This is a genomic window from Mesobacillus selenatarsenatis SF-1 (assembly GCF_000813125.1).
Taxonomy (GTDB): Bacteria; Bacillota; Bacilli; order Bacillales; family Cytobacillaceae; genus Mesobacillus; species Mesobacillus selenatarsenatis.
This window is the reverse complement of record NZ_BASE01000138.1, coordinates 1-49,737: the sequence shown is the minus strand read 5'-3', so window position 1 is coordinate 49,737 and position 49,737 is coordinate 1. Positions and strand designations below refer to the sequence as shown.

Sequence of the window (49,737 nt, the reverse complement as noted above, 5' to 3'; positions counted from 1 at the left end):
ATCTGAAGTCCCCCCAGGTTCGGACAAAACAGCCGATGGAAGAGCAGAATTTGTCCGAAGTCCCCCCAGGTTCAGCCAAAACAGCTGGTGAAAGAACAGAATTTGTCCGAAGTCCCCCCAGGTTCGGACAAAATAGCCGATGGAAGAACAGAATTTGTCCGAAGTCCCCCTAGGTTCGGACAAAAACGACCGGCGGAAGAGCAGGTATTGTCTGAAGTCCCCCTAGGTTCAGACAAAACAGCCGATGGAAGAGCAGAATTTGTCCGAAGTCCCCCCGGGTTCAGACAAAACAGCTGATGGAAGAACAGAATTTGTCCGAAGTCCCCCCGGGTTCGGACAAAACAGCTGGCGGAAGAGCAGAATTTGTCTGAAGTCCCCCAGGTTCAGACAAAACAGCCGATGGTAGAGCAAAATTTGTCCAAAGTCCCCCCAGGTTCGGACAAAACAGCTGGTGAAAGAGCAGAACTTGTCCAATGTAGGCAGGCAGTCCTCACTCAAGAATATGATCAACATCCATGCTTCCCAAAAATCCCATACCAGTACCACTTATTTTTTACAACTTCACGAAAGATTCGTCTTTTCAATTCATACAATTTACAGAATGTCCATTTGATTTTAATTGCGGTGAATGGAGTGAATTTATGAAGCCGTCCTACTTGATTAAACCTGCCCTGGATGAAAGGTATCCAGAGATTGACTATGGAAAAGGTGTCTTTCTTTTTGACAAAGAAGGCAAGAAATATCTTGATGCTGCATCCGGGGCTGTCACGGCAAATATTGGACACGGAGTTCCTGAAATTATCCTGGCAATGCATGAACAGTCCAAACGGGTGTCTTTTGTCTATCGCTCGCAATTCACCAGTGAGGCAGCAGAAAAGCTGGCAGAAAAACTTGCTGACGCTTTACCGGGTGACTTAAATTGGAGTTTCTTTGTGAATAGTGGTTCCGAGGCAACCGAAACAGCGCTGAAAATTGCGATTCAGTACTGGCAAGAGAAAGGGATCAAGTCAAAAACAAAAATTTTATCAAGATGGATCAGCTACCATGGAATCACTCTTGGTGCTCTTTCAATGTCGGGACATCCAGGGAGAAGAGCAAGGTTTGTTCCATTGCTTGAAGAATTCCCATCAATTTCACCTCCATATTGCTATCGCTGCCCATATCAAAGCACGGCACCTGAGTGCGGATTTTTATGCGCGATGGAGCTTGATGGAGCGATAAAGCGGATTGGTTCTGATCATATTGCCGGGTTTATTGCAGAACCGGTGATTGGTGCTGCTGGAGGAGCGATCACTCCCCCAGAAGGTTACTACGAAACTATTAAAAAGATTTGTGATGAAAACAATATATTATTCATTGCGGATGAGGTGATGACGGGCTTTGGTCGAACAGGGCCGATGCTGGCATCTGAAAACTGGAATATCATTCCCGATATTGTCGCGCTCGGTAAGGGAATGGGCGCGGGGTACGCACCGATTGCCGCGACAGTCGTCAGTGATCACGTCATGGAGCCAATCCTGCACGGCTCTAAATCGATTATGAGCGGTCATACACTTAGCGCGAATCCACAATCATGTGCCGCTGCACTGGCGGTATTGGAATACCTCGAGAACAATGACATTTTAAGTGATGTGGAATCAAAGTCAGTTTACCTTAAAAATAAACTTGATCAGTTAAAAAAACAGTTTGAGTTTATAGGAGATGTACGGGGGAAAGGTTTGCTGCTTGGTCTTGAATTTGTCAGAATGCCAGGTGCGAAAATCCCGTTTGAACGAAGTATGAAGTTAACTGAGCTAGTCGTAAAAGCGGGAAGGGATCAAGGAATCTTGCTGTATCCTGCAGGTGCCGGTCTGGATGGAATGTCAGGGGACGCAGTGATTATTTCCCCGCCGCTGACCATCACCAAGCGTGAGATTGACGAGCTAATAAACTTGCTAAAGGCAACATTCATTGAAGTGTATAGAATACTGGGATTTCCTTATGAAAATGGAGTTGAAAAATAGATGGAAAATCCATTTGGAAAAATAGCGACGCTTGAGCAGGCAATGGAGCATTTTTATGACGGTATGACCTTGATGTTTGGTGGTTTTGGTGGAGTAGGATCTCCTCCTGACCTGATTGATGGCATTCTTGAAAAAGAAATAAAAAATCTAGTTCTGATTGGAAATGATACAGGTTTCCCTGAAATCGGCATCGGGAAAATTGTCAGCCGGGGAAAGGCAAGAAAAGTCATCGCCTCCCATATTGGGTCGAACCCGGTAGCCGGCGAACTGATGACCAGAGGCGAAATGGAGGTCGAGTTCTCTCCCCAGGGAACTTTGACGGAACGCATCAGGGCTGGAGGAATGGGACTTGGAGCAATTTTGACAGACGTAGGCGTGGATCACGAATTCGTTGCAAAAGGCAAAAAAAGAATGAACTTGAACGGCAAAGATTATTTGATTGAGACAGCTTTGACTGCAGAGGTATCAATTGTTTATGCCAAAAAGGCAGACCCCTATGGAAACCTTGTCTTCGATAAAAGTGCGCGGAATACAAATCCACTCGTGGCGATGGCTGGAAATTTCACGATAGCGGAGGCTCAGGAAATAGTTCCTCTTGGCAGCCTGGATCCAGAAGAAATCGTAACGCCCGGTGTATTCGTAGATATGGTAATACCTTCCGGAGGGGTGAATTGGCAATGGGCATGGGAATAGATGTTAGAAATAGAATGGCCAGACGAGCAGCCGAAGAAATCGCCCCAGGTATGGTTGTCAACCTGGGCATTGGGATTCCTTCGCTAGTACCAAACCACCTTCCGAAAGAAACACGATTGATGTTCCATGCCGAAAATGGAATTGTTGGGATGGGGAAGTCGCCTGAAAAAGGGCTGGAGGATGAAAACCTGTGTAACGCAGGTGGTTTCCCGGTTACGGTCATGGAAGGTTCCTCTTATTGTGATAGTGCAGTGGCGTTCGGAATGATTCGGAGAGGCAGGGTAGACCTTACCATTCTCGGTTCCTTGCAGGTTAGCCAAAAAGGAGACCTGGCGAACTGGATTGTTCCCGGCAAAAAGGTTCCGGGCATGGGCGGAGCGATGGAACTGGCACAAAAAGCAGGGAAAGTAGCAGTATTGATGAACCATACAGACAAAAATGGTGTACCTAAAATTGTGGAATCGTGCACATTGCCTCTGACCGCCGAAAACTGTGTCGATATTATTATCACTGATCTTGCAGTTTTTAATATACATGAAGGTTCGTTGATTCTGTCTGAACTTTTTGCGCCACATACTGTCACTGAAGTTACTGCTAAGACCGCGTGCGATTTTTCAATCGTCGAGGATATCCGGATTATTGAATATTAAAGGGGCTGATATCGTGCAATCTCCTGAGCAAAAGGTGAGGAATTACATTAAGGAAAGCAGAATAAGAGGGACACGGCTTTTGCAAAAATTAGTCCAGGAACCAAGTACAAGAGGTAATGAAAGTGGTGCACAGGCGGTCATTATTGAAAAATGCCGTGAGCTGGGACTGGAAATGGATATTTGGGAAATCGGGAATAGCGGACTGACTGTTCACCCGGCGTTTTGTTCTGATCGGAAAGACTTCAATGGGAACCCAAATGCTGTAGGAATCATGAGGGGAACAGGCGGAGGCAAGTCGATGATCCTTAATGGACATATCGATGTTGTTCCCGCAGGCGACCCAAAAGATTGGGATAAGGATGTGTTTAGCGGACATATTGAATGCGGCAAGTTGTTTGGCAGAGGTTCGACAGATATGAAGGGTGGTACAACTTCACTGCTTATGGCAATTGAGGCAATAAAAAATTCAGGAATAAAGTTAAAGGGCGATGTCATTTTTCAAAGTGTGATCGAAGAAGAAAGTGGTGGAGCGGGCACACTTGCCACTGTACTAAGAGGTTATAAAGCGGATGCTGCAATCATCCCTGAACCTACTAATATGAAGCTTTTTCCAAAGCAGCAAGGGTCGATGTGGTTCAGGATTTCTGTAAAAGGAAAAGGGGCGCATGGCGGAACGAGGTATGAAGGTGTCAATGCGATTGAAAAGGCGATGCTGGTAATTGATAGACTGAGAAGCCTGGAGTCTCAGAGAAATGAAAGAATCACAGATCCGTTTTTTGAAAGTATTCCCATTCCTATTCCTATCAATATCGGAAAAATCCATGCCGGAGACTGGCCATCATCTGTACCTGATTTAGCGGTAATTGAGGGCAGGATGGGGGTCGCCCCAAATGAAACACAGGAAGAGGCAAAACGTGAAATGTATGAAGCCATTGTCGGTGTCTGTAACGATGACCCATGGTTAAAAGAAAATAATCCTGAACTTGAATGGTTTGGTGCAAGCTGGCTCCCAGGCGACCTAGATCCTGAACACGAACTGATTCATGTCCTCTCCGAAAGCTTTAAGGAAATTAAGGAACAGTCTCCATTAATCGAAGCATCTCCATGGGCTACAGACGGTGGTATCCTTTCCAAGGTCGGCGGAGTGCCAGTAGTGGTTTTTGGACCAGGGGTAACGGAAACGGCGCATCAGGCGAATGAATATATCAAGCTTGAAGATATCTTTGAAGCTGCGGAAATCATTGCATTGGCACTGCTTAGGTGGTGTGAAATCAGCGAATAAGCTATTTTTGCAGATATAAAAAAACAGATTCCGGGTTTTTAAGAGTTAAAAAGTCTATTCTTCAAAGAGCACAAAATACCCAAATGTGGACCTGAACATGCGAATCAGGATGAGGGGGAGTTAAAAAGTGGGAGATATCAAGATTAGGACGGCCATTCCTGGTCCAAATGCAATGAAATTGCTGGAAAGAAAAGAAAAGAATGTTCCTGTTGGACCTTTCAACACAATCAAGTCGTTTGCGGAAAGAGGAGAAGGTGCATTATTGACGGATGTCGATGGAAACACATTCATCGATTTTGCGGGTGCAATTGGCACACTGAATGTAGGTCACTGTCCACCTGAGGTTGTGAACGCACTTCATGAGCAGATCGACCGCTATCTTCACCCTTGCTTCCATGTGATGATGTATGAACCTTATATAGAACTGTCGGAGTTGCTCAATAATATCACACCAGGAACTCATGATAAAAAAACTTTTTTCCTTAGCAGCGGAGCTGAAGCGGTAGAAAATGCGATTAAAATAGCCAGGAAGTATTCAGGACGGAAAGGAATCATTTCATTTGAACGAGGCTTTCATGGAAGGACCTATATGGCAATGTCCCTGACCAGCAAAGTGAAACCCTACAAGTACCAGTTCGGGCCATTCGCACCAGAAACATATAAATGGCCATACCCGGTGTATTCTCAAGAAAGAGGCATGGCACCTGAGGAACTGGATGCATTTATGCTGAAAAAGTTTGAGACCTTTTTCCTTAGCGAGGTGCCAGGGACGGAAATTGCCGCGGTCATTATGGAACCGATTCAGGGTGAAGGCGGTTTTAATATTCCATCCAAAAGCTTTGTTCAAGGAGTGAAGAAAATCTGTGAACAGTATGGAATTCTCTTTATTGCAGATGAAATCCAAACCGGTTTTGGCAGGACAGGGAAGATGTTTGCGATGGAGCATTACGATGTCGTTCCTGATTTGATGACAATGTCTAAATCGATTGCCGCCGGGCTGCCTATCAGTGCGGTAACTGGAAGGGCTGAGATTATGGACTCTGCAGGTATTGGGGAAATTGGCGGAACATTTGGCGGAAGTCCTCTCGGTTGTGTAGCGGCAATAGAAGTCGTTAAAATGATAGAAGAGCAGAAGCTTCTTGATAGGGCGAACCTGTTCGGCGAGAAGTTTCAGGAAAGGTTCGGCAAACTGACAGACCGTTTCCCGGAGATTGGTGATATCCGTTCCTTGGGAGCCATGTGTGCGATCGAATTTTTCGATGATAATGATCAACCTAACGGACAAATCGTTCGGGAAATACTTGCAAAAGCACATCAGCGAGGATTAATTTTAATGAGCGCTGGCCTTTATGGGAATGTAATCAGGCTTTTAGCTCCTCTTGTTATAATAGATGATCAAATTGAGGAAGGCTTCAATGTACTTGAATCAGTTATTACTGAATGCTGCCAGAGGTAGGAGGGGAAGAACATGAAACAAAGTTTATGGATTAACGGAGAGAATGTGGAAGCAGATAAATATCGTCCGCTTTTAAATCCTTTTAATGGACAGAATATTGCCGAAGTAGCAGAGGCAAGTAAGGAAGATGTGATAAGAGCGGTCGACTCAGCTGCTGAAGCAGCAAGGAAAATGGCAGAGATGGATGCCCATAAGCGTTCAGATATTCTTCGGAGAGTGGCTGAATTAATCCAGGAGGACAGGGAAGAGTGTGCCCGTCTGATCGCGGAGGAATCCTCTAAACCATTAAAGGCTGCCCGTGGTGAAGTAGACCGTACCATCATGACCTATACATTTGCATCAGAAGAGGCTAGGAGGCTCCATGGTGAAACAATCCCGATGGATGCAGCTCCTGGAGGCGAGGGAAGAGTGGCCTATACTGTAAGGGAGCCGCTGGGAGTAATTGCTGCAATCACACCTTTCAACTTTCCGATGAACCTTGTGGCCCATAAGGTCGGGCCGGCAATAGCTGCCGGAAATACGGTAGTCCTTAAGCCGGCCAGCCAGACGCCGTTATCGGCTTACAAAATTGCTTCCTATTTCCATCAGGCAGGACTCCCTGCGGGTGCTCTAAATGTAGTGACTGGCAGCGGAAAAAATGTTGGTGATGTGCTGATTGACGATGAGCGGGTAAGAATGGTCACCTTTACAGGCAGCCCTGAGGTCGGGAAGCAGATCCGCGAACATGCAGGATTAAAACGTGTAACACTTGAACTAGGATCTAACTCAGCATTGATTGTCGATGAAGGAACCGATCTAAAAAAGGTGATGCCAAGAGTCGTTACTGGAGCCTTTTCAAATCAGGGGCAGGTTTGCATTTCTATCCAGAGAATTTTCGTACACGAAAAGATATCTGATGAATTTGTATCATTGTTTATTGAAGAAGCTGGAAAACTGAAAGTGGGAGATCCACTGGATGAGCAAACAGATTTAGCTGCAATGATCAGCGGAAATGATGTGACAAGAGCAAAGGCCTGGATCCAGGACGCAGTGGAGAATGGAGCGGAGTTGGTATATGGCGGAGAGAGTGAAAGACAAATTCTGAAGCCAACTGTGCTGCTAAATGCGCAGCTTACTGATAAAATTTCCTGTGAGGAAGTATTCGCACCTGTTGTCCATATCAACACCTTCAAGGAATTCGATGATGCAATTGATCAGGTCAATGACTCAAAGTTCGGGCTGCAGGCAGGAGTCTATACAAATGATCTTCAAAAAGCGATGAAAGCGGCAAAAAACCTTCATGTTGGCGGTGTGATGATCAATGAAATACCGACGTTCCGAGTAGACCATATGCCATATGGCGGCGTCAAAATGAGTGGAACCGGCAGAGAAGGGATTAAATACGCTTTAGAAGAAATGACCGAACTGAAGCTTGTTTCAATCAAACTAGATTGAACTGTCAGCCTGGCCTAAAGCCAGGCTTTTCACACGATGGGAATTTTAAAGGGGGCATGAAGATGCATTTAGGGAAAACAATGGTTTTATCGGAAAAGGAGTATAACATGACCGTTTATCTTGATAAACAGAATAAGCGGGTCAGAGTAGAAGACTATTTAGGGAGTTTAACAAACGTATTGGATCGAGCTGAAGAGCTTATAGAGAGTGAAAAGGCCGACAAACTGATCATCAAGGGAAGAAGAGAACATTTTAAGCAACTGCTTGAACGAGGTTTCAGTTTTGAGGCAAGTATTGACGGATTTTTCCTGGGCTCTGACTGTGTGTTCTTTTCGAAGTTTTTCAGTGACGAGAGGCGGACTTCCCCTCACTGGGTCCAAGAGGACGGAATCATCAAAAGTGTTTACCATTTGGCAGAACCGGCACAGAAAATCAGTCCACCAAAGGATTATGTTTTTAAAAAAATGACGGAAACAGATGCAGCAGGCCTATCTGATTTATACAAAGCGGTTTTCCAAATCTACCCCACACCCTTGAATGATCCACAGTATATCGTTAAAACAATGCAAGAAGGAAGTATGTATTTCGGATTTGTCCATGATGGTCAGATCGTAAGCGCAGCTTCAGCCGAAGTGAACTCTTTTTATAAAAATGCAGAGATGACTGATTGCGCGACATTAAAAGAGCACAGGAAGCACGGCTTGATGAAGGTGCTGCTGGCCCGCCTTGAGGATGAACTAATTGAAAATGGCATCTATTGCTCATACTCCATTGCCAGGGCTTTATCATTCGGGATGAACGCAGCTCTGCACCAATTGGGTTATGCATACCGAGGCAGGCTGGTGAACAATGTTTATATCTATGATAAAATTGAAAACATGAATGTATGGGTAAAAGATTTGGCAAAATCGCCAAATTTTGGGCAGTGATAAGACAGTTTTTCGGCACTCTGTCATATACTCAATATGGGAGTGTGATGAGATTGAATTCAGTATCAAATGTAACGGAAGAAATCCTGAGCGCAATATTGAAGTGCATCGACGAGGCGATCCATGTCGTGAATACAGAAGGCATTACCATTTTTTATAATGAAGTTGCTGCCAAGCACGATGGACTCGGCATCGGCGAAGTGGTTGGGAAACCGCTCCTTAATGTATTCCCTTCACTGAATAATCAGTCCAGCACTCTATTGAAAGTAATCGAAACGAAGAAGCCAATCTATAATGAAACACAGTCCTTCGTCAATTTGCATGGACGGAAAATCGACACTGTCAATACAACACTGCCAATCTTCGTACAAGGAGAATTGATTGGAGCAGTTGAAATTGCAAAGGATTATTCCCAGATTAAGCAACTTTCAGAACGTCTGGTCGAAATACAAAAAAGTCTTAAGCATCGTGGCGGGAAAGCCAGTAAACAGCAAGCAGGCTATACGTTCAGCGACTTGCTTACAGACAATAAGCATTTCATGACGGTAAAAAAGAAGGCAGAGAAACTGGCAAAATCTGATTCTCCGATTCTTGTGTATGGGGAAAGCGGGACCGGCAAGGAGCTTTTCGTCCAATCCATCCATAACGCATCCAGTCGGGCAGCGGGACCTTTCATTGCACAAAACTGTGCGGCTATTCCGGAAAACCTGCTTGAAAGCATCCTGTTTGGTACATCAAAGGGAAGCTATACGGGAGCAGTGGACAGGCCTGGACTGTTCGAGCTCGCAAACGGTGGCACACTTTTTCTTGATGAGCTGAATTCGATGCCGTTCGACCTTCAGGCCAAGCTTCTTCGTGTCATTGAGGATGGTGCTGTCAGAAGAATCGGCGGTTCGAATGTCATTTCTGTTAACGTCAGGGTGATTTCTGCGATGAATGTTTATCCTACTGTGGCAATGGAAGCAAACCAGCTGCGGACGGATCTGTTTTACCGTCTGAATGTATTGACATTTGAACTGATGCCCTTAAGACAAAGGAAACAAGACATCCTTTATTTGTCCGATATCTTCATCAGTCAATATAACAAGCAGCTGAGAAAGCATGTTTCTGGCCTGGATGATCAAGTAAAAGCCATTTTTCTTAAACATCAATGGCCAGGTAATGTCAGGGAACTGAAGCACACAATTGAGTACATGATGAATGTTTGTGAAGGCAGTATCCTGACTGGCCAAGACCTTCCAATGATGATGAAAAACATCCAGCCAGAGCCCGGTGAAGAAACACGTACTTCCTTTGTTTTGAGAGAGAATTTAAAGGAACTAGAAATTCAATTGATCAATGATGCTCTCAATGCTTCTGGAGGCAATGTCCAGAAAGCAGCCGTCCTTCTTGATATCCCAAGACAAACACTTCAATATAAAATGAAAAAGTTAAATATATAAACTATCTAATCTGCCGAATTTTCAGCAGGTTATTTTCTTTTAACAGAATTCTGTATAAAGCATCCTTCTTAAACCCTTGCAGGTAGCTGAATAAATTGAATTCAGAATAATCCGTCATTTTTGGCATGGAACTTGCATTATAAATAGCTATAAAAATAGCTAGGGGGAATTGGGATGAAACAGACATTATATAAGCCTTCGAGACATTGGAAGGATATTGAGCTTTGGAAGGACGTTACGGAGGAACAATGGAATGACTGGCTATGGCAGCTTACAAATACCATCAGGACCCTGGATGATTTAAAGAAGGTCATTAATCTTACCCCCGAAGAAGAAGAGGGTGTAAGGATCTCAACGAAAACAATCCCGTTGAATATCACACCTTATTACGCTTCATTAATGAATCCGGATGATCCTCGCTGTCCGATCAGGATGCAGTCAGTACCAATATCCAAGGAAATCCACAAAACAAAATATGATCTTGAAGATCCACTTCATGAAGACGAGGATTCACCAGTACCTGGTTTAACACATAGATATCCTGACAGGGTGCTTTTCCTTGTGACCAACCAATGCTCGATGTATTGCCGTTACTGCACACGCAGGAGATTTTCCGGACAAATCGGCATGGGGGTTGCGAAGAAACAGCTTGATGCCGCAATCAACTATATAAGTAATACTCCTGAGGTCCGCGATGTATTGATATCTGGCGGTGATGGCCTGCTGATCAATGATAATATTCTCGAATATATATTAAAGAACCTGAGAGAGATCGACCATGTTGAAATCATCAGGATTGGAACCCGGGCACCCGTTGTTTTCCCGCAGCGAATTACTGAGAATCTTTGTTCAATCCTCAAAAAATATCATCCAATCTGGCTTAATACACATTTCAATACATCAATCGAAATTACTGAAGACTCGAAGCGGGCTTGTGAAATGCTTGCCAACGCAGGAGTTCCTGTCGGAAACCAATCCGTCATACTTGCAGGAATCAATGACAGTGTCCCGATTATGAAAAAGCTCATGCACGACCTAGTGAAAATCCGTGTCAGACCGTATTATATTTACCAATGTGACCTTTCTGAAGGCATCGGGCATTTCCGTGCACCGGTCACAAAAGGGCTAGAAATTATTGAAGGCTTAAGAGGGCATACTTCTGGCTACGCTGTGCCGACATTCGTAGTTGATGCGCCTGGCGGAGGCGGGAAAATCTCCTTGCAGCCAAATTACTTGATATCCCAAAGTCCGGAAAAAGTCGTCCTCCGCAACTTTGAGGGTGTAATCACCTCTTACCCAGAGCCTGAAAATTATATTCCAGGCAGAGCGGAGGGTTACTTTAAACAAGTGTATCCGGACTATGAAAAGAAAAAATCCAACACAGGAATCGCGGCTATCATGAATGACAGTGAATTCAACCTGATTCCTGAAGGACTTGGCAGGATCGACCGCAGGGATAAGTATGAGGAAGACCCTGCACATGCATCCCTGAAGGATAAGCGTGAAAAACGAGATGAGCTGAAGGAAAAGAAATTCATGGCACAACAGAATAAAACGACAGCTGAAGCGGTTGATGGCCAGGGAGCTATTCCTTCGACTAAGGGGGTTGACTGATGGCAAAGTGCGAGTGGTGCAGCAGTGAAAAAACCAAAGCTGTAACAGACAAAGTCTATTGGGAACTTCCGGACGGAACAAAAGCAATCCAGATTGATGAAACTCCGGCCGTCCATTGCCTGGACTGCCAAATGACATACCAGACTGAAGTGATTACAAAGGAAATCGAGGACCAATTATTCTTAATTGATACGAAAAAACTAGGCAAAGTAGTCACCTTTGAGGAACTGATGGCACAGCCAAGATTGTTGAAGCGAAATTACTTTGATTTTTCATCTTGAAAGTTGGTGTGATATAAATAACCTGAATTAGAATGCTGTTCACAAAAGTTTCACACTTCCTTTTTATCCAGTTACTCCCTCCTCTTTATAATAGAGTGGGGAGTATTTATTTTGGAAATGGGGAGAGTAAATGTCTATCGCTTTATCTATCATGCTAGTAGCGGCAATGGTTGTCTTATTCTTTTGCGGATATTATGTAAGGCTGATCATTGAGAAATTCGGGATGAACTGGCTCCATGCCGTGCCAATCACTGTCGCAATCTTGATGTTCAACATTATATGGGCATTGCTGGAGATGGCGAAATCAGCCAGATGGCAATGAAAAACAGGCACCTTACCTAAATTGGAAGGTGCTCTCTTTTTTGCATTAAGGTAGACTTACACCGAACAAATCCGTTATAGTATGGACAAACTAATTTTAACAATAGGCAGGCGTTCATATATGTATAAAAGCTTTTACCATTTTCTCATGAAATACCGGACCACCAAACCGAAGGATGCAATCAGCAGGTTTGCCAATTCAGCATATGATGACCTCTCGTTCCCTAAAAATTCTGAGGATTATGATGAAATAAGTTCTTACCTTGAATTGAACGGACATTATCCAGAAAGTATGGCTGTTTTTGACGAAGCCTGGGAGGAATATTTGATAGCAGAAAGCTAATAAGCTCTTGCGGCTTACCCGCGGGAGTCTTTTTTATGCTTTTTTTTTACAGGACAGTTTTTTTTATTCACTCGCGGCAAGAAATAAAAGCTTCTTCCCTCCTCCATCTAGGCGTAGCGATTTTCAGAAAAGTGCATATACTGTTGTAATCACAATTCACGACTCATCGTTGAGAGGATGGAGGAAATGGAAAAACGGAAAAAACCTAAGTTTAACATCGGTGATACAGTCGTGATCACTATTTATGGGACTGTGGGGAAAGTGACAAATATAAAATGGCTTGACGGCCTTCATGTATACGAGATAAATAAGAGCGAGGGCTTGTATTTGGAAACCAGTTTGCAGATGCTCTCTGAATACGATGGGAAGCTGCTTGAAAAGGAGCAAATCGACATCGAATATAAATATTTTTTCGGAGACTTAGTGCAGGTAAAGGGATATGGTTCAGACCTATTTAAGGTTGTCGGTTTTCGCACAGAAATCTGGAGATATAAAGAAGATGCCTGGGAGGATGTCATTTATGAACTGTCCAGGATTAAAGATGGAGAATGGCTTGAAGCCGGGGAAGAAGAACTGACACTTGTTGCTGACTCGGACAGTGCAGATACATTTATCCAGAAGCTGGGCCTTTTGTTTTCGGCGAATAAGGAAGTAAAGCCATCCGTCAACCTTGAGAAAAAGTCTCATCAGCCAAGAGCAGGTGAAAAAGAAGAGTTGCGGAAAATTCATCAGAAGAGAATGACGATCGATAATCTTCTCGATTTATATAATGATTACCGAATTTTATATAAATGGTTCAAAGATGAAGAGTACGCGCATGTCATGAGAGTCATTCTTCGCAAACTTTCAATGCTTGTTAATAATGATGGAAAAAGCCACGTTTAGAATAATCCTGCAAATTCAAGCAGCACATAAACAAGAAAAGGAATTCCCGCCAATTGGAGAACTTTAAATAGGAAATTCACTATGGTGCCAAACAATTCAACAACCATACTATCTTCTTTGTTCACATCCTCAACAAACATTTCGGCAAGAATACCAAGTCTCTCCATATCAGATCACTCCTAATTTGATTTATTCCATTCTATGCTTGTCCAAAAACAATAGAACAATTTTCAGAAAATTGGTTTAGCTTGGCATTAAACATCGGTGCTTCACATACATTTGGAATAAAGGGGGGCGAATCTGTGAAAGAGATTGAGGTTGTTATCGATACAGAAGAGATTGCTGAATTTTTCTTTCATGAACTTGTAAAAAGGGGATACGTTCCCACAGAGGAAGAACTTGAAGAGATGGCAGATATCACATTTGAATATCTGATCGAAAAATGTATTATCGATGAGGAAGAAGATATAGACTAGGTAAGTTACACTTTGTAATGGCAGGTTCTGATGAATCTGCCTTTTTATATTTTTTTGGAGCTAGAAAGAACATTTTGAAAAAAACCTTCTGTTCAGTGAAACTCTCTCAACTTATAATCGTATACATTTATATGAAAGAAAAAATTTAAAATCAGGGAGGCAAATGGTATGTCATTTTTTAATAAGGTTTTTGCCAGTGTCGGCATAGGTGCAGCTAAGGTTGATACAAAGCTGGAAAAAGACCGGGTGATGCCAGGAGAAGAAGTACGGGGGATTGTAGAAATTAGCGGGGGAAGCACAGAGCAAAATATCGATGACATCTATTTGAGTTTACATACAACTTATATAAGAGAAGCAGATGATAAAAAGTATACTGCCACTGCCCAAATTGATCGTTTTAAACTTACACAGTCATTCTTAATCAAAGAGAATGAAACGAAGGAAATTCCTTTCACTTTCAGGCTTCCGTTAGATATGCCTTTATCGATGGGCAGGACGAAGGTTTGGGTATCAACAGGGCTTGATATCAAAAACGCAGTTGATCCAAGCGATAAGGATTATTTGACAGTAGTGCCCAACCAGTTGATGCATGGAGTATTTAACGCAATTAGTGACCTTGGCTTCCGGCTGAGGGAAGCAGAGTGTGAGCAAGCGCCAAGACATCTCCGGAGAAATATGCCGTTCGTCCAGGAGTTTGAATTCGTGCCGGCATCAGGTTCATTTAGAGGTCGACTGGATGAACTAGAGGTAATTTTCTATCCAAACAGTGAGAACGAAATTGAGGTCTTGATGCAAGTTGACCGCAGGGCCAGGGGACTTGGAGGTTTCTTGTCCGAAGCGATGGGGATGGATGAAACTTATGTAAGGATGAATATCCATGCTTCTGACTTGTCTTCCTTAAAGCAGAAACTTCAAAACACTATTGGAAGCTACTGCTAAAATTTTAAGGACGATGAAGCAAAACAAACTGCTTCATCGTCTTTTATTGTTTTTCAGGAATGCTAAATTATTTAGTTGTGGATAACATCATGTAGTATTCTTAAACTAGCTTCAGCGCCTAGCCCCTCTGAGGCACAGGAAGTGCAGCCCCGACAGCCACAGGACGTGGCGTTTTAGGCGGGCATCGCTGGTCGGGGCTGAACGAGGCGCTTCCGCTTTTTGTTCTTTATCCTCTTTTCTTTCTTCCAGTAGCAGAAAATTCTTTGCCGTGAGCTTCCTGTTCAGCAACGATTGCTTCTGGAGGAATATGATTGTTTTTCTTAGGTGAATTAATTCGGTTGCGATGTTTTTTACCCATTACCCATTCTCCTTTATTTCCAGTTTTTTGTACAATTGGTACGATGGAATTTTTTGTTCCAGCTTGGTAAAGCTATTTTTAGCTTGCCCGTTAACAAAATTGTCATGAAACTGAAGATTTTCCTGCTTAACTATATTGTGGTATAGTTTTGAGGTAGCAACCTATAGGATGGAGGATTATTGAATGAGTGTACATATTGGTGCTAAAGAAAATGAAATCGCAGAAACGGTATTGCTTCCCGGGGATCCATTAAGGGCAAAATACATTGCAGAAACATTCCTTGAGGATGCAAAGTTATATAATGAAGTCAGAAATATGTTTGGCTACACTGGGACATATAAAGGTAAAAGAGTTTCTGTACAAGGTACAGGCATGGGAGTTCCGTCAATTTCAATTTATATCAATGAATTGATGAATAGCTATAATGTACAAAACTTGATTCGTGTTGGTACTTGCGGAGCAATCCAAAAGGACGTTAAAGTACGAGACGTTATCTTGGCTATGAGCTCTTCGACTGATTCACAAATGAACCGCCTTACTTTCGGCGGAGTAGACTTTGCACCAACAGCAAACTTCGATTTGTTGTACAAAGCCTACAACACAGGCGTTGAAAAAGGGTTGAACCTTAAAGTCGGAAATGTCTTTACTGCAGATCAATTCTACAATGATAACGCCGAATTGGAAAAGTGGGCACAGTACCAGATTCTTGCTATTGAAATGGAAACCACAGCACTTTACACACTGGCTGCTAAATATGATCGCAAAGCCCTTTCAATCCTTACAGTCAGCGACCATATCCTGACTGGAGAAGAAACTACTGCAGAAGAGCGCCAAACTACATTCAACGAAATGATTGAAGTTGCACTCGAAGCTGCTATAAAAGAATAACTACTCAAGAAGACCCTTTCTTTTATGAAAGGGTCTTCTTATGGGCAATTTTCTTAATAACTGACATAATTAAACATTGCTGGAATCTGTTGAAGGCAAAAATGTCTAAAAAACCTTGTTTAATGTACATTTCGAATGCCAGTTGACTACAAAATGTCTAATAAACCTTATTTAATGTACATTTCGAATGCCGCTTGACCACAAAATGTCTAAAAAACCATGTTTAATGGACATTTCGAATGCCAATTGACTACAAAATGTCTAAAAAACCTTATTTAATCGACATTTCGAATGCCAATTGACTACAAAATGTCTATTAACCTCTGTTTGTATATATAACTAGTGTCGATTGAAGCCAAAATCAATATAATTAAGGGAATCTATACGTTTTCGCCACATGCAGAAGTTTGCACAATCCCTGAAGCAGGCATAATGAATAAAGGTGTTAATGGGAAAAAAGGCCATTCGAAAAATTGTGGAAAAATGTTAGAATGGTGTTATTGCCTTAAAATGTTTGAAGATTGGTGGACCTAATGAAAAAAATATTATTATTGCTTGCATTGCCTATTTTATTGACAGGTTGTAACCGTATAGAACCTTACTTGGAAAAGATTCCGTACTTGGGAGAAAAGCTGGTTGGACAAGATGAACAGGCTGATCAACCAGTTGAAGGGATAGATGAAGGCCCGGAGGATAAAGAGGTTAATGATGTTTCCGAAGAGGACAAGCCAGCGGAAGATGAACTGACACTTGAAGCCGCCTATTTCAATGTCATCCAGGATTCAGACGGGAAGAATGTCATTCAGAATCCGCAAAACACGATGTCACTCGTTAACAAAATTTTCGGGCTGCCGGAAAACTATATTCCGGCAGATCTAGTTCGCCCCAATGTTCCATTCTCTTTTGGAGATACAAAGCTTGAAAAGAGCTTGATGAGGGTAGAAGCTGCAGAAGCTCTGGAAAAAATGTTTGTCGGTGCCAGGAACGATGGAATTGAACTTGCTGCTGTTTCCGGTTACCGATCATATGGACGTCAGGAGACGCTTTTTAATGCAGAGGTCAGTAAGGTTGGCGAGGAAAAAGCACTTCAGGCAGTTGCCAGACCTGGAAGCAGTGAACATCAAACAGGATTGACAATGGACATCTCCAGCAAGACAAACAATTTTAATCTCAATGAACAGTTCGGTTCAACGAAAGAAGGGGTGTGGCTTGCCCACAATGCCCATAAATACGGGTTTATCCTCAGATACCCCAGGGGTAAAGAAGGTATAACCGGCTATATGTATGAACCATGGCATTTCAGGTATGTGGGAATCAGGGCAGCAACTGAAATTTATGAAAATGACTGGACCCTGGAAGAGTACTTTGAAAATGTGAAGAAAATATAAAAAAAGCCTGGCTGATGCCGGGCTTTTTTAAAAAATATGTAAATCAAACAATCTTACTGCACAAATTTCAGTTAGCAATAAATGTGACATTTTTAACTGTTGTATTCACAATTAGGGGTAAAATAAAAAATAAACACAAACTTTATGGTTGCCAAATATACTATACAGGGGTATAGTAATTGGTGTAAAGGAAATGAAATTTTTCGATTGAAACGGGGTGTAAATGATGAAAGAGCAAATGACTGTCGACATAACGGGTATGACCTGTGCCTCCTGCTCCACAAGGATTGAGAAAGTCCTTAATAAGATGGAAGGCGTCGAAGCAACCGTGAACCTTGCGATGGAAAATGCCTCAGTCACATATGAATCAGAAAAAATTAATCCTGACGATATATTCAATAAAATCAACGACCTGGGGTACGGTGTCAGAAACGAAAAGATGGATTTGGATGTTTTCGGTATGACGTGTGCAGCTTGTTCAACAAGGATTGAAAAGGTCCTTAACAAAATGGACGGAATGGTTTCAGCAACCGTGAACCTTGCCACCGAGTCTGCTTCAGTCGAGTTTAATAGTGCTGTCCTTTCAGCTGATAAAATCATCTCGAAAATTCAGGATCTGGGCTATGATGCCAAGGAAAAAGTCCAGCGGGAAGCAAAGGCTCAGCAAAAAGAAGAAGAAATCAATGCAAAGAAACGGAAGTTATTTATATCAATACTTTTATCCCTTCCGCTTCTATATACAATGATAGGTCACGCTCCATGGGATACGGGATTGCCTATGCCACATCTTTTGATGAATCCGTGGTTCCAGCTTTTATTGGCAACACCGGTACAATTCTGGATTGGCGGGCAATTTTATGTGGGTGCCTATAAGTCGCTCAAGAACAAGAGTGCGAATATGGATGTCCTTGTAGCTCTTGGTACATCGGCCGCGTATTTCTATAGTCTGGCAGAAGCTATTAAAACAATTGGAAATCCGAATTATATGCCGCATTTATATTTTGAAACAAGTGCTGTCCTGATTACTTTGATCCTTGTTGGAAAATTGTTTGAGGCTCTTGCAAAAGGACGCACAACTGAAGCAATCTCCAAGCTTCTAAGCCTTCAGGCAAAAGAAGCGACTGTCATTCGGGATGGTGAGGAGATTAAAATCCCGATTGAAGAAGTAAAAGTAAATGATACCATCATCGTTAAACCAGGAGAGAAGATTCCGGTCGATGGCAAGGTCGTATCTGGCCAATCAGCTGTTGATGAAGCGATGATCACCGGGGAATCAATTCCGGTTGAAAAAGCAGTTGGTGATACTTTGATCGGTGCTACCATCAATAAAAATGGTACTTTGACGATGACTGCAACAAAGGTCGGTAAAGATACGGCCCTTGCAGGAATTATTAAGGTGGTTGAGGATGCGCAGGGAAGCAAAGCTCCAATCCAGCGTGTGGCAGATCAGATTTCCGGGATTTTCGTTCCGATTGTTGTCGCAATCGCAATCGTTACATTCCTTGTCTGGTACTTTGTCATCACACCTGGCGACTTTGCGTCAGCCCTTGAAACTGCCATTGCCGTACTCGTTATTGCCTGCCCTTGTGCTCTTGGTCTTGCAACTCCGACCTCCATCATGGTAGGAACGGGAAAAGGTGCGGAAAATGGGATCCTTTTTAAGGGCGGAGAGCACTTAGAAGCAACGCACAAAATTAATGCTATTGTTCTTGATAAAACGGGAACAATTACTAAAGGGAAACCAAGCGTAACCGACCTGGAGATTTTCGGGGACGGGGATAAGGTACTGAAATATTTAGTATCTGCTGAAAAAGCATCTGAGCATCCTCTTGCTGAAGCCATTGTGGAATACGGCAACGCAAAAAATATAGAGGTGTTACCTATGGATGAGTTCGCTGCAATACCGGGCCACGGAATTGAAGCAACCATCAGTGGTGAGAAAGTATTTGTTGGAACCAGAAAGCTGATGGGTAAAGAGGGTATCGAATTCGCTCGATATGAAGAAAGACTTGAGCGTCTTGAGACTGAAGGCAAAACTGCGATGATGATCGCAATCAACAATAAAGTGAGCGGGATTGTTGCAGTTGCCGATACAGTCAAGGAAACAGCGAAAACGGCGATTGAAGAGCTTAAATCCATGGGTATTGAAGTGTATATGCTTACTGGTGACAATACGCGAACTGCTAAAGCAATTGCGGCCCAGGTTGGAGTAGAAAATGTAATAGCAGAAGTACTCCCTGAAGAAAAGGCGAACCACGTCAAAGAACTTCAGTTAAAAGGCAAAAAAGTCGCGATGGTCGGCGACGGCATCAATGACGCACCTGCACTTGCGCTTGCTGATATTGGTATTGCCATCGGAACTGGAACGGATGTTGCCATTGAGGCTGCTGACGTCACCATTCTAGGCGGGGAATTGACCTTGATTCCTAAAGCAATCTCATTAAGTAAAAAAACAATGCAAAATATCCGCCAAAACTTGTTCTGGGCTCTTGCATACAACTCAGCGGGCATCCCTATTGCTGCCATGGGTCTCCTGGCTCCATGGGTGGCAGGTGCAGCAATGGCTTTCAGTTCAGTTTCAGTAGTGACTAATTCCCTTCGTTTGAAGCGGATTAAGTTATAAATTTTATAAAAGAGAGGGAGATTTTAAATGGATAAAACAACTTTAAATGTATCAGGTATGACTTGCGGACACTGCGAAAAGGCAGTTAAGAACGCTTTGATGGGAGTAGACGGAGTGGCTAGTGTCGTGGTTTCCCTTTCAGAAGGAAAAGCTGAAGTAGAATATGATGCTTCAAAAGCAGAAGTCAGCAAAATGAAGACAGCAGTAGAAGATCAAGGATATGATGTAGAATAGGATCTAAAAGCAGCGGTGATGAACCGCTGCTTTTTTTGGCTTGAAATTACAAAATCGTCCACCATGGATTTGTGAAGCTGACCAGGGCGCTATGGCTATTCTGGTGCAATACCTATTTTTCTGTTAATTTTACAGTAAAAATGTTATCCTAATCATTAAGGATTTTAAGCTTGATTGGAAAGTGGTGAAAAGGGTTGGATCAGCAAAATATGAATGAAGAAAACAAAGAAGAGCTAAAGGGTCAAGAAAAAACAGCAGAAGCTGAGGCTAAAAATAGTTTTCTTCGGATAAAGAAGTTCCACTTTGCAATGCTGTTGTTTTTTCTAGTCTTTTTAACAGCGGGAATCACTACCTTTGCCCTTGCCTTCGGAGAAGACAAGCCAGCAGTGCAGGTAATTAGAGAAAGAGAAGAATTTGCAAAGCTGTACGACGCATATGATACTTTGAAAAATGACTATTTCCAGGAAGTTGATCAGGAAAAGCTAATAAATGGTGCGATTGATGGAATGCTTGAATCTTTGGACGATCCATATTCGGATTATATGAGCCAGGAAGACGCAAAGAATTTCCATCAGAGTCTGTCGTCTTCATTTGAGGGAATTGGAGCAGAAATTCAGGAGAGAGATGGTTTCATTTTTATTGTTACTCCACTGAAGGGTTCTCCGGCGGAAAAAGCAGGCCTTCAACCAGAGGATAAAATCATGTCAGTGGATGGAAAAAGTCTTCAAGGCATGAGTACGACTGAAGCAGTTGCTCTTATTAGAGGAGAAAAGGGTACGGACGTAAAGCTGTCAATTCTTCGCCAGGGTGGAGAAAAACCGGTTGATGTCACAATAACCCGAGACACGATACCGATTGAAACGGTATATGGTGAGATGATGGACGGAGGAATTGCAAAAGTCCAGATAACTAATTTCTCGCAAAACACTGCAAATGAGCTAGTAAATATTTTGAATGACCTCCAGAAACAAGGAATGAAAGGCCTCGTACTGGATCTTCGTCAAAATCCAGGTGGGCTCCTTGATCAGGCAATCAAAATATCCAGTCTTTTTGTGCCTGAGGGGGAAATACTCTTCCAGGTTGAAGACCGTGAAGGCAATGTGGAGAAATATGCATCAGAGAACGAAAATAATAACAACCTTCCTTTAGTTGTCATCATTGATAAGGGGAGTGCGAGTGCATCCGAAATCCTTGCAGGAGCAGTCAGTGAATCAGCCGGAGTTCCTCTTATTGGCGAAAATTCATTCGGAAAAGGCACAGTCCAGAGAGCGGAGGATTTTTCAGACGGATCGAATATGAAGTTCACGACAGAAAAATGGTTGACTCCTAAAGGCAATTGGATTCATAAGAAAGGCATCAAGCCGGACCATGAAGTACCAATGCCTGAATATGCCTCATTACCTTTCATCGATCCGGAAACTGAATTAAAGGTATCAACAGCTTCTGAACAAGTTAGGGCTGCACAAAAGATGCTGAAAGCTCTAGGGTTTGAACCAGGCCGTGAGGATGGTTTCTATGATGAAAAGACAAAAGAAACTGTCATTGAATTCCAAAAATCAAAAGAGCTTGAAGAAACAGGTATTCTTAAAGGAAGCTCAACTATCGAATTAATGAATGCTCTGCGCGAACAGATTAAGAATGACGATCCACAAGTTCAGAAAGCAATAGAAGTGTTAAAGCAGGAAATGAATAAATAAGAAGAATCTCCAGCTTTTGCTGGAGATTTTCCATATTACATAGGAAAAAAAGGTGATGAGAACATGAAAAAAGCAGAGGTTTATATTTTGTCCGGGTTCCTGGGTACAGGCAAAACGACGTTACTTAAGCAAATTTTACAGAATGAAAAAAATAGCGGACGGAACATTGCAGTTATGATGAACGAGCTAGGAAGTGTTTCGATCGATTCAGATGCCGTTGACACAGATGTTCCTTTAAAGGAGCTGTTGGGAGGGTGTATTTGCTGTACAATCCAGGACAAGCTCGAATCCCAGCTTCAAGGATTGTTATTTGATCACGATTTAGATGCCATTTACATAGAGACCACTGGTGCTGCTCATCCTGTAGAAGTTTTGGATGCTGTCCTTTCTCCATTGTTTGCAGACAAGCTTGCGATAAAAGGAATCATTACGACTGTAGATGGCAAACAGTGGCTCAACAGGCAGTCATTAGACCCCCAAGTCCATCAGCTTTTGCTTGAGCAAGTAAAGCATGCTGACCTTAACATCGTCAATAAATCAGATTTGCTCAATGAATCAGAGCAAGCAAAAATCAGCATGGACATTCAAGGCCTAAATCCTCAAGCTAAATGTATTTTGAGCACCTATTCGAAAGTGCCACTTAAACTGCTGGAGGGATTGGCGTATACCGAAAAAGCTAAAAGTGCAGGTGCGCATGTTCAGGCAGATCTTAGACTAAGCACGTTTGTGCATCAATTCCAGAGTGCTATCAGCCAGAAAGATTTTGAAGATTTTTTAAGGTCGCTGCCGGATTCCATATACCGGATAAAAGGATATGTATTATTTGACCATTCTCAATATCCGGACCTATTCCAGTATTCGTATGGAATGCCATTATATATGAAGGAATATATGAAAATGCCGCTTAATCTTGTTTTCATCGGCCAGGTAACTGACTGGAGCCAGCTTGAACAGCAGCTGAAGGAACTGGAAAAGTAAGTCTGTTTTAAGGTTGCTGGACATGGGGTATAAAAGGTATATCTTCGATGGAAAGGATGAAGAACATGCCTTGGACAAAGAATGATTATCCTGCTTCGATGAAAAACCTTGATCCTAATGTCCGTCAAAAAGCTATTGAAATAGCAAACGCTCTTGTTCAGGAAGAGCATTATGACGATGGAAAGGCAATCCCTATCGCGATTGATAAAGCAAGGGAATATGTAGAAAGCCATAAAAATGATTAACTTTTGCCCAGCTCTGCTGGGTTTTTTTTGGTTAAAACTTAGCACAACACGTCTGAATAGTAAAAAGCAAAAAAGCAAAAACTTTCATGAAGCATAATTCTGCTCAGTTGGAATTAAAATGAAAAGCAAGATTAAAGCCGAGTGAAAAAGAGATGATCTAAATGCAAACAATAAAAATTATTTTAATGACAATTGTTCTCCTTGCCATAACTGGAAATAACATAGAAGCCGGGAAGACTCCAAAAGCGGACCAGATTAAAATGACACAGTGGGAAGAGGTTAATGAAATTTTGCCCAGGTACAGCAAGTTCACAGTGGTCGATTTGGAAACGGGCTTGAAATTCCGGGTCCAAAGGAGGGCGGGAAGCAACCATGCGGATGTCCAGCCGTTAACCCCAAAAGATACCGCAATCATGAAGAAGATTTATAGTGGGAAGTGGAGCTGGAAGCGCAGAGCGATTATCGTCATCTCAGAAGATGGGAAAATTGCAGCCTCAATGCATGGAATGCCACATGGCGGCGGAGCCTTGAAAAATAACTTTCCTGGTCATTTTTGCATACATTTTTATGGGAGCACGACCCACAGGACGAACTTCATGGATCTATCGCATAAACTGATGATCCTGAAGTCAGCAGGAAAGCTCGAAAAATACCTGGAACAAACGGACCCATACGATTTGGTCAACGCGTATATCGCAGGGTTAAAGCAGCAAGACCGTAACATTGTTTACTTGATCTCACTGCAAGACCTTGAGTGGGAAAAGCTGCTGCCCAAAATTGAGAATATCAGGATTTCCCGGATGGAGGTTTTGCCAGCTGAGGATGTGGGAGATCAGTTGAGCCTAACCGTTCCTGTTGAGCTTGATTTTCAGCTAAAGGGAGTCGGCGGCAAGACTTTTAACGGTGAAGTCATCCTGGTTAGATTCATGCCTAATGAACAATGGAGAGTGGATTCAATAAATTTCTTTGAGGAAAATGGGATTCAGTTAAGCAAATAAAAAAGCTTGAGAAACCTCAAGCTTTTTGTATGTTGTAAATACCGCTCCTATTTTAACTTTCACCAAATTTGGCGAAGGTTTTTTCATCCTCAACCAATCCGCAGGCTGCGCACTGGATTTTCAGTTCAGGACCCTTGTATGGGAGATGAAAAGGCTCAAGCTGGTCGTTTGAATACTGCTCCACTATTTCACCTGATTGAGGATTTAATTTCACAGGCTGAGGTACTTGGGAGATCATATTGAATCTTGTCCTGTTAGTCTTACAGTTAGGGCATCGATATGGTTTGCTCATAGTTATTCTCCTTTAAAGTAATTTAACTTATTTTTTGCATTATCTGTTTAAAATATGTAAATATACTAGTGAGGGTTTGACCTAGTTAATTATCTGCAGGAGGCATAAGGATGCTAGCAATGGATTATGAAAAGATACTAGATGAGTACAGGACTATATGGAACAATCGACGACTTCAATCTGACCAGTCAACAGAGGACATTCTTAAAGAAGCAATACAAAGAGATTTGAAGGATGAAAATTCCCATCCAAGAGCAAGAAGGACATTAATGGAAAAATATTATCTTGCCACAAAAAGAATTTTAGAAGCATCTTTGACTACTGAGAGTAAAATCATATTGTTACAGTTGCATATGGAACTGGTTGAAGCAATCCAGGATGAAACAGGGAAGTAATTATCTGACCACCGCTTAATTGGCATTTATATATTGGTGTTTGTGATGACAAAATGATATAAAATTATTAAAGAAGGAAGGGATCCTTGCTTCTTTTTTTATGTCTTAATAAAAGTGTCAAAAATATCGACTTTAACTATTGATTTTATACCCCTTATGGTATATTATTTATATTGTAAGTTCAGTAATGAACAAGATATAACAAGAGGTGAAGAGTAGTTGCTCACAAGTTTAATCATCAGTCTCCTTTTGGTCACTTTAGTTTTCAACCGCTATGTTCCAGTAAGAAATCTACCAGCGGTAAAGGATTATGAAAAGGATGCAGTCTTTGTCGATCTCAGAGATTATCAGGATTCTGCAAAAAAATCCAGTAAATGGAGCAATAAATATTCCTTGCGGATATTTGAAACGATATATTAAAGAAATTCCGAACAGGCATATTGTCATCATTGCCTCCAATGAATTGGAAAAGAACTTTGGTGCAAGATTGCTTAAAAAATACGGTTACAATGTTAAAGGATATACCATTACTGGTCCATCACAATAGGAGGTGGCAACGTGGAGTATAATAAGGAAATTGTCAATCGTTTGAAAAGAATCGAAGGACAGGTTAGGGGCAGCATCCGGCTGCTTGAAGAACAGGAAGAATGCAAGTCGGTCGTGACCCAATTATCTGCAATCCGTTCTGCAGTTGACCGTACGATTGCGTTGGTTGTCAGCAAAAATCTTGAACAATGCCTGATTAACGATATACAAGAAGGCAGAGAAACGTCACAGGCTGTAAATGATGCTGTAGAATTACTTGTCAAGAGCAGAAAATAATATGATTTCTATTCTTGACAAGGTGTTTTTTGTCACTTAAAATACCCTTATGGGTATGCGGGATGATCATATTCCATCCCTGCAAGATCATGAATAACAAAAATGATGAAGAGGTGCATACGGATGGATGTAGTAATTAATGTATTAATTGTCGTTCTTGCTGTGGCTTTCTTATGGAGCCGTTTCGCTCCAACTAAGGGAGTAAATCAAATCACGACAGCACAACTAGGGGAATTGATGAAAACAAAGAAAGCTGGAGTGCAATACGTTGATGTAAGGACTCCAGGAGAATATAAAGGGAATCACATCAAAGGATTCAAGAATATCCCGCTTCAACAGCTTGCTAACCGGACAGGAGAACTTTCACAGGACAAAGATGTAGTCGTCATTTGCCAAAGCGGCATGCGCAGCAGCCAGGCAAGCAAGTTATTGAAAAAAGCAGGATTTAATAATGTTACTAATGTAAAGGGCGGCATGAGCGCCTGGTAATTATAAAGGAGGAAATTGAAAATGGATCAGATGACACCAACAGAAGTACAAAACGGATTGGGCTCAAATGAATTCGAAGTTGTAGATGTTCGTGAAGTAAGTGAAGTAGCACAAGGAAAAATTCCGGGAGCAATCCATATTCCATTAGGACTTCTGGAGTTCAGGATGAATGAATTAGACAAGAACAAAACTTACGTAATGGTCTGCCGCTCAGGCGGTCGCAGCTCTAGAGCCACTCAATTCCTTGAGTACTATGGCTATAATGTTATCAACATGCAAGGCGGCATGATGGCTTGGCAAGGCCCAACTGAATAAAACTCAATTAGAGATGGCATTCGCCGTCTCTTTTTTTGTAAAAAAATGAAGATGTATTTTGGTTGTGTTATACGAGGTCCCGTTATACCCTGCAGGTTTTTTTCGGGAAATGTCGAAATATGCTTGCTTGTATATAAATAAATTCGTACACTATTAATGAAAAGAATATTTCGACAATTAGTAACAAGGAGGAATTCTGATGTCTGGTTTAAGCCGCGTGGAGTTGGAACTTGTTAGAGAAAATGTTCATGTCGAAGTTATCCATGAATTGTTGGTTAAGGGATGCTGGATTGAGGATCATGACCATCGTTGTATAGTATCTCAGGGGCAAATTGAGTTCAGTGGGGGGTTCCATGATTCTTATTTTAAAATCAACCTGAAACCTAACGAACTTATTATTGAATCAGACAGTCCATGGGAACTAGAAGTACTTGCTGAAGAACTGAAAGAAATAGCGGTTAAAAAGGCAATAATATTAAATAACATTTACATACTTTAGAACTTGTCTCCAGAAACCGGGGCAAGTTTTTTCTTTTTTATTTAAATCAGTTGATAAAAAATACCCCCGCTAGTTCGATTTCATAGAATTATCACAAATTAGAGATATAATATTATGAGATACTTGTGAGAGAAAAGGAGTAAATTATGAAGTGGATTTATATAATTGCCGCAACGACTTTCACTGTCTTGTTATCTGCCTGTTCTTTTGAATCTTTTGAGCCTATACGAAAAGATTCTTCTATTATATCTACGATAAATATCAAGGAAATGACAATTTCATTCTATGACATGGAAAAGGGTGAGAAATTACCTGATTGGAATGTAGACCGCCCTTACATCGGAGGACTGATCCTTCCTGATAAGGATACGATATTGCTTTATGGAAAGGCATTGAAAACTGCTGACTTATACTCATTAAGCAAAGGGAAGAAGATTGAGTCCTGGAAAACCGGAGAAGGAATCGTAAACGCATTACTAGTTGAGGATGGAACTCAAATTGCGTTCGCAGATCAGGAAAGGGACAGTGTCCGATTTTTCGATATCGGTGGAACTGAAGTGGATGAGGTTAGGGTAGAAAAAGAGCCGTTGACACTTCTTGAGGCTGAGAAAAAACTCTATGCGATCAGTTATAATCAAGAAATGCTGAGCATAATCGACTTGGAAAATAAACAGCGGCTTCCAGGGTTTGAGATCCATCCTGCAGCAGCCGGAGCACTAATGTGCAGGGAGAAAGATGAGCTATGGATTGGCGGGCACGGCAAAGGAACTGAAGTTGAAGAGCTGATTCACATATATGACCTTAATAATGGACGTTTAATAAAAGAAATTTCAGCGCCTGTAATGCCTGTGGATTTCACAAAGGATGAAGATGATATATTCGTCCTGAGCCATGGATCGAATATGCTGTATAAATTGGCAGAGGACGGAACAAAGAAGAGTTCTTTAAAGGTGGGAGCGAATCCGTTCGAAATTGATTTCTTTGCAGATAAGCTTATTGTTGCTGGGTACGACAGCAACGAAGTGTATATAATTGACCCGGAAAGCCTAACCATCGAAAAAACGCTGGAAGTAGGCAACGGGCCATTTCAAATAGTAACGAGGGAGAGATAATAGTATGAATCCCATAAATGTTTTAATCATAGATGACGAAGAGGATATGCGTAATCTTGTTCAAATGTATTTGGAGAATTCCGGGTTTAAATGTGCCCATGCTTCTGACGGGGTTGAAGGGTTGATAAAACTCCATGAACAAGAATTTGATCTTGTTATCCTTGATATTATGATGCCTTTTGAAGATGGATTTGCTGTTTGCGGAAAGATACGGACCTTTTCACAAGTGCCGATCATCTTTTTGTCTGCTAAAGGTGAAGAATGGGATAAGGTAAGAGGGCTACAGCTTGGAGGGGACGATTATATAGTCAAGCCTTTCAGTCCGGGTGAACTTGTAGCCAGAATCAATGCTTTGTTAAGAAGGACATCTTTTGTCAAAAATGATGAAGATACAGTGACTCTAGGAAAGATCAATATTGATAAGAAGGGCAGAAGGGTTAGTGTTGAAGGAGAAATTATCCCGCTTACCCTTAAGGAGTTTGAGTTGCTCGTTTTTCTCGTTCAACACCAGGGGCAGGCCCTTAGCAGGGAGCAGCTTCTTGAATTTGTGTGGGGCATGGACTATCATGGCAGCCTGAGGACAGTTGACACCCACATCAAGACGCTGAGGATGAAGCTGGGGACTGGAGACTATATTCAAACAATCTGGGGTGTAGGGTATAAATTTGAGGTGCCAGCAACATGATTTCTTTTTCTGACAGCCTGTTTAAAAAACTTTGGCTGACGGTTACTGCCACAATTTTGGTGACCGTATTGTATTCCTTCTTTTTATCTTATCTTTTTTATGAAAAGTTATATGTCGATATTGTTGAAGAATCTTTGTTAGAAGAAGGGAACCGCCTTGCTAGCGACTATATAGGCGGCCCATTGACTGATGAAATGAAACAGCGGGTTGAATGGTATAATGAAAAATCCGAATCCGAGGTTTTTCTTGTCAGTAACCCCAAAGAATTAAGCGCCTGCCTCCCTTATTCAATTGATTATGAAACATTAATAGGGAAGGAAGAGCGTGAACTGCTTTTGAAAGGTGAACCGGTCATGAAAGCTGGTTTTGAGGAGAGGTTTGGCAGGAAGATTCTTGCTGTGGCAATTCCACTCCTTGACAATAACCGGCTTGAAGGAATTATTTATTTATATGTTCCCCTCGCTAAAATCTCTGAGTTAACCGTTGATTTTTCTTTTTTATGGCTGATTGGCGATGTATTATTCATAGTTATTGCTGCCTTCCTGGGTTTTAAAATGCTTCGCAGGCTAACGAGGCCACTTGCTGCCATGAAGGAGGCAGCTGAAAGAGTATCTGGAGGAGATTATTCAGCACGGGTCAATATTAAATCAGACGACGAAATTGGCCAGCTTGCAAAAGCCTTCAACCATATGTCAGAGTCTGTTCAGAAAGAGGATGAGAAAAAGAGGGAATTCCTCGCCGATGTTTCTCATGAGCTCAGGACTCCGATCAGCTATATTAAAGGTTATAGCGAAGCACTGGAAACTGGAATGATAAAAGAAACGGATGAAAAGAATAAATATTTAAAGCTTATCAACAGGGAATCTGGCAGGATGGTTAAGCTCGTTGAGGATTTACTCGATTTATCAAGACTGGACGCGGATGAATACCGGTTAATAAAAAATCCTTTTCCATTAGCACAGCTTATGGAGGACTTTATAATCAAGTATGGTCCAGCCTTGAAAGAAAAAAATATCAGCCTAACACTTGATCTTGATCCGGATATCATCATTTACGGAGATGAGGGGAGACTCGAACAGATCTTCCAGAACATAATCGACAATTCGATACGCTATACAGAATGTGGCGGAAGCATTTCAATAATGCTTTCCAAGCACGTCTATGGCTGTAAAGTTGAAATTGCAGACACTGGAGCGGGAATAGCAGAGGAGGATATCAACAAACTGACTGAACGTTTTTATAGAGTGAATAAGGCGAGATCAAGGGCAGATGGTGGTACTGGACTTGGTCTGGCGATTGTTGATAAATTAATTAAGCTACATGATGGTAAAATGGAAATAGCAAGCGAGCTAGGAAAAGGAACGACCATCAGTCTCTATTTTCCGGCCGTGGAATTATAGAGATTGTTAATAAAGTTAATCATCTTTCCGAATTTCGGAACCACGATAACACAAAATTATTTAAGGGGTAAATTGAATGAAACGATTGTTGGTTACATTAATGGCAGTATTGCTAGGTTTGTTAGCGACAGCTTGTGCACAGCAGGAAGTAGAAGAAGAACCACATTTTTTGGAAGTTGAGCTTACAGCAAATCCTGAAAAAGCTCAATTAAATGAAGAAGTTACTTTCGAGGCTAAGGTTACTTACGGTACTGAAGAAGTAAAGGATGCCGACGAAGTGAAATTTGAAATCTGGCGCTCTCAAGCAGAAGAACATGAAAAGATAGTGGTCGAACATGACGAAAACGGTATTTATCGCTGGAATAAGGCATTTGAAGAGGAAGGAACCTACTATTTCATTGCTCACGTTACAGCACGCAGCATGCATAACATGCCAAAGATTGAATTTGTAATCGGCAATCCAAGTGAGCCGGAGGAAAATGGAAAATCCAATGAAATGGATATGGAGGACCATGATACAGAGGCTGAGGAAGAGAATGGACATTAAGGGAAAAGCGGCGATTGCCGCTTTTTTTTATTCTACTGTCCAATCTGGCAATTGACCAAAACCACGTGATTGCTCCTTGGCCTGTAATATACTTTAATGATTGTCATATTGCAGAAAAAAATGTCATGAAACGAATCCGAGAAAAAAGTTGTCAATATATTAATCTTTCCTTTTTATGGTCTAGCTGGGTTATTTGAAATTGAACAGGAAAAAACTTCAATTCATACAGAACAAGCAAATTATCTGTTAAAACCTTTAAATCATTGATATCTTGCATAAAAAGGAAATGCTTAACAGAATTACTTTCAGTAGAATAATAGTTTTACCTGTTTATCCCAGGTTTATTACAAAAAACCCGTGATATGATTAGTTTGCAAGAGAGAGACAAACTAAATTTTCGGGAGGAATTCGGGAATGAACAAGAAAATGATTCTTACAGCTTTTGCTGCAGCTGCCTTATTCGCAGCAAATCCAGCCATGGATAAAGCAGATGCATCTACTATACAATCAAAGGTTTACTACTATCAAAGTGGAAATGTAAGCAATGAACAAATCAATTCTATCTTACAAAAGTATTTTAAGAACTACCAATTTTCATGGAAACAAGCTCAGCCTACTAAAAATAATGTACAGGAGCCTGTTGAAAAAACAGCACCAGCACCTGTACAAGAACCTGCTCCAGCTCCAGCTCCAGTTCAGGAGCCAGCTAAAGCACCTGCTCAAGAACCTGCTGCAGCACCAGTTTCTTCAGCAGTTAGTGCCTATGAGCAAAAAGTAGTAGAGTTGACAAATCAGGAGAGAGCAAAGAATGGTTTAAAACCACTTGGACTTGATACTGAACTAAGCAAAGTAGCGAGGGAAAAATCCCGCGATATGCAAAGCAAAGGCTATTTCAGCCACACTAGCCCCACTTACGGTTCACCTTTTGATATGATGAAAAAGTTTGGAATCTCATACCGTTCAGCAGGTGAAAACATTGCTATGGGACAGCGTACACCGGAGGAAGTAGTAAAAGCATGGATGAATAGTTCTGGCCACCGTGCAAATATCTTAAACTCAAGCTATACACACATTGGTGTAGGCCATGTAGCAACAGGCAACTATTGGACACAAATGTTCATTGGTAAATAATAAACTCAAAAAGAGCAGCCGCCAGGCTGTTCTTTTTTTAGATTCTTTTCGTAGAATTCGTTTCAATTAATTTGATATGTCGATTTCAGCGTATTGCATATCCACGATTTTATGAAGCTTTAATTCCAGTACTCCATCCCTGTAGTTTGCTGCCGCACCCTTCCGCTTAACGGTTGCTGGCAATACTAATGTGTGTTTATCTGACATATCAGGAATGTGTTCAATGATTACCTGATTTGAAGTATAAAAAAGTTTCATTTGTTTAAGCCAGGCTTCTTCTTCTTTTAGCGGTACTCTGACAAAAACAAAATCATGAGTTTCAAACATTTCCGCACCTAATCCATTAGTCGGTTTGACTGGATCAGGTGAGTTATGCTGTTGCATCCCTTTAAGCCATTCTTCAGGTTTTAACACCCCCTGCATATTTGGCTGGAGCATTTTGCCCATCATTTGCTGGACATAATTTTCGATTTCATCTGGTTTCATTTCTAAAAACTTCTTCTGTGTATTACGGTCGAACGGCAATAGATTCCATGGAAACAATTATATCCCGCCTTTCAAGCAGACCATCTTCGATATGGATATTATATGCAGGCATCGGCCCAGCGGTTAAAGTCAAATTGTTCCCAATATATGAAGCTAAAAGTTGCAAAACAGTTTGCTTCTTTTTAGTATAGTGATAAGTAATCTAATGAGGATGAGGGGTACAGGTTGTGGAAAATAAAACGGCTTTGATTACCGGAGGTGCCACCGGTTTAGGAAGACGAACAGCACTGCAGCTTGCTGCCGAAGGTATAAACGTAATTATCAATTATCGGAACAGCAAAATAGAGGCTGAACAGCTAGCGGCGGAACTATCGGAAGTGTTCAACACAAAGAATATCTGTGTTCAGGGAGATATAACAAATTATGAAGATTGTGAAAAAATTGTTTCGCAGGCTTTGAAGGAATTCACTGCGATTGATATAGTCGTTCATAATGCAGGACCATATATTTCGGAAAGAAAGAAATTGGCCGATTATCAGATACATGAATGGACTTACTTAATTAATGGCAATTTAAACGCCGTTTTCTATTTATCAAATTTGCTGATACCTTCTATGAGGAAAAGGAAGTGGGGGAGGATCATTACAGTTGGTTTCGACAGGGTGGAGTCGGCTCCGGGGTGGATTTACAGATCTGCTTTTGCCGCAGCTAAGTCAGGACTGGCTTCATTGACAAAGACACTTGCGTTGGAAGAGGCGGATAACGGGATCACAGCCAATATGGTCTGTCCTGGTGACATCACTGGCGAGTGGAAAGAAAGAGCAATCAGCGAATCCTTGAATGCCAGGGACTCTTCTGTACCAGTAGGCAGACCTGGTACCGGGGAAGATATCTCAAGGGTTATCAGCTTTCTTGCGCATGATGATTCCGGTTTTATAACTGGAAGTATCATCCCTATTACAGGCGGCAAAGATGTGCTGGGGAAAGCTCTGCGTGAAAACCTTTAGAACGAACTATTAAAAACGCCAATCATGGCGTTTTTATTTTGATAGATTATTGGGTTATGGATGACCTTTTTGAAAAAAACCTTATTGAATAACGTAAAGCAGGTTGGGAAAGCTAATAACAATTAGCAGTCAAATCGAATTGAATTATCTAATAATTAATAGTATTTAGTTTAATTCTGCGGGGTGATGAAAATGGGAATAGGGTTTAACATGAATAGGATCAATCCAAATCAGACGCAGGTTTTCTTTGAGGATGGACGGTATGAAACATTGACAGATGCCGAACTCGAAGCATTCCTGTCAGAGGCTTCCTTATCGGAGCGGGAAGAAACAACGGGGCAGGATCTGCTTAATTAGAAAACGCCCTGTATTTTTCAGGGCGTTTTGAATATTTGTAAATTATGCCTCCAACAAATGGGCTGCTTCTTCTTCCTTGACACCAGACCTTTTTAGGTACAGTGTATATTGATCCTTAGGAATTTCATACAGATCGTAAATCTCTCCATTAGCATTTAACTGCTCATAAATGTGCTTGCGGGTTTCGTTTGCCTTTACAACATAAGGCAGCTTTTCTGCTGCTTTGATAGAGCGGATATTAACTTTCCTGATTCGCATGAAAATGGTCTCAATCCCAATATCATAAAATAATTCCTGGAAGAAAGCATCTTTAGCCAAGGTATTATATCCTTTGCCATGGAAAGGTTTCCCCAGCCAGGTGCCTAAAAAACCGGCTCCTTCCTGAATATCAAATAAATTTATCGTGCCGATTGGAGCTCCCCACTCGTCAAGTATGGTACGGGAGATTAATTCTCCTTGTTCTTCTGCTTCAATCGTGTGCTTTGTAATAAATACGAATTCTTCATATGAATGTGCCTTTTGGCGCACAAAAGGGAAGACCTCCGGATGCGCCATCAGCTCAAATAATTCGTGGCAATCATGTAGATCGCGTTTCTTGAGCATATTGTATCCCTCCACGCAGGGCAGTCCTATCTCGTGCGAATGTAACTACACGGCCACCCTCGAAATTTTTTGTAAGTTGCTAAAAAATTTCGGGGTGGGAATCGAACCCACTAGAACCAGGATACTGGTGGCGCACCATTTGCCTTCCCTAATCACTTTGCTTTATGAAATTATATTTCCAAAGAGTATAATACAGGATTATTTCAAAAAAGAAAATAGGTTTTTCACCCTTTTTTTCTGTGTTTTTTTGCCAAAAATCTACAACAATTTTCGACTAAATCTGATAAACCACTTTGCCATTGATCATTGTCCACATTGGCTTTGCGCTGAAGTGGAATGGATGTTGATTCCAAAGGACCAAATCAGCATCTTTTCCAGGCTCGATACTGCCGACACGGTCATCAACCCGCAGGTTCCTTGCTGGCAAAATCGTGATTCCTTCGAGTGCTTTTTGTTCAGATAATCCTTCCCTCACGGCGATGGCCGCACAAAGGTTTAAGTACTGGATTGGGGTGTATGGGTGATCAGTAGTAACAGATACCTCAACACCGTGGTCGGTCAGTTCCTGATAAGTTTTCCAGCTCTTATTCTTAAGTTCCACTTTCGAACGGCGGGTGAGTGTTGGACCTACTGAAACTTTTAAATTCAGGCCGGCCAGTTCTTCTGCAATCAAATGGCCTTCAGTACAATGCTCAATCCGTAAATCCAGATTGAATTCCTCAGCAAATCTGATCGCAGACATGATATCATCTGCTCTATGGGCATGGATCCTTACAGGAATTTCCCTGTGCAAAGCTTTAATGATCGGTTTAACTCTCAGGGATTCCGGATTTTCAGCATTCATCGCCTCGTAAAAAGCTTCCCTTAGCATTCCCATTATCCCCATACGAGTGATGGAATCTTTATTCCCCATACTGTGAATTCGTTTCGGGTTTTCACCCAGTGCAATTTTAAGTCCTGCTGTTTCTTGGATAATCATATTCTGAACGTTTTTTCCAGCAGTTTTAATGACAGAAGTCGTTCCGCCAATTACATTTGCACTCCCAGGCATAACATGTGCCGTGGTAATTCCATATTTAAGTGCATCGCCGAATGCAGGGTCGAGCGGGTAGACTCCGTCAATCGCCCGAACGTGGGGACTCATTGGCTCAATGGTTTCGTTGGCATCATTTCCGGCCCATCCTGTACCTTCATCATAAAGGCCGAGGTGAGTATGGACATCAATGAAGCCTGGAAGCAAAAAGTTGTTTTTACAATCAATAACCTCGCACCCAGGTTCAATCGTAATTTCAGATTGTATTTTCATTATTTTTCCTTCTTTTATGAGAACATCACAATTTGCCTTTGGCTCAGAGGTGATTGGCATTACATTTGCATTCTTAAGTAGTATCCTATTCATTTTCCATCCTATCCTGTCTTTATTTTGTTGCACCTTAGCTACACTGTGTTCCTACTAAAAGGAAAATCCTTAATTTTCATTATAATGAAAAAGTTCATCTTTAATGAAACTTTTTTACTGTTTTTCCGTAAAGTTAACTATAAGAGTATTGGAGGGGAAACAATGCCAAAAAATGATGAAAGACTTATTGCAGCAGGCATTTATATTATTAGCTTTTTTACTGCTTTTCTTGGACCGTTGATTATCTGGCTCGTTAAAAAGGACGATTCCAGCTATATCGATTACCACGGAAGGGAATATATGAACTTTTTTATTTCTTATACTGTATATGGAATTGTCAGCGGTATTCTTGTCATCTTGTTGATTGGGATCTTTATGTTGTGGGTCATCGGGATATTGGCCATGATATTCACCATTGTAGGTGCGATAAAAGCATATGAAGGTCAGGAATATCGAATACCATTCATTTTCAGGCTCTTGTAACAAATAAGATTTTAAATACAATATCCGGCATCTTGTATGTCGGATATTTTTTATGCTTTTTTCACTCGGTTGCTTCTTGCTTGTAATTAGAATTGACTTTGTAGAAATGTTTTATAAAAATCCGCTCCTGAAATTAAAATTCTTTGAACGAATTTTTACTTAAGCCGTCTTATGGATGTAAAACAAATAAGGAGGTTATCAAAATGGAATTATTCGCTGACATTAATTGGGCTTTAATTGCACCTATATTGTTCATTCAAGTTATTTTATTAGTTATTGCGGTGATTGATTTAATAAAAATCGAAAAAACAAACGGTCCGAAATGGGTTTGGGCAATCGTTATATTGATGGTTAACATTATTGGGCCTATCCTGTATTTCGTGATTGGAAGGAGAAATCAATAATGCCCTTAGTCACAGTAGAAAATTTGGAAAAAAGTTTTAAGGACTTGCGAGTGATTAAAGGGTTAAATTTCCAGTTGGAAAATGGTAAATGTGTTGCTTTGATTGGAGCCAATGGTGCAGGTAAAACGACTACACTCAAAATGCTCTCGGGGCTGCTTAGACCAACAAAAGGAAAAATATCTTTCGCAGGGGAAAAGCAGGGGGGTGACCATCGTCGGTTGATTGGTTATCTCCCGCAACATCCAGTATTTCATGATTGGATGACGGCAAGGGAATTTCTCGAGTATGTTGGAAAGCTATCAGGATTGCCTACAAAGAAAGCGAAGGAACGGTCAGCTGAGCTGCTGGAACTTGTGGGGATAGCGGATGCAAAAAACAGGAGAATCGGCAAGTTTTCCGGCGGAATGAAGCAGCGCCTCGGGATTGCCCAGGCGATTATCCACAGACCTAAACTAATCATGCTGGATGAGCCAGTTTCTGCTTTGGACCCTTTCGGCAGACGTGAAGTTCTTGAACTGCTGGAAAAGCTAAAGAAGGAAGCGACTGTATTATTCTCTACTCATATCCTAAATGATGCCGAAGAAGTTTGTGAAAGCATTTTGTTTCTGCACAATGGAGAAATTATTGAGTCTGGAACAATGGATGAATTCAGGGAGAAATATCACCAGTCAAAAATCGATCTTGTTTTTAGCCAAGAAGCCTCCAGCTTTTTAAAAACTCTTTCAAAACATCAACAAATCGATTCCATCCAAATGGAAGGCAATAAAGCAAGTATTTATACTGAAAATCTTAAAGCAGTTAAAGAGGTTATACTGACCCTGGCAGCCAAGGAGAACTGGCCGCTCAATAAATATGAAATTGGTTCAATCAGTCTTGAAGATGTTTTCATGAAGGTGGTGCAAAAATGAAGCAATGGTTCACGCTACTAAACAAAGAATTTCTGGAGATGGCAAGGAACTATAAATGGATTTGGATGCCGATCACCTTTATTTTGCTCGGAGTGATGGATCCTCTGACCACCTACTATTTGCCGGAAATCCTTAATTCTGTAGGCGGCCTTCCAGAAGGGGCCATATTTGAAATGCCCGAACCATCAGCCCAGGAAGTTTTTATCATGAGTTTGGGACAATACCAGATGATTGGAATATTGATCATCGCCCTCTCCATGATGGCAACAGTTGCGGGGGAGAGAAAGAGCGGTGTCGCACAGCTGATCCTCGTAAAACCAGTTTCCTATTTCTCTTATATCACTTCTAAATGGGCAGCTGCACTTATATTAATCGTCGTTTCATTGTTCCTTGGAATGTTAGCAAGCTGGTATTATACAGGCGTTCTGTTTGAGTTTATTCCATTTGGCACTTTCATGGAATCGTTCGGTCTATATTCATTATGGCTCATATTGGTATTGTCCTTCGTAATCCTTTGCAGTGCAATGTTCATGCAGCCAGTCGCAGCCGGTATGGTAGCGCTTGTTACGGTCTTTATTTCTACGATAATAGGAGGTTCCTTCCAGCACCTCCTCGAATGGAGTCCTACACAGCTCCTTCCCTATGTTTCTGAAAGGTTGATTACCGAAAAGTGGCCAGAGCATGTTTGGCCAGCGACAGGTATAACTTTAACAATGACCGTTTTGTTTGTATTATTGGCAATATATATATTTAAAAGAAAAGAGCTTGCAGATTAAGATCTGGTCATAGACCGGGTCTTATTTTTTTGCTAGGAAGGAAGAACTGTTTTTACTATAAATTTGTCGAAATATTTAGATAAATAAAGTGTCAAAATGGTTCTTTTAACATATTTCAACAGGATATTATTTTAAAGGCATACTTACGAATAATAAAATTTACCTAATTTTATGGATAAATACTGGATTTAGATGTCGAAATCATTATATTGCTAAAGTTTGATTTTTAAATATAATGAAAATTAAGAAAAAAGGAGGGGTAATATGTCGACAAGAAAAAAACTTTATGCAGGAACACTCGCTGTCCTTTTGGGAGCGGCTACCATCTTTAATGCAGGCGTAACAAAAGGGGAAGCAGAATCAAATACTGAAAATACATACCTGGTCATTTTTAAAGACCAGCAGGGACTACCAGCAGGTTATGCGGAAGCAATCAAAAAAGCTGGCGGTCAAGTGGAAGATAAATTGGACAAGCTAGGTGCGGTAGAGGTTACTTCTAAAAATTCCAACTTCTTGAATGAAGTGAAGAAGTCATCTATTGTTTTAGAAGCTGGTATCGAAAATACTGTTTATCCTGAACAAACGATTGATGGAGAGACAGTAGAAGTGGAAGACCTTACTGAAGGTGCAGACTTTTATAACCAGTACATGTGGGATATTAAACAAGTGACAAATAACGGTGAATCATGGAACCTGCCAGGGGGAACGGGATTGTCAGTAGATGGTGAAGATATCGTTGTCGGTGTCATAGATACTGGAATCGACTATAATCACCCAGATATAAAAAATAATTACGCTGGTGGAAAATCATTTGTTCCTGGCTATAGTGACCCAATTGATCAAAATAGCCATGGTACACACGTTGCGGGATCAATTGCGGCAAAAGGTGAAGCTCTTGGAGTGGGACCAGACCTTAAGGTAGCATCATACCGGGTATTTGGACCAACTGGAGGTGCAGCCACTTCGCATATTGCCGAAGCTTTAATGACAGCCGCAGATGATAATGTTGATGTAGTAAACATGTCACTAGGTGGTTATGACTGGTTCCAGGATCCTGCATATGCCACGAAAGACATTGTAGCAGATGTTCAATTATTCAATCGTGCGATCCAGTACGCAATCAAGAAGGGTGTAACGGTTGTCGGATCAGCAGGGAACAACGCAGTGGACCTTAGCAGTCCTGGGAAATTGTCAGGCGATGACACAGGTGCTACACACAGAAGTCCTAGCAGCCAGACGATGATCAGAGTTTCCGCTGGCGGAGCTTTAAAGAATCTTGCATTCTACTCCAACTATGGCGTTGGTAAAATCGATGTAATGGCTCCTGGCGGCGACCTTGGACCGAACTATGATCCTGTTACTCGTACAGGAAGAGATAACAGTTACCTTGCTTATAGCACTGTACCTGTACTAGATCCAGATACAAAGGAAGTTATTGGTCATGGTTACGGCGGTAAAGGCGGTACCTCAATGGCAGCACCAAAAACTGCAGCTCTTGCAGGTGTAGTAATCGCCAAGCACGGCAAGGACAAATTGACTCCAGCACAAGTCAAAGCAATCATCCAAAACTCTGCAGAAGATCTATTCAAACCTGGTTATGATGATCAAACCGGCTACGGTCTGATCAATGCAGTAAATGCATTGAAATTAAAATAATCTATTGTAAAACCGGACGGGTGCTCCTGTCCGGTTTTTTATGTTGAAAAAGATAGAATGATTGGGCTGTTTGATTAATAGACTTAGAGTGACGAAGTAGATTTTCCTCAAGGAGATAATAGATATGAGTATTCGGCAATATTACCAGCAGACAGCCTATATTAGTTTAAACGCTTCTATTATATCAGCAGGCCTTCTTACGATGATTATGGCGGCAAGCCTGCTGTTTTCCTGGAATATACCTTTGTTCCTGGTGGCAGTGCCATTCTTGTTTTTAGTATTCCTCCACTACAATCAATTTATTTTATATAAAAACAAATCAGAAGAGAGCGCGGAGGCATTTCATCGATATGATGATAAACAATTCTTAAAGCAAAACCACCTGCTTATTGCTTTTGCTCCAGCGCCTGCAGTAAGACTACTCTTTTTTACTCCTGACGGAATGCTGGCTGGCGAATTAAGAGAACAAAGGACTAGAAACTACCGCTGGTTTATCCCTTATTTTTTAGATAAAAGAATAAAAAAACAAATTGGAATATATGACTCAAAAGGAAATCTGCAAGGAAGATTGAAACAGGAGCGATATAGATTTAAAATACTGAATGAGCAAAATGATATAATTGGTATATTTTTAGAGAAAAAGAAAGAAAAAGATACAATTGGCTCAGCTGTCTTAGGTGGTGGAAGAAAGTTAAAAATAGATAAGATCCCAGGCTCCATTCGTGATTTTAAACTTGTCCGAGAAGACGGCTATACGACCGCGACGCTGCGAAAAGGCTGGATGCCATTGGAGTGGACAAGGTTTTTTAAAGAAGCCAATACTCCTGTGCTAACATTCGACTATACAATGGGAAAGGCAGAACGGATGGCTGTATTTGCTGCTCTTGCCAGCCTCTATATGTATTACGATCATTAATTTGAAAATTGTTCCATTTTCGAAAGTTTCGTTTATCTTCGATTCGAAGAGGTTAACAAATAATAGAAACTAGAAGGAGGTTGGGACATGGTAAACCAACAATATCAGGATTGCATCCAGGCGTGCATAGAATGTATTGAAGCTTGTAATGTTTGTTTTGATTCCTGTTTAAAAGAAGAGAATGTGAAAATGATGGCAGAATGCATCAGAATGGACAGGGAATGTGCTGAAATCTGCGGCATGGCAGTAACGGCGATGCAGACAAACAGCCACTTTGTGAACCAGATTTGTGGTTTGTGTGCGGAAATTTGTGAAGCCTGCGGCAATGAATGCAAAAAGCATGACCATGAACATTGCAAAAAATGTGCTGAAGCATGCTTTAAATGCGCAGAAGAATGCAGAAAGATGGCATCTTAATAACAGGAGAACCAGCAAACCAAAAGCTGGTTCTTTTTTATGTGAAATGGGTAAAAGCAGAAGCCGTGCATTACCCGAAAATCGCCTGAACAAGGAAAAAGGGTAAAAGCAGAAATCGTAAAAAATAACACAAATTTTACCCCTTATTACCTTCAATATTGAACAATTCCATTATTTATGGCATCTTGTAATATAACGAAGTGTTTTGGGGGCGTTACAATGAAAATTGATTTGATTAAATGTCATGGTTCAAATAATGACTTTCTATTGATAGATGAAACTGACCGGAATTATAAATTTGATGATTTTAAAAGGCGTGATCTCGCATTGGCGCTCTGTGACAGGGAATCATCACTGGGTGCAGATGGAATCTTGTTCATCCGTCCAAGCAGGGTTGCAGATGCCCAATATCGGATTTTTAACTCTGATGGTACAGAAGCATCCATGTGCGGCAATGGACTTCGCTGTGCAGGCCGCTATGTATGCGAGAAGCTTGGCGTCGTGGAAGCCGTGATTGAAACGATGAAAGCCAACCTCAGGGTGAAGAAGCATGAAGAGATTTTCATTGATATTCCAACCTACCAGGTGGAAATCTCGCCAGTAACATTTGATTTGAAGGATTTGCCGTTAAATCTTGACCAGGAGACACTGATTCAGGAGGAGATCCCGCAGTTGGCTGAGGAATTGACGTTTACAGCACTCTCGGTACCTAATCCTCATTTGACGGCTGTAGTCAGCAAAGAGCAATTGGAATCCGATTTGCAGACCAGGTTGAGTGAGAAGGTAAATAATCCTAATGATTTATTTCCTGACGGAGTCAATGTCAGCTTTATCAGGCTCCTTGAAAAAGGGAGTATCTATGTGAGAACCTATGAGCGAGGAGTAGGCTATACGAATGCTTGTGGAACAGCTATGTCAGCATCCACACTCGTCACATGCCTGATGGGGGAGAATGAATTTGACCAGCCAATAAATGTGTACAATAATGGCGGGATGGTTCAATGCGCTGTCCATAAAGAAGATGAGACATATACAATCGATTTGATCGGTAATGCTACTTTTGTCTATTCAGCACAAATTGAGGTTGATTTTACAAAAGAGGGGATACTTGCGGAAATACTTGAACAGGAAGATTTCAACGAAGATACCCTCTACAGCAGGCTGCAAGAGCATGCTAAAAAGTATCTAAACCAATTTTAAACGAAAAAAATCCTGAGGAACTTCCTCAGGATTTTTTTGCCTTCAAGACTTTCAACACCGGTTTGAAATTCTGATCTTCTTTTGCTGTAAAGTATGTCCTGAACGGACATCCTAACTTCTTCACGCGCTGGATGATTGATCCTAGATGAAAATCCTCAATATTTAACTTATCGTTCACTTCCTCCCAGAATAGCGGAGTGGCTACACCTGCATGTGATTTGCCGCGAGCGGAATATGGACTGACAATCGTCTTGCCTTCAGCATGCTGGATGTAATCTACATATAGTCGGTCGCCCCTGTTTTTCTTCAACCGCTCAATCGTGAACGATTTTGGGTCTTTTGAAACAAGATAGTTCGCGATAAATGAGGTGAACAACTTGGTATCATCATAGCTATAAGTATTATCCGGGAGCGGGATGTACACCTGCAGTCCTTTGTTTCCGGACGTTTTTATAAAGCTGATCAGTTTCAATTCATCCAAAACCTCTTTAATATAAAGAGCAGCTTTAATCGCCAAATGGAAATGATCCCTTGAAGGGGGATCAAGGTCAAAGACGATTTCATCAGGCCCTTTGCTGTTGATCGTTTGGAAGGGAATATGAAACTCAATGGCGATTTGATTCCCGAGCCAAAGCAAGGTTTTCATGTTATTGCAGACAATATACTCAATGCCTTCAGATTTCGAAGTTTCGACGAAGTCTGGTGCATAATCAGGAACGTTTTTTTGGTAAAAGGCTTCGCCAAGCATGCCGTGAGGATACCGGATCACTGTTAATAAGCGGTCTTCCAGAAATGGAAGCATATAGGGAGAAATCTCCCTTAAGTAATGAATGTAATCAACCTTTTGGATAGGCGGCTCTTCCCAAATCGGCTTGTCCGGATGAGTAATACCAATATCCGGCGGCAGATTCTTCTGCTGGAAAACGAATTTCTCATACGTACATGAATCTGGACTTAAATCGAACCGGAATTGATGGAAATGAGGCTCACGAAGCTGGTCTTCATAAATTTCCAGGTATTTCACATCAAGGCATATTCCGGGTTCCACATAAATGAATTGATCGTTTTCGTCACTTTTATTTTGCTTGATAATCTGATGCAGAGCATTTTTTTCTTCTGGCTTAAAGCCGAAGATGACAAGGCCAATTTGGTGAATTTTTGAGTCTTTATAAACGGAGATATAAAAGTATCCATTGGATTTCTCATATGCCGTCACAAAGCAGGAGACATACTTCCAGTTTTTTGTCTTGATCCATGCTTCCGTCCGTTTGCCTTCCTCCCATTTGCTATTGTATTGTTTGGCGATTATACCCTCACCATCGTAGATGACGACGTTTTCCCATAAGCCTTTCAAATCCGTTTCACTTGGGACAAGTTGTACCAAGTCCGGGTTTTGGTGGTTGGGAGAGAGTGGAAGACCAATCTCGGAAAACAGGGATTGAAGTTTTGTACGCCTGTCTTTGTAACTTTCAGATGCTATACTTTTTCCTTCTATCCTCAAAAGATCGAACACCATCAGCCTGCAGGGATTCCTATTTGCTTCTGCTTTTATTTTTCCCTGAGACCTCATTCTTCCCCTGATTTGAATAGTTCCAAAATTTGACTTATATGGATTCTCTAAGTAAACGAGCTCAGCGTCAAATGTAAGAGGAAGATATGGCTGGAACTTTTCCATATTGGCAGCCAGGAACTCCGATAATTCCGGAAACAGCGGAAGCAGCGGTTTCCCATTCCGGCTTGTCAGTTCAATTTCCTGATCCCAAGTCAACAGTGCTCGAAAGCCATCAAATTTAATCTCATAACGCCATTCATCCCCTTGTGGCGTTTCGAACGCAAGTGTAGGGAGCATTGGTTTCAGCATTTTCCCCATCCTTTCACCAGTCGTATTTAATATTGTTCCTGTTTAAGCTCAAACTAGTACGCTGGCAAATGTTTTAATGCATGATAAATCCATTCTTAAGCACATTAGTAATAAAACGATAAGGTGGAGAACGTAATGCATACAATTTGGAAAGGGAGCATCAGCTTTGGGCTCGTCAATATCCCAATCAAACTTCATGCCGCGACTGAGGATAGAGACATCAAACTGCGTACCCTTCATAAAGAGTGCCATTCACCAATTAAATATGAGAAAACATGTCCTGTGTGTGATGTTGAAGTGAAAAACGAAGACATCGTTAAGGCTTATGAGTATACGAAAGGAAAGTTTGTCGTCCTTGAAGATGAAGACCTTGAAGCATTGAGGAAGGAAAACGAAGATAAAGCCGTGGAAATTATCGATTTTGTAAAAATTAATGAAATCGATCCAATTTACTTTCAGCGGAGCTATTTTATGTCCCCGAACGAGGGTGGCGGCAAAGCATATTCTCTTCTCAGGAAGGCTCTGGAGGAATCGCAGAAGGTTGGTATTGCCAAAATAATCATAAGGGCAAAAGAGCAACTCGCAGTAGTTAGAGTCTATAATAATACACTCGTAATGGAAACCATTCATTTCCCCGATGAGGTAAGAAATGCTGTAGATGTGCCGAATGTACCGGAAGAAGATAAAGTAACGGAAAAGGAACTGGACACTGCCATCATGCTCATCGATCAGTTGACAACGGAGTTTGAACCAGAAAAATACAAGGATGATTATCGTACCGCTTTATTGGAGCTGATTGAAGCAAAGCGTACAGGTAAGGAGCTTGTCACTCCTACAGAAAAAGAGCCTGTTTCCAATGTTACAGATCTTATGGCCGCACTTCAGGCCTCCATTGACCGTACCAAACCAGAAAAGAAGAAAGAGACTGCAACAGCAGCAAAGAAGAAAAAAACAGCTGCGAAACCAAAGGCAAAGGAAAAGAAACAAGCATAAAGAAAACACCTATATGACCCAACCGGCCCCAATATTGTGGCCGGTTTTTTAATTTCCGCATTAGACTTTAAAGGAAATTCACAAATCAAAGAAGAATTAGTCAGTATAGAAAAGGGGGATTTTTTAATGAGGAGAGTTCTTGTGCTTGGAGGGACCCAGTATTTTGGGAAAAAGCTGGTCCAAAAGCTGATAGAAATTGGCGATGAAGTAACGATAGCCACAAGAGGAAGTAAAAGTGATCACTTTGGTGCAAATGTAAAGCGGCTGGTGATTGATCGCGAAAAGAAAGAGACGATGGCAGCAGCCTTCGAAGATAAAGAATGGGACCTGGTGTACGACCAATCCTGTTTTTCGCCAATTGAGGCCAAGGATACAGCAGAGGCATTGAAAGGGAAAGTGCGTCGCTATATATTTACTTCTACTCAGGCAGTGTATGAGTTTGGTACGCTGCATGAAGAAGCAAATTTTGACCCTTATACATACCAAGTAACATACAAAAGCAGAAAAGAGTATCCAGGGTATGAAGGATACAAAGAGGCCAAAAGAGCCTCTGAAGCGGTATTTCACCAGCTTGGTTATTTTGATGTGGTTTCCGTCCGATTCCCGATTGTTGTCTCTGAAGATGATTACACAGAGCGCTTAAAATTTCATGTTGATAAAATACTTGCCGACCAGCCAATAGGCATACCAAACCCTGAATTGCGGTACAGCTTCATACATGCTGATGAAGCGGCACACTTTCTTCTGGGAATTGGAAATTCAACCTTTGAAGGTCCAATCAATCCTGGATCGGCAGGAGATATTAGTTTGCGTGAATTGGTCGATAAAATCGCTTTGCTGGCCAATAAAGAAGCTGTTGTGGAGAACAGCAACACAAGCGGTACTGTCTCACCTTATGCATTACCCGGTTCCTGGTCGATCGACACTTCCCTTGCAGAAGGGCTTGGCTATAAATTCACCGATTTGAATCATATGCTGGATCAATTGATTAAGTATTATATGCAATAACATGACTAAAAGAAAAACCAGGTGCTGATATCTCTGCACCTGGTTTTTCTTCATTCTGCTTTTACAGTAATTTGCATAATCGCATTGTAGCCATAGCCTTTCTTGTTCCAGATAGCCTCTGCAGGCTGCGTTTTACCTTCGTTGTCTGTTGCTCTGACGGAAATATGATATTCATTACCAGATTTAAACTCCATAGGGTAACTCCATGACACAGTTTGATGTTCTTTAGGAATTTTCTTCAATTTGGCTTGCTCCCAGCTATCTCCTTTATCAAAGCTTATTTCTACCTTCGAGACGACACCAGAACCTGTCCATGCGATTCCTTTAATTTCGTGAGTACCACTTTTAACAAGCTGTTTATCTTGTGGCTGCTGGATAGTCGAATTCACATGATTTGTAGTCACTTGCTCAGATGTACCATTTTTATAATAATAAACATAATCATTAGTCTGGAAAGGACCTGTGAATTTGTCTTTAATAAGAATGATCTCATTAAGCCATTTTACAGAAGCCATCCCGTACCATCCTGGAACTATCAGCCGGAAAGGGAAACCATGTTTTTGGGAGAGTGGTTTTCCATTATACTCATAAGCAATCAGCACATCAGTATGAAGTGCCTTGGCAATTGGCAAACTTCTTTCATAGTGGATAAGCTGACTGCTCTTAACACCCACGTCTCTTCCTCTAAAAACGACTTCATTCACGCCTGCTTTGATTCCGGTGTACTCAAGCAAATTCTTAAGAGGTACCCCCTTCCAAACTCCCTCACTCATCGCTCCGTTTTCCCACTGCTCTCCAAAGACTTTTTCCTCGAAATATGCTCTTTTATTACCTGAACACTCAATTAACACCCTTTTGGATTTGGAAGGCAGTTTTAGGAGATCAGAGTAATTGATGAGTAAAGCATAATGAACCGAGCCGGAAATTTTCAGTGTGAATGACTCTGGTGTTAAAATCGGGTAAGGAAAATGATTCCTGCGGTAAAATATTGAGTCAGCAACCGGTTCGATAAATGAAATAAAATGTATAGGGGTTTCCTGGTTTTCTGGGTTAAGACTTCTGGTTGTTAAGTGTGGACGTACCTTTCCGAACTGGTAATACATACTCATTCCTCCTCAATGTTAATTTATTTTTGGGACATTTATGGAAGAACCTGATGTGGAAGGGAAATAATAAAAGGTTTTTGGTGATGGCTGTCAAATAATATTAAGAACAGATTCACTCGCGGTGAAAGAACAATAAGTTTTAACAGGGGGCAGGCAGATGGAAAAGAAAAGCAAATGGAAACTTATGATTTTACCTGCAAGTCTGTTTTTGCTGGCTTTTGGTCTATATGCTGGCTATTCAATGTGGGAGACAGGTAATCTTCAAGAAGTCAGGGGTAAAAGTAGTTCAAGCAATCTTAAGAACGGAGGTCAGACTGTCGCTGTATTCCAGGAAGAGTCTGAACAAGAAAACTACTCAACAGTTGGCAGCTTCATTCGTGAATTTCATACTAAATATAATGATACTCTCGGTTGGGGCGGAATAGAATCTGTTGATTGGGAGGAGCAGAGGGAGATCGCTTCTGAAATCCTATCTGTCCTGGTAACAGTCGAAACAGACAATACTGCGCTCCAAGCCGATTTTGATACCATTTTAACTTACTCCAAGACCATTGAAGATGGAAAAAAAGATAAGAAGATATTACTTCAGCTTCACCGATATTTTCATGACCTTGATATTGAGTTCAACAGTTATAATAGGACGAGTGATTATTTTAATGTGACAAAATATAAAGACCCTGAGAATGGTTAATCCATTCCCACCAGGGTAACATAACAGAGAACAGCAGGCGAAGGGAGTGGGGTCAGCCATGAAAATCGTGGTCATTTCTGACACTCATATGCCGAAGAAGGCAAAGAAGTTGCCTGAGAGGCTGCTCCTTGATTTGGAAGATTGTGATTACATAATTCATGCTGGTGATTGGCAGAGCGAGGAGCTATATAATCAGCTTAAACAGTATGGACCCGTTATTGGAGTTAGCGGAAATGTAGATGGTCCTGAACTCAAAAGTCTGCTCAAAACGAAAGAATTATTCAGAGCGGGCGATTTTCATATAGGGATTGTCCATGGACACGGCACCGGAAAAACTACCGAAAAAAGGGCAATAGAAACCTTCGAGGCTGACGAGGTTGATTGCATCGTTTTTGGTCATTCGCATATTCCTGTCCTAAAGGAAATCAGTGGCGTAATAGTTTTTAATCCCGGCTCACCGACTGATAAAAGAAGACAGCAGGAATTCTCTTATGGTATCCTGACAGTCGGAGAAGAAATCAGGGCAGAGCATATCTTTTTCAAAGATAAGAATTGAATCAACATATGCAAATTAATGACAGGAGTGTTATACAATAATGAAAACCTTTGAAGTGAAATTTCACGCAGAAGACCAGGTGGAAACGATGAAGGTCCAGAAACTAAGCAGTGAGGATTATGACCAAGTTACTGAAGGCGGCACACGTCATTTGTTTGATTTAGATACGAATATAGGTTTTTTTGTCTTTTTTGATGCAGAAGATAAGGACGGCAAAGAATATTATTTGATGCTTCAATATGAGGACCAGAGCGAAGAGCCTTCGAATTGCTACGGATTCGGACTGAAGGATTTCTATGAATTTTCTGCTTTATATTTGAATGATCTGGAATTTACTGAAGAACTTAACGAAGAAGAAGGTGAACTTGGTCCTGTTCAACACCTTGCCCATCTCCTTTATCATATCGTTGAGGAAGGTAAGACAATAGAAGTATCAAATTAAAAAAGAGCATTTCTGCTCTTTTTTAATTTGTATCCTCATCCGTTTCATCCTCGGCAGGCAAGTTTTCCTCACAATAGTTCTTTACTTGTACCGCTTCATCATCTTCGAGTTCAAAATCGAGAACCTTTTCCGTTTCCTGTTCAATGAAGTAGCTTTGCAGAATCCGTCTTTCATCCCCGTTTACTAGGAATAGTACCTTTAAAAGCAAGCCTTTGTCAGTAAAGAGCTCGTCCTCTTCATCTACCTCGATATTTAAAAAATATTCAAATCTGTTCCCTGTAAGAAGTCCGAATGGATCTTCAAGAAGTTCGACAGTATGTCCAGTAATATTCATGAATGCTCATCCTTTTAATTTTGTCACCTCTATTATATATCGAAAACATCAAAAACAATCAAGAAATTCGCCGCCAAGAGAAAGAATGCAGGATAGAGAGCAGCTTTCAGGACTAATTGAAAACGGGAGGGCAGTATGCAGAAATTGAAATCGGGAACATATCCGTGGTTTATGAGCCTCGTTTCCGCTCTTTTTCAATAACGGGGAACATATATGGCTTTTATGTGCTCCGTTATCCGCTTTTAACCAAAAATCGGGAACATATCCGTGGTTTATGAGCCTCGTTCCGA

General features: G+C 41.4%; 58 protein-coding genes. 49 read left to right on the top strand and 9 right to left on the bottom strand.

Features of this window, described 5'->3' with window-relative positions; genetic code table 11:
* The first annotated feature begins 515 nt into the window (after positions 1 to 515).
* From TY49_RS23680 to yodN, 13 genes are all read left to right on the top strand, one after another.
* Complete coding sequence (locus TY49_RS23680) at positions 516 to 2,003, top strand: aspartate aminotransferase family protein (protein WP_439646194.1); 1,488 nt, start codon at positions 516 to 518, stop codon at positions 2,001 to 2,003.
* The gene (locus TY49_RS23675) at positions 2,004 to 2,696 is read left to right on the top strand and encodes a CoA transferase subunit A (protein ID WP_041968335.1); all 693 of its coding nucleotides are present in this window, start codon (positions 2,004 to 2,006) and stop codon (positions 2,694 to 2,696) included.
* Entirely contained in the window at positions 2,681 to 3,346 is a 666-nt protein-coding gene (locus TY49_RS23670) for a 3-oxoacid CoA-transferase subunit B (RefSeq protein WP_041968334.1), read from the top strand. Before TY49_RS23675 ends, TY49_RS23670 begins: the two co-directional genes overlap by 16 nt.
* The gene (locus TY49_RS23665; protein WP_439646195.1) at positions 3,342 to 4,628 is read left to right on the top strand and encodes a peptidase; all 1,287 of its coding nucleotides are present in this window, start codon (positions 3,342 to 3,344) and stop codon (positions 4,626 to 4,628) included. The genes TY49_RS23670 and TY49_RS23665 overlap by 5 nt, the downstream gene beginning before the upstream one ends.
* Before the next feature lie 172 nt (positions 4,629 to 4,800).
* The gene (gene gabT, locus TY49_RS23660) at positions 4,801 to 6,084 is read left to right on the top strand and encodes a 4-aminobutyrate--2-oxoglutarate transaminase (RefSeq protein ID WP_041968344.1); all 1,284 of its coding nucleotides are present in this window, start codon (positions 4,801 to 4,803) and stop codon (positions 6,082 to 6,084) included.
* Positions 6,085 to 6,096: 12 nt separating this feature from the next.
* Positions 6,097 to 7,518, top strand: coding sequence for an aldehyde dehydrogenase family protein (locus TY49_RS23655; RefSeq protein WP_041968333.1), 1,422 nt, complete (start codon positions 6,097 to 6,099; stop codon positions 7,516 to 7,518).
* Positions 7,519 to 7,580: 62 nt separating this feature from the next.
* Positions 7,581 to 8,447: a putative beta-lysine N-acetyltransferase gene (ablB, locus tag TY49_RS23650; protein ID WP_041968332.1), complete on the top strand. Its 867-nt coding sequence runs from the start codon at positions 7,581 to 7,583 to the stop codon at positions 8,445 to 8,447.
* A gap of 47 nt (positions 8,448 to 8,494) precedes the next feature.
* Positions 8,495 to 9,889, top strand: a complete 1,395-nt coding sequence (locus tag TY49_RS23645) for a sigma-54 interaction domain-containing protein (RefSeq protein ID WP_041968331.1) — start codon at positions 8,495 to 8,497, stop codon at positions 9,887 to 9,889.
* 174 nt (positions 9,890 to 10,063) lie between these two features.
* Positions 10,064 to 11,503: a lysine 2,3-aminomutase gene (kamA, locus tag TY49_RS23640; protein ID WP_041968330.1), complete on the top strand. Its 1,440-nt coding sequence runs from the start codon at positions 10,064 to 10,066 to the stop codon at positions 11,501 to 11,503.
* Positions 11,503 to 11,784, top strand: a complete 282-nt coding sequence (locus tag TY49_RS23635; protein ID WP_041968329.1) for a YokU family protein — start codon at positions 11,503 to 11,505, stop codon at positions 11,782 to 11,784. The genes kamA and TY49_RS23635 overlap by 1 nt, the downstream gene beginning before the upstream one ends.
* A 130-nt stretch (positions 11,785 to 11,914) precedes the next feature.
* Entirely contained in the window at positions 11,915 to 12,106 is a 192-nt protein-coding gene (locus TY49_RS23630) for a hypothetical protein (RefSeq protein ID WP_023627685.1), read from the top strand.
* Between the two features lie 120 nt (positions 12,107 to 12,226).
* Positions 12,227 to 12,448, top strand: coding sequence for a YozE family protein (locus TY49_RS23625; protein ID WP_041968328.1), 222 nt, complete (start codon positions 12,227 to 12,229; stop codon positions 12,446 to 12,448).
* Between the two features lie 186 nt (positions 12,449 to 12,634).
* Positions 12,635 to 13,333 (top strand): germination protein YodN, encoded by a 699-nt coding sequence (gene yodN / locus TY49_RS23620; protein WP_041968327.1) that lies wholly within the window; start codon positions 12,635 to 12,637, stop codon positions 13,331 to 13,333.
* Here the strand turns inward: yodN and TY49_RS25095 are convergent.
* Positions 13,330 to 13,500 carry a hypothetical protein gene (locus tag TY49_RS25095; protein WP_198135680.1) on the bottom strand — a complete coding sequence of 57 codons (171 nt, stop codon included), beginning with the start codon at positions 13,498 to 13,500 and terminating at the stop codon, positions 13,330 to 13,332. The genes yodN and TY49_RS25095 overlap by 4 nt on opposite strands.
* Before the next feature lie 135 nt (positions 13,501 to 13,635).
* Here TY49_RS25095 and TY49_RS24450 point away from each other — a divergent pair, with 135 nt between their 5' ends.
* Together TY49_RS24450 and TY49_RS23615 are read left to right on the top strand one after the other, a co-directional pair.
* On the top strand, positions 13,636 to 13,809 hold the full coding sequence (locus TY49_RS24450) for a YozD family protein (protein WP_023627690.1): 174 nt from the start codon (positions 13,636 to 13,638) through the stop codon (positions 13,807 to 13,809).
* 168 nt (positions 13,810 to 13,977) lie between these two features.
* Positions 13,978 to 14,748 carry a sporulation protein gene (locus TY49_RS23615; RefSeq protein ID WP_041968326.1) on the top strand — a complete coding sequence of 257 codons (771 nt, stop codon included), beginning with the start codon at positions 13,978 to 13,980 and terminating at the stop codon, positions 14,746 to 14,748.
* A 226-nt stretch (positions 14,749 to 14,974) separates the two neighbouring features.
* Here TY49_RS23615 and yoyE read toward each other — a convergent pair whose 3' ends face one another.
* A complete protein-coding gene (gene yoyE, locus TY49_RS25505; RefSeq protein WP_023627692.1) occupies positions 14,975 to 15,106 on the bottom strand; it encodes a protein YoyE in 132 nt (43 codons plus the stop codon).
* A gap of 183 nt (positions 15,107 to 15,289) precedes the next feature.
* On the opposite strand from yoyE, the gene deoD reads away from it, so the two are divergent.
* The 8 genes from deoD to TY49_RS23575 all read left to right on the top strand — a co-directional run bounded on the left by deoD (position 15,290) and on the right by TY49_RS23575 (position 24,157).
* Positions 15,290 to 15,994 (top strand): purine-nucleoside phosphorylase, encoded by a 705-nt coding sequence (gene deoD / locus TY49_RS23610; protein WP_041968325.1) that lies wholly within the window; start codon positions 15,290 to 15,292, stop codon positions 15,992 to 15,994.
* Between the two features lie 533 nt (positions 15,995 to 16,527).
* A complete protein-coding gene (locus TY49_RS23605) occupies positions 16,528 to 17,382 on the top strand; it encodes a M15 family metallopeptidase (RefSeq protein WP_041968324.1) in 855 nt (284 codons plus the stop codon).
* 226 nt (positions 17,383 to 17,608) lie between these two features.
* Positions 17,609 to 20,005, top strand: coding sequence for a heavy metal translocating P-type ATPase (locus TY49_RS23600; RefSeq protein ID WP_041968323.1), 2,397 nt, complete (start codon positions 17,609 to 17,611; stop codon positions 20,003 to 20,005).
* A 27-nt stretch (positions 20,006 to 20,032) separates the two neighbouring features.
* Entirely contained in the window at positions 20,033 to 20,239 is a 207-nt protein-coding gene (gene copZ / locus TY49_RS23595; RefSeq protein ID WP_041968322.1) for a copper chaperone CopZ, read from the top strand.
* 209 nt (positions 20,240 to 20,448) lie between these two features.
* A complete protein-coding gene (locus TY49_RS23590; protein WP_041968343.1) occupies positions 20,449 to 21,936 on the top strand; it encodes a lmo1851 family serine protease in 1,488 nt (495 codons plus the stop codon).
* A gap of 63 nt (positions 21,937 to 21,999) precedes the next feature.
* Complete coding sequence (locus tag TY49_RS23585) at positions 22,000 to 22,914, top strand: CobW family GTP-binding protein (RefSeq protein WP_041968321.1); 915 nt, start codon at positions 22,000 to 22,002, stop codon at positions 22,912 to 22,914.
* A 65-nt stretch (positions 22,915 to 22,979) separates the two neighbouring features.
* Entirely contained in the window at positions 22,980 to 23,159 is a 180-nt protein-coding gene (locus TY49_RS23580) for a DUF2188 domain-containing protein (protein ID WP_041968342.1), read from the top strand.
* Positions 23,160 to 23,320: 161 nt separating this feature from the next.
* A complete protein-coding gene (locus TY49_RS23575; protein ID WP_041968320.1) occupies positions 23,321 to 24,157 on the top strand; it encodes a hypothetical protein in 837 nt (278 codons plus the stop codon).
* A gap of 52 nt (positions 24,158 to 24,209) precedes the next feature.
* Here TY49_RS23575 and TY49_RS23570 read toward each other — a convergent pair whose 3' ends face one another.
* Positions 24,210 to 24,449 (bottom strand): hypothetical protein, encoded by a 240-nt coding sequence (locus tag TY49_RS23570; protein WP_023627701.1) that lies wholly within the window; start codon positions 24,447 to 24,449, stop codon positions 24,210 to 24,212.
* 110 nt (positions 24,450 to 24,559) lie between these two features.
* Here TY49_RS23570 and yoyC point away from each other — a divergent pair, with 110 nt between their 5' ends.
* From yoyC to TY49_RS23515, 11 genes are all read left to right on the top strand, one after another.
* Positions 24,560 to 24,844 (top strand): protein YoyC, encoded by a 285-nt coding sequence (yoyC, locus tag TY49_RS23565; RefSeq protein WP_052442286.1) that lies wholly within the window; start codon positions 24,560 to 24,562, stop codon positions 24,842 to 24,844.
* Positions 24,845 to 25,154: 310 nt separating this feature from the next.
* Positions 25,155 to 25,391 carry a rhodanese-like domain-containing protein gene (locus TY49_RS23560; protein WP_156972764.1) on the top strand — a complete coding sequence of 79 codons (237 nt, stop codon included), beginning with the start codon at positions 25,155 to 25,157 and terminating at the stop codon, positions 25,389 to 25,391.
* Between the two features lie 11 nt (positions 25,392 to 25,402).
* Positions 25,403 to 25,666, top strand: a complete 264-nt coding sequence (locus TY49_RS23555) for a metal-sensitive transcriptional regulator (protein ID WP_041968319.1) — start codon at positions 25,403 to 25,405, stop codon at positions 25,664 to 25,666.
* Between the two features lie 123 nt (positions 25,667 to 25,789).
* Positions 25,790 to 26,155: a rhodanese-like domain-containing protein gene (locus TY49_RS23550; protein ID WP_041968318.1), complete on the top strand. Its 366-nt coding sequence runs from the start codon at positions 25,790 to 25,792 to the stop codon at positions 26,153 to 26,155.
* 21 nt (positions 26,156 to 26,176) lie between these two features.
* Positions 26,177 to 26,470: a rhodanese-like domain-containing protein gene (locus TY49_RS23545; RefSeq protein ID WP_041968317.1), complete on the top strand. Its 294-nt coding sequence runs from the start codon at positions 26,177 to 26,179 to the stop codon at positions 26,468 to 26,470.
* Between the two features lie 199 nt (positions 26,471 to 26,669).
* Entirely contained in the window at positions 26,670 to 26,969 is a 300-nt protein-coding gene (locus TY49_RS23540) for a hypothetical protein (protein ID WP_041968316.1), read from the top strand.
* A 146-nt stretch (positions 26,970 to 27,115) separates the two neighbouring features.
* Positions 27,116 to 28,081, top strand: a complete 966-nt coding sequence (locus tag TY49_RS23535) for a YncE family protein (protein ID WP_041968315.1) — start codon at positions 27,116 to 27,118, stop codon at positions 28,079 to 28,081.
* Positions 28,082 to 28,085: 4 nt separating this feature from the next.
* Positions 28,086 to 28,766, top strand: a complete 681-nt coding sequence (locus TY49_RS23530) for a response regulator transcription factor (RefSeq protein WP_041968314.1) — start codon at positions 28,086 to 28,088, stop codon at positions 28,764 to 28,766.
* Positions 28,763 to 30,166, top strand: coding sequence for a sensor histidine kinase (locus TY49_RS23525; protein ID WP_041968313.1), 1,404 nt, complete (start codon positions 28,763 to 28,765; stop codon positions 30,164 to 30,166). Before TY49_RS23530 ends, TY49_RS23525 begins: the two co-directional genes overlap by 4 nt.
* Before the next feature lie 76 nt (positions 30,167 to 30,242).
* Entirely contained in the window at positions 30,243 to 30,713 is a 471-nt protein-coding gene (locus TY49_RS23520) for a FixH family protein (protein WP_041968312.1), read from the top strand.
* Positions 30,714 to 31,127: 414 nt separating this feature from the next.
* A complete protein-coding gene (locus TY49_RS23515; RefSeq protein WP_041968311.1) occupies positions 31,128 to 31,844 on the top strand; it encodes a CAP domain-containing protein in 717 nt (238 codons plus the stop codon).
* Between the two features lie 66 nt (positions 31,845 to 31,910).
* On the opposite strand, the gene TY49_RS23510 is transcribed toward TY49_RS23515, so the two are convergent.
* Positions 31,911 to 32,387: an Hsp20/alpha crystallin family protein gene (locus tag TY49_RS23510; RefSeq protein WP_041968310.1), complete on the bottom strand. Its 477-nt coding sequence runs from the start codon at positions 32,385 to 32,387 to the stop codon at positions 31,911 to 31,913.
* A 170-nt stretch (positions 32,388 to 32,557) separates the two neighbouring features.
* Between TY49_RS23510 and TY49_RS23505 the strand changes: the two genes are divergently transcribed.
* Together TY49_RS23505 and TY49_RS24860 are read left to right on the top strand one after the other, a co-directional pair.
* Positions 32,558 to 33,337 (top strand): SDR family oxidoreductase, encoded by a 780-nt coding sequence (locus tag TY49_RS23505; RefSeq protein ID WP_041968309.1) that lies wholly within the window; start codon positions 32,558 to 32,560, stop codon positions 33,335 to 33,337.
* Positions 33,338 to 33,529: 192 nt separating this feature from the next.
* Complete coding sequence (locus TY49_RS24860) at positions 33,530 to 33,694, top strand: hypothetical protein (RefSeq protein ID WP_156972763.1); 165 nt, start codon at positions 33,530 to 33,532, stop codon at positions 33,692 to 33,694.
* A gap of 42 nt (positions 33,695 to 33,736) precedes the next feature.
* Here the strand turns inward: TY49_RS24860 and TY49_RS23500 are convergent, their stop codons facing one another.
* Positions 33,737 to 34,297 (bottom strand): GNAT family N-acetyltransferase, encoded by a 561-nt coding sequence (locus TY49_RS23500; protein ID WP_041968308.1) that lies wholly within the window; start codon positions 34,295 to 34,297, stop codon positions 33,737 to 33,739.
* A 274-nt stretch (positions 34,298 to 34,571) separates the two neighbouring features.
* Positions 34,572 to 35,696 carry an amidohydrolase gene (locus TY49_RS23495; RefSeq protein ID WP_041968307.1) on the bottom strand — a complete coding sequence of 375 codons (1,125 nt, stop codon included), beginning with the start codon at positions 35,694 to 35,696 and terminating at the stop codon, positions 34,572 to 34,574.
* Between the two features lie 162 nt (positions 35,697 to 35,858).
* On the opposite strand from TY49_RS23495, the gene TY49_RS23490 reads away from it, so the two are divergent.
* The 8 genes from TY49_RS23490 to dapF all read left to right on the top strand — a co-directional run bounded on the left by TY49_RS23490 (position 35,859) and on the right by dapF (position 42,456).
* Positions 35,859 to 36,179, top strand: coding sequence for a DUF4870 domain-containing protein (locus TY49_RS23490; protein ID WP_084135592.1), 321 nt, complete (start codon positions 35,859 to 35,861; stop codon positions 36,177 to 36,179).
* Between the two features lie 203 nt (positions 36,180 to 36,382).
* Positions 36,383 to 36,583 (top strand): PLD nuclease N-terminal domain-containing protein, encoded by a 201-nt coding sequence (locus TY49_RS23485; RefSeq protein WP_041968306.1) that lies wholly within the window; start codon positions 36,383 to 36,385, stop codon positions 36,581 to 36,583.
* Entirely contained in the window at positions 36,583 to 37,491 is a 909-nt protein-coding gene (locus TY49_RS23480) for an ABC transporter ATP-binding protein (RefSeq protein WP_041968305.1), read from the top strand. Before TY49_RS23485 ends, TY49_RS23480 begins: the two co-directional genes overlap by 1 nt.
* On the top strand, positions 37,488 to 38,267 hold the full coding sequence (locus tag TY49_RS23475; protein WP_041968304.1) for an ABC transporter permease: 780 nt from the start codon (positions 37,488 to 37,490) through the stop codon (positions 38,265 to 38,267). The genes TY49_RS23480 and TY49_RS23475 overlap by 4 nt, the downstream gene beginning before the upstream one ends.
* A gap of 264 nt (positions 38,268 to 38,531) precedes the next feature.
* The gene (locus TY49_RS23470) at positions 38,532 to 39,923 is read left to right on the top strand and encodes a S8 family peptidase (RefSeq protein ID WP_041968303.1); all 1,392 of its coding nucleotides are present in this window, start codon (positions 38,532 to 38,534) and stop codon (positions 39,921 to 39,923) included.
* A 124-nt stretch (positions 39,924 to 40,047) separates the two neighbouring features.
* Positions 40,048 to 40,839: a hypothetical protein gene (locus tag TY49_RS23465; RefSeq protein WP_041968302.1), complete on the top strand. Its 792-nt coding sequence runs from the start codon at positions 40,048 to 40,050 to the stop codon at positions 40,837 to 40,839.
* An 87-nt stretch (positions 40,840 to 40,926) separates the two neighbouring features.
* Positions 40,927 to 41,256: a four-helix bundle copper-binding protein gene (locus tag TY49_RS23460; RefSeq protein WP_041968301.1), complete on the top strand. Its 330-nt coding sequence runs from the start codon at positions 40,927 to 40,929 to the stop codon at positions 41,254 to 41,256.
* Positions 41,257 to 41,475: 219 nt separating this feature from the next.
* Positions 41,476 to 42,456: a diaminopimelate epimerase gene (dapF, locus tag TY49_RS23455; protein ID WP_041968300.1), complete on the top strand. Its 981-nt coding sequence runs from the start codon at positions 41,476 to 41,478 to the stop codon at positions 42,454 to 42,456.
* Positions 42,457 to 42,481: 25 nt separating this feature from the next.
* On the opposite strand, the gene TY49_RS23450 is transcribed toward dapF, so the two are convergent.
* A complete protein-coding gene (locus tag TY49_RS23450) occupies positions 42,482 to 44,314 on the bottom strand; it encodes a DNA ligase D (RefSeq protein WP_041968339.1) in 1,833 nt (610 codons plus the stop codon).
* 138 nt (positions 44,315 to 44,452) lie between these two features.
* Here TY49_RS23450 and ku point away from each other — a divergent pair, with 138 nt between their 5' ends.
* Together ku and TY49_RS23440 are read left to right on the top strand one after the other, a co-directional pair.
* Positions 44,453 to 45,310, top strand: a complete 858-nt coding sequence (gene ku, locus TY49_RS23445) for a non-homologous end joining protein Ku (protein WP_041968299.1) — start codon at positions 44,453 to 44,455, stop codon at positions 45,308 to 45,310.
* 126 nt (positions 45,311 to 45,436) lie between these two features.
* Positions 45,437 to 46,318 (top strand): NAD-dependent epimerase/dehydratase family protein, encoded by an 882-nt coding sequence (locus TY49_RS23440; RefSeq protein ID WP_041968298.1) that lies wholly within the window; start codon positions 45,437 to 45,439, stop codon positions 46,316 to 46,318.
* Between the two features lie 50 nt (positions 46,319 to 46,368).
* Here TY49_RS23440 and TY49_RS23435 read toward each other — a convergent pair whose 3' ends face one another.
* Entirely contained in the window at positions 46,369 to 47,421 is a 1,053-nt protein-coding gene (locus tag TY49_RS23435) for a sulfite oxidase (protein ID WP_041968297.1), read from the bottom strand.
* A gap of 160 nt (positions 47,422 to 47,581) precedes the next feature.
* Between TY49_RS23435 and TY49_RS23430 the strand changes: the two genes are divergently transcribed.
* Genes TY49_RS23430 through TY49_RS23420 form a run of 3 tightly spaced genes read left to right on the top strand, consistent with a single transcriptional unit; the run spans position 47,582 to position 49,113 of the window.
* A complete protein-coding gene (locus TY49_RS23430; protein ID WP_052442284.1) occupies positions 47,582 to 48,115 on the top strand; it encodes a hypothetical protein in 534 nt (177 codons plus the stop codon).
* Between the two features lie 46 nt (positions 48,116 to 48,161).
* Positions 48,162 to 48,671, top strand: coding sequence for a metallophosphoesterase family protein (locus TY49_RS23425; protein WP_369390747.1), 510 nt, complete (start codon positions 48,162 to 48,164; stop codon positions 48,669 to 48,671).
* 40 nt (positions 48,672 to 48,711) lie between these two features.
* Positions 48,712 to 49,113 (top strand): hypothetical protein, encoded by a 402-nt coding sequence (locus tag TY49_RS23420; protein ID WP_041968295.1) that lies wholly within the window; start codon positions 48,712 to 48,714, stop codon positions 49,111 to 49,113.
* Between the two features lie 22 nt (positions 49,114 to 49,135).
* Here TY49_RS23420 and TY49_RS23415 read toward each other — a convergent pair whose 3' ends face one another.
* Positions 49,136 to 49,447 (bottom strand): DUF6509 family protein, encoded by a 312-nt coding sequence (locus TY49_RS23415; RefSeq protein WP_041968294.1) that lies wholly within the window; start codon positions 49,445 to 49,447, stop codon positions 49,136 to 49,138.
* Positions 49,448 to 49,737 lie beyond the last annotated feature (290 nt).

Excerpts from the sequence above, each read along its gene's own strand:
- TY49_RS23680 (WP_439646194.1), top strand. The coding sequence starts at position 516 with ATGCTTCCCAAAAATCCCATACCAGTACCACTTATTTTTTACAACTTC.
- TY49_RS23675 (WP_041968335.1), top strand. The coding sequence starts at position 2,004 with ATGGAAAATCCATTTGGAAAAATAGCGACGCTTGAGCAGGCAATGGAG.
- TY49_RS23670 (WP_041968334.1), top strand. The coding sequence starts at position 2,681 with ATGGGCATGGGAATAGATGTTAGAAATAGAATGGCCAGACGAGCAGCC.
- gabT (WP_041968344.1), top strand. The coding sequence starts at position 4,801 with ATGAAATTGCTGGAAAGAAAAGAAAAGAATGTTCCTGTTGGACCTTTC.
- TY49_RS23655 (WP_041968333.1), top strand. The coding sequence starts at position 6,097 with ATGAAACAAAGTTTATGGATTAACGGAGAGAATGTGGAAGCAGATAAA.
- ablB (WP_041968332.1), top strand. The coding sequence starts at position 7,581 with ATGCATTTAGGGAAAACAATGGTTTTATCGGAAAAGGAGTATAACATG.
- TY49_RS23645 (WP_041968331.1), top strand. The coding sequence starts at position 8,495 with ATGAGATTGAATTCAGTATCAAATGTAACGGAAGAAATCCTGAGCGCA.
- kamA (WP_041968330.1), top strand. The coding sequence starts at position 10,064 with ATGAAACAGACATTATATAAGCCTTCGAGACATTGGAAGGATATTGAG.
- TY49_RS23635 (WP_041968329.1), top strand. The coding sequence starts at position 11,503 with ATGGCAAAGTGCGAGTGGTGCAGCAGTGAAAAAACCAAAGCTGTAACA.
- TY49_RS23630 (WP_023627685.1), top strand. The coding sequence starts at position 11,915 with ATGTCTATCGCTTTATCTATCATGCTAGTAGCGGCAATGGTTGTCTTA.
- TY49_RS23625 (WP_041968328.1), top strand. The coding sequence starts at position 12,227 with ATGTATAAAAGCTTTTACCATTTTCTCATGAAATACCGGACCACCAAA.
- yodN (WP_041968327.1), top strand. The coding sequence starts at position 12,635 with ATGGAAAAACGGAAAAAACCTAAGTTTAACATCGGTGATACAGTCGTG.
- TY49_RS25095 (WP_198135680.1), bottom strand. The coding sequence starts at position 13,500 with ATGGAGAGACTTGGTATTCTTGCCGAAATGTTTGTTGAGGATGTGAAC.
- TY49_RS23615 (WP_041968326.1), top strand. The coding sequence starts at position 13,978 with ATGTCATTTTTTAATAAGGTTTTTGCCAGTGTCGGCATAGGTGCAGCT.
- yoyE (WP_023627692.1), bottom strand. The coding sequence starts at position 15,106 with ATGGGTAAAAAACATCGCAACCGAATTAATTCACCTAAGAAAAACAAT.
- deoD (WP_041968325.1), top strand. The coding sequence starts at position 15,290 with ATGAGTGTACATATTGGTGCTAAAGAAAATGAAATCGCAGAAACGGTA.
- TY49_RS23605 (WP_041968324.1), top strand. The coding sequence starts at position 16,528 with ATGAAAAAAATATTATTATTGCTTGCATTGCCTATTTTATTGACAGGT.
- TY49_RS23600 (WP_041968323.1), top strand. The coding sequence starts at position 17,609 with ATGAAAGAGCAAATGACTGTCGACATAACGGGTATGACCTGTGCCTCC.
- copZ (WP_041968322.1), top strand. The coding sequence starts at position 20,033 with ATGGATAAAACAACTTTAAATGTATCAGGTATGACTTGCGGACACTGC.
- TY49_RS23590 (WP_041968343.1), top strand. The coding sequence starts at position 20,449 with ATGAATGAAGAAAACAAAGAAGAGCTAAAGGGTCAAGAAAAAACAGCA.
- TY49_RS23585 (WP_041968321.1), top strand. The coding sequence starts at position 22,000 with ATGAAAAAAGCAGAGGTTTATATTTTGTCCGGGTTCCTGGGTACAGGC.
- TY49_RS23580 (WP_041968342.1), top strand. The coding sequence starts at position 22,980 with ATGCCTTGGACAAAGAATGATTATCCTGCTTCGATGAAAAACCTTGAT.
- TY49_RS23575 (WP_041968320.1), top strand. The coding sequence starts at position 23,321 with ATGCAAACAATAAAAATTATTTTAATGACAATTGTTCTCCTTGCCATA.
- TY49_RS23570 (WP_023627701.1), bottom strand. The coding sequence starts at position 24,449 with ATGAGCAAACCATATCGATGCCCTAACTGTAAGACTAACAGGACAAGA.
- yoyC (WP_052442286.1), top strand. The coding sequence starts at position 24,560 with ATGCTAGCAATGGATTATGAAAAGATACTAGATGAGTACAGGACTATA.
- TY49_RS23560 (WP_156972764.1), top strand. The coding sequence starts at position 25,155 with ATGAAAAGGATGCAGTCTTTGTCGATCTCAGAGATTATCAGGATTCTG.
- TY49_RS23550 (WP_041968318.1), top strand. The coding sequence starts at position 25,790 with ATGGATGTAGTAATTAATGTATTAATTGTCGTTCTTGCTGTGGCTTTC.
- TY49_RS23545 (WP_041968317.1), top strand. The coding sequence starts at position 26,177 with ATGGATCAGATGACACCAACAGAAGTACAAAACGGATTGGGCTCAAAT.
- TY49_RS23540 (WP_041968316.1), top strand. The coding sequence starts at position 26,670 with ATGTCTGGTTTAAGCCGCGTGGAGTTGGAACTTGTTAGAGAAAATGTT.
- TY49_RS23535 (WP_041968315.1), top strand. The coding sequence starts at position 27,116 with ATGAAGTGGATTTATATAATTGCCGCAACGACTTTCACTGTCTTGTTA.
- TY49_RS23530 (WP_041968314.1), top strand. The coding sequence starts at position 28,086 with ATGAATCCCATAAATGTTTTAATCATAGATGACGAAGAGGATATGCGT.
- TY49_RS23525 (WP_041968313.1), top strand. The coding sequence starts at position 28,763 with ATGATTTCTTTTTCTGACAGCCTGTTTAAAAAACTTTGGCTGACGGTT.
- TY49_RS23520 (WP_041968312.1), top strand. The coding sequence starts at position 30,243 with ATGAAACGATTGTTGGTTACATTAATGGCAGTATTGCTAGGTTTGTTA.
- TY49_RS23515 (WP_041968311.1), top strand. The coding sequence starts at position 31,128 with ATGAACAAGAAAATGATTCTTACAGCTTTTGCTGCAGCTGCCTTATTC.
- TY49_RS24860 (WP_156972763.1), top strand. The coding sequence starts at position 33,530 with ATGGGAATAGGGTTTAACATGAATAGGATCAATCCAAATCAGACGCAG.
- TY49_RS23500 (WP_041968308.1), bottom strand. The coding sequence starts at position 34,297 with ATGCTCAAGAAACGCGATCTACATGATTGCCACGAATTATTTGAGCTG.
- TY49_RS23495 (WP_041968307.1), bottom strand. The coding sequence starts at position 35,696 with ATGAATAGGATACTACTTAAGAATGCAAATGTAATGCCAATCACCTCT.
- TY49_RS23490 (WP_084135592.1), top strand. The coding sequence starts at position 35,859 with ATGCCAAAAAATGATGAAAGACTTATTGCAGCAGGCATTTATATTATT.
- TY49_RS23485 (WP_041968306.1), top strand. The coding sequence starts at position 36,383 with ATGGAATTATTCGCTGACATTAATTGGGCTTTAATTGCACCTATATTG.
- TY49_RS23480 (WP_041968305.1), top strand. The coding sequence starts at position 36,583 with ATGCCCTTAGTCACAGTAGAAAATTTGGAAAAAAGTTTTAAGGACTTG.
- TY49_RS23475 (WP_041968304.1), top strand. The coding sequence starts at position 37,488 with ATGAAGCAATGGTTCACGCTACTAAACAAAGAATTTCTGGAGATGGCA.
- TY49_RS23470 (WP_041968303.1), top strand. The coding sequence starts at position 38,532 with ATGTCGACAAGAAAAAAACTTTATGCAGGAACACTCGCTGTCCTTTTG.
- TY49_RS23465 (WP_041968302.1), top strand. The coding sequence starts at position 40,048 with ATGAGTATTCGGCAATATTACCAGCAGACAGCCTATATTAGTTTAAAC.
- TY49_RS23460 (WP_041968301.1), top strand. The coding sequence starts at position 40,927 with ATGGTAAACCAACAATATCAGGATTGCATCCAGGCGTGCATAGAATGT.
- dapF (WP_041968300.1), top strand. The coding sequence starts at position 41,476 with ATGAAAATTGATTTGATTAAATGTCATGGTTCAAATAATGACTTTCTA.
- ku (WP_041968299.1), top strand. The coding sequence starts at position 44,453 with ATGCATACAATTTGGAAAGGGAGCATCAGCTTTGGGCTCGTCAATATC.
- TY49_RS23440 (WP_041968298.1), top strand. The coding sequence starts at position 45,437 with ATGAGGAGAGTTCTTGTGCTTGGAGGGACCCAGTATTTTGGGAAAAAG.
- TY49_RS23435 (WP_041968297.1), bottom strand. The coding sequence starts at position 47,421 with ATGTATTACCAGTTCGGAAAGGTACGTCCACACTTAACAACCAGAAGT.
- TY49_RS23430 (WP_052442284.1), top strand. The coding sequence starts at position 47,582 with ATGGAAAAGAAAAGCAAATGGAAACTTATGATTTTACCTGCAAGTCTG.
- TY49_RS23420 (WP_041968295.1), top strand. The coding sequence starts at position 48,712 with ATGAAAACCTTTGAAGTGAAATTTCACGCAGAAGACCAGGTGGAAACG.
- TY49_RS23415 (WP_041968294.1), bottom strand. The coding sequence starts at position 49,447 with ATGAATATTACTGGACATACTGTCGAACTTCTTGAAGATCCATTCGGA.